This is a genomic window from Kitasatospora sp. NPDC057015, assembly GCF_042673745.1.
Classification (GTDB): Bacteria; Actinomycetota; Actinomycetes; order Streptomycetales; family Streptomycetaceae; genus Kitasatospora.
This window is the reverse complement of the sequence record NZ_JBHUSG010000069.1, coordinates 1-43852: the sequence shown is the minus strand read 5'-3', so window position 1 is coordinate 43852 and position 43852 is coordinate 1. Positions and strand designations below refer to the sequence as shown.

Annotated in this window: 42 protein-coding genes and 1 riboswitch; of the genes, 16 read left to right on the top strand and 26 right to left on the bottom strand. The window is 75.0% G+C overall.

The genetic code is table 11. From position 1 onward, the window contains the following. Positions 1-173 precede the first annotated feature (173 nt). The 3 genes from ACFTWP_RS38360 to ACFTWP_RS38350 form a co-directional block, all read right to left on the bottom strand. Positions 174-1187 (bottom strand): MBL fold metallo-hydrolase, encoded by a 1014-nt coding sequence (locus tag ACFTWP_RS38360; RefSeq protein WP_380269774.1) that lies wholly within the window; start codon positions 1185-1187, stop codon positions 174-176. A gap of 267 nt (positions 1188-1454) precedes the next feature. After that, positions 1455-1877: a CBS domain-containing protein gene (locus tag ACFTWP_RS38355; protein ID WP_380269773.1), complete on the bottom strand. Its 423-nt coding sequence runs from the start codon at positions 1875-1877 to the stop codon at positions 1455-1457. A gap of 119 nt (positions 1878-1996) precedes the next feature. Further along, entirely contained in the window at positions 1997-2989 is a 993-nt protein-coding gene (locus ACFTWP_RS38350; protein WP_380269772.1) for a slipin family protein, read from the bottom strand. A 210-nt stretch (positions 2990-3199) separates the two neighbouring features. Between ACFTWP_RS38350 and ACFTWP_RS38345 the strand changes: the two genes are divergently transcribed. Further along, positions 3200-4048: a uracil-DNA glycosylase gene (locus ACFTWP_RS38345; protein WP_380269771.1), complete on the top strand. Its 849-nt coding sequence runs from the start codon at positions 3200-3202 to the stop codon at positions 4046-4048. Positions 4049-4067: 19 nt separating this feature from the next. Here ACFTWP_RS38345 and ACFTWP_RS38340 read toward each other — a convergent pair whose 3' ends face one another. The 3 genes from ACFTWP_RS38340 to ACFTWP_RS38330 form a co-directional block, all read right to left on the bottom strand. Beyond that, the gene (locus tag ACFTWP_RS38340) at positions 4068-5000 is read right to left on the bottom strand and encodes a CHAD domain-containing protein (RefSeq protein ID WP_380269769.1); all 933 of its coding nucleotides are present in this window, start codon (positions 4998-5000) and stop codon (positions 4068-4070) included. 130 nt (positions 5001-5130) lie between these two features. After that, complete coding sequence (locus tag ACFTWP_RS38335; RefSeq protein ID WP_380269768.1) at positions 5131-5517, bottom strand: hypothetical protein; 387 nt, start codon at positions 5515-5517, stop codon at positions 5131-5133. Beyond that, positions 5514-5816, bottom strand: coding sequence for a hypothetical protein (locus tag ACFTWP_RS38330; RefSeq protein WP_380269766.1), 303 nt, complete (start codon positions 5814-5816; stop codon positions 5514-5516). Before ACFTWP_RS38330 ends, ACFTWP_RS38335 begins: the two co-directional genes overlap by 4 nt. Before the next feature lie 736 nt (positions 5817-6552). Between ACFTWP_RS38330 and ACFTWP_RS38325 the strand changes: the two genes are divergently transcribed. The 3 genes from ACFTWP_RS38325 to ACFTWP_RS38315 all read left to right on the top strand — a co-directional run bounded on the left by ACFTWP_RS38325 (position 6553) and on the right by ACFTWP_RS38315 (position 9249). Continuing rightward, positions 6553-7221 carry a hypothetical protein gene (locus ACFTWP_RS38325; RefSeq protein ID WP_380269765.1) on the top strand — a complete coding sequence of 223 codons (669 nt, stop codon included), beginning with the start codon at positions 6553-6555 and terminating at the stop codon, positions 7219-7221. A gap of 227 nt (positions 7222-7448) precedes the next feature. Then, a complete protein-coding gene (locus ACFTWP_RS38320; RefSeq protein WP_380269763.1) occupies positions 7449-8375 on the top strand; it encodes a DsbA family protein in 927 nt (308 codons plus the stop codon). A gap of 169 nt (positions 8376-8544) precedes the next feature. Further along, on the top strand, positions 8545-9249 hold the full coding sequence (locus ACFTWP_RS38315) for a vitamin K epoxide reductase family protein (protein WP_380269762.1): 705 nt from the start codon (positions 8545-8547) through the stop codon (positions 9247-9249). A 93-nt stretch (positions 9250-9342) separates the two neighbouring features. Here ACFTWP_RS38315 and ACFTWP_RS38310 read toward each other — a convergent pair whose 3' ends face one another. The 3 genes from ACFTWP_RS38310 to ACFTWP_RS38300 form a co-directional block, all read right to left on the bottom strand. Then, the gene (locus ACFTWP_RS38310) at positions 9343-10365 is read right to left on the bottom strand and encodes a serine hydrolase domain-containing protein (protein ID WP_380269760.1); all 1023 of its coding nucleotides are present in this window, start codon (positions 10363-10365) and stop codon (positions 9343-9345) included. A 177-nt stretch (positions 10366-10542) separates the two neighbouring features. Beyond that, entirely contained in the window at positions 10543-11058 is a 516-nt protein-coding gene (locus tag ACFTWP_RS38305) for a GNAT family N-acetyltransferase (RefSeq protein ID WP_380269759.1), read from the bottom strand. Between the two features lie 69 nt (positions 11059-11127). Continuing rightward, positions 11128-11577: an ankyrin repeat domain-containing protein gene (locus ACFTWP_RS38300; protein WP_380269758.1), complete on the bottom strand. Its 450-nt coding sequence runs from the start codon at positions 11575-11577 to the stop codon at positions 11128-11130. A gap of 377 nt (positions 11578-11954) precedes the next feature. Here ACFTWP_RS38300 and ACFTWP_RS38295 point away from each other — a divergent pair, with 377 nt between their 5' ends. The 3 genes from ACFTWP_RS38295 to ACFTWP_RS38285 all read left to right on the top strand — a co-directional run bounded on the left by ACFTWP_RS38295 (position 11955) and on the right by ACFTWP_RS38285 (position 14735). Further along, a complete protein-coding gene (locus ACFTWP_RS38295) occupies positions 11955-12149 on the top strand; it encodes a hypothetical protein (protein WP_073921277.1) in 195 nt (64 codons plus the stop codon). 238 nt (positions 12150-12387) lie between these two features. Continuing rightward, the gene (locus tag ACFTWP_RS38290) at positions 12388-14031 is read left to right on the top strand and encodes a hypothetical protein (protein WP_380269757.1); all 1644 of its coding nucleotides are present in this window, start codon (positions 12388-12390) and stop codon (positions 14029-14031) included. 329 nt (positions 14032-14360) lie between these two features. Then, on the top strand, positions 14361-14735 hold the full coding sequence (locus ACFTWP_RS38285; RefSeq protein WP_030396357.1) for an RNA polymerase-binding protein RbpA: 375 nt from the start codon (positions 14361-14363) through the stop codon (positions 14733-14735). Positions 14736-15130: 395 nt separating this feature from the next. Here the strand turns inward: ACFTWP_RS38285 and fxsA are convergent, their stop codons facing one another. The 4 genes from fxsA to ACFTWP_RS38265 all read right to left on the bottom strand — a co-directional run bounded on the left by fxsA (position 15131) and on the right by ACFTWP_RS38265 (position 19752). Further along, entirely contained in the window at positions 15131-15700 is a 570-nt protein-coding gene (fxsA, locus tag ACFTWP_RS38280; protein WP_380269755.1) for an FxsA family membrane protein, read from the bottom strand. 57 nt (positions 15701-15757) lie between these two features. Next, entirely contained in the window at positions 15758-17428 is a 1671-nt protein-coding gene (gene lnt / locus ACFTWP_RS38275; protein ID WP_380269754.1) for an apolipoprotein N-acyltransferase, read from the bottom strand. Positions 17429-17645: 217 nt separating this feature from the next. Further along, complete coding sequence (locus ACFTWP_RS38270) at positions 17646-19262, bottom strand: amidohydrolase (RefSeq protein WP_380269753.1); 1617 nt, start codon at positions 19260-19262, stop codon at positions 17646-17648. Between the two features lie 49 nt (positions 19263-19311). After that, a complete protein-coding gene (locus ACFTWP_RS38265; RefSeq protein WP_045694655.1) occupies positions 19312-19752 on the bottom strand; it encodes an Lrp/AsnC family transcriptional regulator in 441 nt (146 codons plus the stop codon). Positions 19753-20358: 606 nt separating this feature from the next. Between ACFTWP_RS38265 and ACFTWP_RS38260 the strand changes: the two genes are divergently transcribed. Further along, a complete protein-coding gene (locus ACFTWP_RS38260) occupies positions 20359-20871 on the top strand; it encodes a hypothetical protein (RefSeq protein ID WP_380269752.1) in 513 nt (170 codons plus the stop codon). 179 nt (positions 20872-21050) lie between these two features. Here the strand turns inward: ACFTWP_RS38260 and ACFTWP_RS38255 are convergent, their stop codons facing one another. Further along, entirely contained in the window at positions 21051-22214 is a 1164-nt protein-coding gene (locus ACFTWP_RS38255) for an acyl-CoA dehydrogenase family protein (RefSeq protein WP_380269751.1), read from the bottom strand. Positions 22215-22457: 243 nt separating this feature from the next. On the opposite strand from ACFTWP_RS38255, the gene ACFTWP_RS38250 reads away from it, so the two are divergent. Together ACFTWP_RS38250 and ACFTWP_RS38245 are read left to right on the top strand one after the other, a co-directional pair. Next, positions 22458-23072, top strand: coding sequence for a uridine kinase (locus tag ACFTWP_RS38250; RefSeq protein WP_380269750.1), 615 nt, complete (start codon positions 22458-22460; stop codon positions 23070-23072). 366 nt (positions 23073-23438) lie between these two features. After that, complete coding sequence (locus ACFTWP_RS38245) at positions 23439-25703, top strand: AAA family ATPase (RefSeq protein ID WP_380269776.1); 2265 nt, start codon at positions 23439-23441, stop codon at positions 25701-25703. A gap of 67 nt (positions 25704-25770) precedes the next feature. On the opposite strand, the gene ACFTWP_RS38240 is transcribed toward ACFTWP_RS38245, so the two are convergent. The 11 genes from ACFTWP_RS38240 to ACFTWP_RS38190 all read right to left on the bottom strand — a co-directional run bounded on the left by ACFTWP_RS38240 (position 25771) and on the right by ACFTWP_RS38190 (position 35492). Continuing rightward, positions 25771-26820, bottom strand: coding sequence for a hemolysin family protein (locus ACFTWP_RS38240; protein ID WP_380269749.1), 1050 nt, complete (start codon positions 26818-26820; stop codon positions 25771-25773). Then, positions 26817-28151 carry a hemolysin family protein gene (locus tag ACFTWP_RS38235; RefSeq protein WP_380269748.1) on the bottom strand — a complete coding sequence of 445 codons (1335 nt, stop codon included), beginning with the start codon at positions 28149-28151 and terminating at the stop codon, positions 26817-26819. Before ACFTWP_RS38235 ends, ACFTWP_RS38240 begins: the two co-directional genes overlap by 4 nt. 287 nt (positions 28152-28438) lie before the next feature. Then, positions 28439-28891: a PH domain-containing protein gene (locus ACFTWP_RS38230; protein WP_380269747.1), complete on the bottom strand. Its 453-nt coding sequence runs from the start codon at positions 28889-28891 to the stop codon at positions 28439-28441. Between the two features lie 89 nt (positions 28892-28980). Beyond that, on the bottom strand, positions 28981-29829 hold the full coding sequence (gene hisG / locus ACFTWP_RS38225; RefSeq protein WP_380269746.1) for an ATP phosphoribosyltransferase: 849 nt from the start codon (positions 29827-29829) through the stop codon (positions 28981-28983). A gap of 130 nt (positions 29830-29959) precedes the next feature. Beyond that, positions 29960-30232 (bottom strand): phosphoribosyl-ATP diphosphatase, encoded by a 273-nt coding sequence (locus ACFTWP_RS38220; RefSeq protein WP_380269745.1) that lies wholly within the window; start codon positions 30230-30232, stop codon positions 29960-29962. A 131-nt stretch (positions 30233-30363) separates the two neighbouring features. Then, the gene (ribH, locus tag ACFTWP_RS38215) at positions 30364-30849 is read right to left on the bottom strand and encodes a 6,7-dimethyl-8-ribityllumazine synthase (protein ID WP_266318604.1); all 486 of its coding nucleotides are present in this window, start codon (positions 30847-30849) and stop codon (positions 30364-30366) included. A 61-nt stretch (positions 30850-30910) separates the two neighbouring features. Further along, positions 30911-32179 (bottom strand): bifunctional 3,4-dihydroxy-2-butanone-4-phosphate synthase/GTP cyclohydrolase II, encoded by a 1269-nt coding sequence (locus ACFTWP_RS38210; RefSeq protein WP_380269744.1) that lies wholly within the window; start codon positions 32177-32179, stop codon positions 30911-30913. Then, positions 32176-32823, bottom strand: a complete 648-nt coding sequence (locus ACFTWP_RS38205; RefSeq protein ID WP_380269743.1) for a nicotinamide riboside transporter PnuC — start codon at positions 32821-32823, stop codon at positions 32176-32178. Before ACFTWP_RS38205 ends, ACFTWP_RS38210 begins: the two co-directional genes overlap by 4 nt. Next, positions 32820-33482 (bottom strand): riboflavin synthase, encoded by a 663-nt coding sequence (locus tag ACFTWP_RS38200; protein WP_380269741.1) that lies wholly within the window; start codon positions 33480-33482, stop codon positions 32820-32822. The genes ACFTWP_RS38205 and ACFTWP_RS38200 overlap by 4 nt, the downstream gene beginning before the upstream one ends. Before the next feature lie 182 nt (positions 33483-33664). After that, positions 33665-33792, bottom strand: a riboswitch (FMN riboswitch). Positions 33793-33904: 112 nt separating this feature from the next. Further along, positions 33905-34792 carry an SMP-30/gluconolactonase/LRE family protein gene (locus tag ACFTWP_RS38195; protein ID WP_380269739.1) on the bottom strand — a complete coding sequence of 296 codons (888 nt, stop codon included), beginning with the start codon at positions 34790-34792 and terminating at the stop codon, positions 33905-33907. 394 nt (positions 34793-35186) lie between these two features. Beyond that, positions 35187-35492 (bottom strand): antibiotic biosynthesis monooxygenase family protein, encoded by a 306-nt coding sequence (locus ACFTWP_RS38190; protein WP_380269738.1) that lies wholly within the window; start codon positions 35490-35492, stop codon positions 35187-35189. Positions 35493-35661: 169 nt separating this feature from the next. On the opposite strand from ACFTWP_RS38190, the gene ACFTWP_RS38185 reads away from it, so the two are divergent. Beyond that, entirely contained in the window at positions 35662-36366 is a 705-nt protein-coding gene (locus ACFTWP_RS38185; RefSeq protein WP_380269737.1) for an MSMEG_1061 family FMN-dependent PPOX-type flavoprotein, read from the top strand. 79 nt (positions 36367-36445) lie between these two features. Then, entirely contained in the window at positions 36446-36856 is a 411-nt protein-coding gene (locus tag ACFTWP_RS38180) for an HIT family protein (RefSeq protein ID WP_380269736.1), read from the top strand. An 81-nt stretch (positions 36857-36937) separates the two neighbouring features. On the opposite strand, the gene ACFTWP_RS38175 is transcribed toward ACFTWP_RS38180, so the two are convergent. After that, positions 36938-37696, bottom strand: a complete 759-nt coding sequence (locus tag ACFTWP_RS38175; protein WP_380269735.1) for a GntR family transcriptional regulator — start codon at positions 37694-37696, stop codon at positions 36938-36940. 319 nt (positions 37697-38015) lie between these two features. On the opposite strand from ACFTWP_RS38175, the gene ACFTWP_RS38170 reads away from it, so the two are divergent. From ACFTWP_RS38170 to ACFTWP_RS38155, 4 genes are all read left to right on the top strand, one after another. Next, complete coding sequence (locus ACFTWP_RS38170; RefSeq protein ID WP_380269734.1) at positions 38016-39119, top strand: glycoside hydrolase family 19 protein; 1104 nt, start codon at positions 38016-38018, stop codon at positions 39117-39119. Positions 39120-39355: 236 nt separating this feature from the next. Beyond that, positions 39356-40630 (top strand): FAD-dependent monooxygenase, encoded by a 1275-nt coding sequence (locus ACFTWP_RS38165; protein WP_380269732.1) that lies wholly within the window; start codon positions 39356-39358, stop codon positions 40628-40630. Between the two features lie 134 nt (positions 40631-40764). After that, positions 40765-41718, top strand: coding sequence for a zinc-binding alcohol dehydrogenase family protein (locus ACFTWP_RS38160; protein WP_380269731.1), 954 nt, complete (start codon positions 40765-40767; stop codon positions 41716-41718). A gap of 665 nt (positions 41719-42383) precedes the next feature. Then, a partial coding sequence (locus tag ACFTWP_RS38155; RefSeq protein ID WP_380269730.1) for an ATP-binding protein occupies positions 42384-43852 on the top strand: 1469 nt, incomplete at its 3' end.

The window sequence follows — 43852 nt, the reverse complement described above, 5'->3', positions numbered from 1 at the left end:
GGGGGGTTTTTTTTTTTTTTCACCCCCCCCCCCCCCCGGGCGCCCCCCCCCCCCCCCCCCCGGGGGGGGCCCCCCCCCGCCGGGGCCCCCCCGCCGGTCCGTTCACGTCTCACGTCGGACGCGCGACGCCGGGCGGCCCGCCCGGGACACCGTCCGCGCGAGCGTCCACGACGTCAGAAGGTCCGCGGCGTCAGGTAGTCGGGCACCACCACCCGGGTCCCCGGGGAGGCCTGCCGGACCTGCTCGGTGAACGCGGCCAGGTCCGCGTGCGGGTCGGGCCGGACGGGGTTCACCAGCGGGCTCTCGAAGACGTCCCAGTGCACCGGGACGACCGTGCGCGGACACCCGAGCGCCCGCATCAGCCGGGGGACGTACCGGTGGGTCGCGGTACTGGTGGGGACGGCGACCATCGCCAGATCGGGCCGCAGACCCGCCACCTCCCGCTCCGCGAAGTCGCTCGCCCCCATCAGGAAGGCCGTCGGCCCGCCCTCGAAGCCGACCTGGAAGGCCAGGGTGTCCCCCTCGGGCAGATCCCCGACCGTGGCGGGGGCCCGCGGCGGCAGCGCGTTCACCGTCCCCGGTGCGAGGTAGCGGCGCTGCTCGTTGCGGCTGTGCCGGCTCGACACCACCTCCACCGTCAGGCCGCCGCCGAAGTCGAACACCTCCCCGCCCTTCACCACGACCAGTTGCGACGCGGGCACCCCGAGGGCGCGCAGCAGGTGGTACGAGGTCTCGGTGCCGACGACCGTCGCACCCGTCCCGGTCGCGATGTGCGGGACGTCGTTGATGTGGTCCCAGTGGCTGTGGCTGACCAGGACGAGCTCCGGGGCGCCGATGTGCGGGTCGACCAGCAGCGGGTCGGTCACCAGCGGGGTGGCCGGGTCGAACCGGCCGCCGTCCTGGAACAGCCCGGTGCCGAAGCGCGTCAGGTAGGGGTCGAACAGGACGGTCCGGTCGCCGTGGTCGATCCGCCAGCCGGCCGTGCCCAGCCAGCGGAAGGCCGTGCCCGCCGCCCCGCCCTCCTCGGCCGACGCGGCCTGCGGCCCGACCTCGCCCCGGACCCGGTCGAGGATCCGCCCGGCCTCGGGCGGTAGCGCCCCGGCGGCGGACGGCGCGGCCGGCGCGGGCAGGCCGACGGCGGCCGCCGTACGGAGGAAGGACCGGCGGTCGAATCCGGGCGTCTGCATGAACGGTGTCCTCTCGGCTGCCCACGGCGGGCGCGGGAACACGCTCCGCCTACGGAGAACACGCGCCGGGCGGCGGTTCGGAACCACCCCGCTCCGGTCGCCACCCGGTCGGGCCCGGCCGATCCGGCGCCGCACCGGGCACGCCACCGACCCCGCAGCGGGTCTGCTGCGGGGTCGGACACGCGCCGCGCGCGGGACGGCACGCACCCGTACCGGATCGGTACGGGTGGACCGGGCACCCGCGACCCGTCGCGACGGTTCGCGGCGCTATCGGGCGCAGATCACCGACACGAACTCCGCCACCCTGGTCTGCGGCAGGCCGCGGGCGATGTCCGCCTCACTGATCATCCCGACCAGCTCGTGGTCGGGGTGGTTGATCACCGGCAGCCGGCGGACCCGGTGCTGCTCCATCACCCGGAGCACCTGGTCGGTGTCCTCGTCGTCCTCGACCACCATCGGGCGGCCCTGGGCGAGTTCCCCGGCCTCGACCTGGCTCGGGTCGCGCCCTTCGGCCACGCACTTCAGCACGATGTCCCGGTCGGTGAGGATGCCCAGCAGCTTCTGCTTGTCGCCGCAGATGGGAAGCGCTCCGACATCCCGTTCCCGCATGATCCTGGCCGCGTCGGCGAGGGTGTCGTGCTCGCCGACACACTCGGCCCCCGCGTGCATGATGTCGCCGGCTCTGGTCATGGTCAGGCCTCCTGGTGTCCGTACCCGCCCTCGTACCCCGTCCTCGCCCACCCCTGTTCCCATCGTGGTCCGCCCCCGGGCACCCCGCCACCGGGCACCTCGACGGGCGCCGGGCCAGGTCACTCGCGCCCGCGTTCCACCGGTCCGGCCACCGGTCCGGCGCCGTCCGCGCCGTCCGCCAGCGGCACCGGCGAGGCCGCCCGGTCCTCCGTCGGGATCTTCGCCAACAGCTCTTCCAGCGGTGGCAGTTCGAGCTGCTCGACACCCCGGCGGGCCGCCTCGACGGCTTCCACCGCCTCCACCACGCCGGGCTGACCGTCGCCCGCGGCCTCGCCCTGCGACCCCTTGCGGACGTTGGCGGCGGTCGCGCTGTCCAGGAACCGCAGCAGCTCCACCGGGAAGGGCAGCACCAGGGTCGAGTTCTTCTCCGCGGCGACCTCCACCACCGTCTGCAGCAGCCGCAGTTGGAGTGCCGCCGGGGTCGCGCTCATCACCGCGGCCGCCTCCGACAGCCGGGCCGAGGCCTGGAACTCGCCGTCCGCCGTGATGATCCGGGCCCGCCGCTCACGCTCGGCCTCGGCCTGCCGGGACATCGAGCGCTTCATCGACTCCGGCAGCGCGACGTCCTTGATCTCCACCCGGTCGATCTCCACGCCCCAGCCCATCGCCGGGGTGTCCAGCATGAGTTCCAGCCCCTGGTTGATCGGCTCGCGGTTGGCCAGCAGGTCGTCCAGCTCGCTCTTGCCGATGATCGAGCGCAGCGAGGTCTGCGCGACCTGGGAGATCGCGAAGCCGTAGTCCTGCACGTTGACCACCGCCCGGACGGGGTCGAGGACCTTGAAGTACACCACCGCGTCCACGCGTACGGTCACGTTGTCGCGGGTGATGCCCTCCTGCGCGGGGATCGGCATCGTCACGATCTGCACGTTCACCCTGTGCAGCCGGTCCGCGACGGGCAGCAGCAGCACCAGCCCCGGCTGGCGCACCTCCTCGCGCACCCGCCCGAACCGGAAGACCACGCCGCGCTGGAACTGCTGGACCACGCGGAAGCTCAACCCCGCCCAGACGGCCGCGACCGCAAGGAGCGCCAGCACCACATCGAGAATCAGCATCGCCGCCACCTCGGGCACCAGGGCCGCCCCCGCCCGGCCGGTGTTCGGGCCGGGCTGACGATCTCCGGAGCAGCCAACTCCACGCTACGCCTGCCCGGGCAGCACCGGAACGGGCCGCCGGACCGGCCCCGGGAACGCGCGCCGGCGAAGCCCGCGAAACACCGGTCCGCGGCGCGGGTCCGGGCCCCGGACGTGCATAGGATCGGGGCCATGCCGGACCAGCCGCAGCCAGCCCGTACCGCGCGCACGCACCGCCCGGCGGAGCCGGCGGACCGGGCGGAGCCGGCGGACCCCGCCCACCCCGCTCACGCGGCGCAGGTTTGCCACGACCTCGCCGAGCTGGACGCCGCCGTGGTCGACTGCCGGGCCTGCCCGCGGCTGGTCGCCTGGCGCGAGGAGGCCGCGCGGACCAAGCGTAGGGCCTACCTGGACTGGGACTACTGGGCCCGGCCGATCCCCGGCTTCGGCCCGCCGGACGCCCCGCTGCTCCTGGTCGGCCTCGCCCCGGCCGCCCACGGCGCCAACCGCACCGGCCGGATCTTCACCGGCGACCCGTCCGGGGACCTCCTCTACGCCGAACTGCACCGCCTCGAACTCGCCTCCCGCCCCGACTCCGTCCGGCACGGGGACGGGCTGGAGCTGTACGGGGTGCGGATCACCGACCCCGTCCGCTGCGCGCCGCCCGACAACCGGCCCACCCCGGCCGAGCGCGACACCTGCCGCCCGTGGATCGCCCGGGAGCTGGCACTGCTGCGGCCGACCGCCCGCGCCGTGGTGGCGCTCGGCGGATTCGCCTGGCAGGCGCTGCTGCCGGCCCTGGCCGCGGCCGGCTGGGAACCGCCCCGGCCCCGGCCGGCCTTCGGCCACGGTGCGCACGTCAGCCTGCCGGCCGCGGACGGCGGGCCGCCGCTGGAGCTCTTCGGCTGCTACCACGTCAGCCCGCGCAACACCTTCACCGGCCGGCTGACCCCCGTCATGCTGCGGGACGTCCTGCGGACGGCGGCGCGCACGGCCGGCCTCGACCCGGCGCCGGAACCGGAGCCGGAGCCGGAGCCGTGAGACGTGCGGCGCACGCCGGTCAGCCGAAGTCGGCCAGGTGGTGCTCGGCCGCCCGGGCCCAGACCGCCGGCAGTCCCTCCCGGGCGACGGCTCCGGCGGCCAGCTGCCCCGCGTACAGGACGCCGTACCCGAAGGCCTCGGCGCGGACCGACTCCCCGTCGCCCTCCGCCGCCGGGCCCGGCGGTACCGCGGACGCGCCCGTCGCCAGCCCGTGCAGGGCGGCGGCGGCCACCACCGCGTCCTGGTGCTCGCCGAGCAGTTCCTGCACGGCCTTCATCCGGTCCGCGTAGCGCCGGGCCGGGCGACCGGCGACCGGCTCCGCCGTCTCCGCCGCGTACCGCGCGCGCTTCGCGGCCTTGCGGGCCTCGTGCAGCGTCGTGTCCTGGTCCGGTCCCGGCTCGGCCGCCTGCGCCGCCCGGACCCGGGCCGCGGTGCGGCGCTGCTCACGGGCGGCCACCCGCGCGAGCTCGGCCAGGGCGGGCCGGGCCGCCCTGCCGCGCAGCGGCGGATCGGCCAGCAGCCCGTTCAGGGCGACCGCCAGCGCCCGCCGGCGGGGGCTGTCGATCGCCAGCAGCACCTCCGGCCGGACGCGCTCGTACTCCTCCTGCGACCAGCGGGCGAGTCGCTCGGCGAGCTCCTCCGGTCGGCACTCCGGCGGCAGGTCGCGGGCCCCGGAGAGCAGCCGACGGCCGAGCACCTCGCGGTCGCGCGCCTGCCCGAGCACCGCGCCGAGCCACTTCAGTTCACGTGCCAGCTCGCGCGTCCGGCTCCCGGCGAAGAGCCGGCCGTACGTCTGCAGGGCGCTGCGCAACCGCCGGCAGGCGACCCTCATCCGGTGCACGGAGTCCGGCTCGTCCGCCCGGACGGCCGGGTCGAGGGCGGCCAGCACCTCGGCCTGGGCGGCCAGCCGGGCCAGGACGGCCGCGCCGACGGTGGTGGTGGATGCCGGCACCTGGACACCCCCTCGCGGGTCGACTCGACCGGCCGGCGCACCGCCCGGCCGGCCCGAAGCTCTGGCCTCCAGCGTAGAACCTCCGCAGGTCCGCGCCCGGGACCGGCGGCGCCGGTGCCCGCGCCGGGCGCTACGGCCGCAGCTGGATCGCCAGCGCGAGCGTGTAGCCGACCAGCGCGCCGAACAGCCCGACGGCGGTCGCGTGCCGCCCGCTGAACGGCAGGCCGGCGAGGGAGGGATAGACCAGCACCGCGCAGCCAGCCGCGAGATCGGCCGCGTACAGGCCGACCGGCGGAACCACCTGGGTGCTGTGGGCGGCCCAGCCGGTGGCCACCAGGAATCCGGTGAGCAGCACGAACCCGGAGAGCAGTCCGCCGCCGATGGTGGACAGGACGGGGTGCGGGCCGTCCGCCTCCTCCCCCTCGGGGAGGGCGGGGCGCAGCCGCTGCGCGACGCCGAGGCTGATCAGGGCCACGGTCGCTGCCGCGAGGGCTCCGACGATCGGGGCGGGGTTCATCTGCGACTCCTGGTGGGGGCGTGGAAGATCGCGGCGAGTGCCGCGGGGACGAGGACGGTGACGAGCAGGACGACGGACCAGACCACCGGGTCCAGCACGGGTTCGGGTGCCACCGCGAGCGGCGGCGGGGGCGCCGGGACGGCCGTTCCGGCGACCGGAGCGGCTGCCGGCGGTGACGGGAGCGCAGCGGGGGCGGGCGGTGGGGTCTGCACGGTGGCCTTGGGCCGGGCGGGCTTCGCCGGGACGGGCACCGCGGCGGCCGGAGCGGCCTTGACCGGCTCAGGCGCCGCCGCCTTCACCGGCGGGGGTGGCGGCGGTGGCGGGGCGGGTGGGGACGGCGGATCGGGGGGTGGCGGGGGCGGCGGCACCGGTGGGTCCGGCGGGTGGACCACCGGCGGCAGCGGGGGCTCGGGCTTCGGCGGCGGGCAGGGCGGCGGAGGCGGTGGGGGTTCGCACGGGGCCGGCGGGTGCGGCGGATGCGGCACGTGGGGTGGATGGGGTGGATGCGGCAGGTGCGGAGGCTGGTGGTGGTCGGACGGTTGGTGGTGGTCGGACTCGTCCGGCTCGTGGGGCTCGTGGTGGCCGTCCGACGGGCCGTGGTCGTGGCCTTGGGAGGGGCCGTGGGAGGGACCGTGGTGGTCCGACGCGTCGTCGTCCTGGTCGTGGGAGGGCTTGTGGCCGTCGGAGGAGCCGTGGCCGTCGGACGTGCGCGATGCACCGGTCGGGTGGGGCTGATGTGGGGAGGCGGACGGTTGCGATGTGTGGGACACCTGCGGCAGTTGAGGTACCTGCGGCGAGTGGGGGGCGTTGTCCATCGGCTGATTCTGTAGCCGCCCTGAGGGCCGCCCACCGTCGATCACTCGGATTCCCGCCGTAAACCGCCCCAGGAGTGACGTTGTGGCGCCCCGGTGACGAACGGGAGGGCGAGGGCACGACACCCGTGCGGCCGGCCCGTCGACGGTCACCGCGTCGACGGTCCGGTGCTCCCCGGGCGGTCTCGTCCGCTCGCCCCACTCCGTGGCATACTCCGGGAACATGACGACCAGCCACGCGACCAGGGCCCTGCGGGCAGCGGTGTTCACCGCGCTCGCCGTGCCGCTGTCCGCGGCCGGGCAGGTCGTCGTCACCGGCCGCCCGCTGCCGCTGAACCTGGTGGCCGCCGCGACCGCGGTGGTCTTCCTGGTCGCGGCCGCGCTGGCCGGCTCCGAGCGTCGGCTGCTGCAGATCTCCGCGGTGCTCGTCCCGGTCGAGCTGCTGCTCAACACCACCTTCAACCTCGGGCAGGCGACCTGTGCGCCGGCCGTCGGGGCCCTACACGGCCCCGTCCGCGGGATGAACCTGCTGGTCTGCGGCGGCGGTTCGGTGGACGGTTCGCTCCTCCCCGGCCCGCTCGGCCACGCCGGCCCGGTCGCACCGGCCGCCACCCAGCTCTTCCTGCTGCTGGTGCACCTGACGGCGGCCCTGGCCGCCGCGCTGTGGCTGCGCCTCGGCGAGGCCGCGCTGAGCGGACTGGCCGACGCGCTGGACGCCCTGCGCCAGTGGGTCGGCGCCCCGCTGCGGAGGCTGCTGCTCGCGCCCGTCCCGGGCCGCCCGGTGCTGCGGGTCCCGCTGCCGGTCTCGAACCGCCCCCGCCCGCGCCTGCGGGACGTCCTGCGCTCCCCGGCGCCGCGCCGCGGCCCGCCGGTGCCCGCGCCCGCCTGCTGACACCTCGTCACCGTCCACCGCGCCCTCAGCGGCGTCCCGGGTAGCCCGGCCGACGGTACGTCGACGGCATGTCGGCGGCGGAGCCTCACCGACCGTCCCGCGCGGCACACGTCCGCGCCCACACGTCCCGCGCCGGGCCACCCGCACCCGCCCCGCACCCGCCCTCCGGGCGCCGTGCCGAGGGCCGCGCGCCCGCCCGCGCCGCATCCGCACAGGAGTCGACCCCGATGACCCGGAACACGCACCCGTCCCAGAGCCCGGACCCGAGCGCGAACCAGAACCCGAGCGCGAACCGGCCCACCGCACCGCTGCAGAACCCGCACCGCGCGACCCTGCCGACCGCCCGCGAGCGCATCCAGGAGGCCCACCTCCAGGAGCTCCGGGCCGCCCGCACCCGCCGCCGGATCGTGGTGGGCACCGCCGTCGCCGCCGTCCTGGCCCTGGCCGGCGGAACCGCTCTCGCCATCGGCACCGCCGGCGGCGGCGGGAGCGCCCCGGCCGCGGCCGGCACCGGCGCCACGGGCGACCCGGCCCGGGCGGCGGGTACCGCGGCGCCCCTCGTGGTGCCCGCGAACACCTCCGGCCCGGACGGCACCGTGATCGTCTACGGCAAGCCGGACGCCCCGCACACCCTGCAGGTCTTCGAGGACTTCCGCTGCCCGGTCTGCAAGACCTTCGAGAAGGCCCACGGCAAGGCCGTCCAGCAGCTCGCCGACGAGGGCACCTACCGGATCGAGTACCACCTGGCGGCCTTCCTCGACGTCAACCTCGGCGGCCGCGGGTCCCGCACCGCCCTGGCCGCCGCCGGGGCCGCCGCCAACGAGGGCGTCGACAAGTTCAAGCAGTTCCACGACGTGCTCTACGCCAACCAGCCCGAGGAGCGCGAGGACGGGTTCGGGGACGTCAACCGCATCCTCGCGCTGGCGGAGCAGGTCCCCGGGCTGAAGACCGAGGCCTTCACCAAGGCCGTCACCGACGGCACCTACGCGCCGTGGGCGGCGAAGGTCGCCGAGGCGTTCAACGGCAGCGGGGTGACCGGCACGCCCACGGTCAAGCTGGACGGCAAGGCCGTGAAGCTCGCCGACGGCAACGGCCGAGTCCTGACGGCGGAGCAGCTCACCGCCCAGCTTAGGCAGGCCGCCGGCGGGCAGTGAGCCGGCGCCGGCCGCTCGCCGCCGGCACCGCGCGTCCAGCACACCCAGCTCGCCCAGCACACCCGGCGCCCACCGATCCGAGACGGATCCGCACCGGTCCGGCCCGCCAGGGGCCGGACCGGCCCCCCGCCGTACCCACCGGAGCCCCGCACCCCTGGAGTCCGTTCCGATGACCGCCCTGTCCGCGCGCGCCGCGCGCCCGCCCCGAACCGAACCGACCCACCCCGCCGACGCGACCCGCCCGGCCGACCCCGCCGACCCGATCGGCAGGTCCGCCCGGGAGCCCGTTCCGGCCGGCCGGGCCCTCGCCCTGCTGCTGCTCGTCGCCGGGCTGGTCGGCCTGCTCGCCTCCGCCGTCCTGACCCACGACAAGCTCCGGCTGCTGGCGGATCCCTCGTTCGTCCCCGGCTGCAACATCAACCCGGTGATCAGCTGCGGCTCGGTGATGCGCACCGAGCAGGCCGAGGTCTTCGGGTTCCCGAATCCCCTGCTCGGCATCGCCGCCTTCGCGGTCGTGCTCGCACTGGGCGCGGCATCGCTGGCCGGCGCCGCGTTCCGCCGGTGGTTCTGGCTCGGGCTGCACGTCGGCACGGTGCTCGGCCTGGCGTTCACCCACTGGCTGATCGTCCAGGCGCTCTACCGGATCGGGGCGCTCTGCCCGTACTGCATGGCCGTCTGGGCAACCTGCATCGCCCTGTTCTGGTACGTCACCCTGCACAACCTGCGCACCGGGGTGCTGTCCGTCCCGGCCCGGCTGCGCCCGGCCGTCCGGGAGGCCGCCCGGTACCACTGGGTGGTGCCCGTCCTCTGGTACGCGGTGATCGCCCTGCTCGTACTCAACCGGTTCTGGTACTACTGGCGGACCCTGCTCTGAGGGCCGGCTCCCGCCCCGCCGCCGGGCCGCCCCGCCGCCGGCCGCTCCGCCCTCGTGGCGGGGTGGGGTGGGCCGGCGGCCGGCGGTCCGGGCTCAGCCGAAGACCTCGCGGCGGAAGGCGTTGCGGAGGTCGGTGAGCGGCTGCAGGTCGCGGTTGAGGTGGACCTTGTTGGTGAGCAGCACGGCCCAGCGGCCCCGGCGGCGGGAGAGCCACATCGCGGTGCCGGTGAAGCCGTAGTGGGCGAAGGTCCCGTCCGCCGGGTCCGTGCCGGGGGCGCAGAGCCAGGAGAGGCCGCGGGCGGGCAGCAGCCCGCCGGTCTGCTCGCGCAGGGACTCCGCCACCCAGGAGCGCCACTCGGAGCCGGGGTCGAGCAGCGCGGTCAGCAGGAGGCCGAGGTCGCGGGCGGTGGAGAAGGCGCCGGCGCTGCCGCAGGCGCCGCCGAGCAGCCGGGCCGAGGGGTCGTGCACCACGCCTCGGAGGTAGCCGCCGGTGGCCTCGTCGAACTCGGTGGGCGCCGTCCGGGCCCGCCGCTCCGGGTCGAGCGGTCCGAACGCGGTGTCGGTCATCCCGAGCGGGTCCCAGACCCGGTCGGCGGCGAGCCGGGCCAGCGGGGTGCCGGTGAGGGACTCGACCAGGTAGCCGAGGATGATCGCTGCCCGGTCGGTGTACTCGACGGCCTCGCCGGGCGGGCGGTGCAGCGGCGCGGTGAGGACGCCGGAGCGGACGGCCGCCGGGTCGGTGCCGTAGAGCCGGGCGAAGTTGGTGCGCAGCGGCAGCCCGGCGGTGTGGGTCAGCAGTCGCCGCGCGCTGAGGGCGCCGACCGGATGGCCCGCCGTCTCGGGCCAGTAGTCGCCGAGCGGATCGTCCAGCGGGAGCAGCCCGGCCGCCCGCAGGGCGCCGACGCAGGGCCAGAGTGCGACGATCTTCGTCAGGCTGGCCAGGTCGAAGAGGGTGTCCGGCGCCATCGCGGGGCCGCGCTCCTCCCGCCCGAGCGGGCCGTGCGCACCCTCGTCGTGGAGCCCGTCCGCGCCGCCCACCGCCCAGACCGCGCCCGTGCCGACCCCCCGCAGGCCGTCCCGTACCAGTGACACCAGTGGCTCGCTGTCGATGGTCATCGCCCCCGCCTCCGTCGCCCGTCGGCGGGGAGCCTACCCAGCCGGGCGGTCACCCGACCGCCCGGAGCGCCCCGGCCACCCGGACGGGACGGACCGGACGGGACGGACCGGACGGGACGGACGGAACGGATGCGACGGACGCGACGGGCGCGACGGGCTCGTACGGAACGGACGGGGTCAGGCCCGCACAGGGGACGCCGGCAGGGCCTTGCCCATGCAGACGCTCTGCGGGTGCTCGCGGTAGATGCCGAACTTCTGGATGTCCGCGTAGCCCTCGGAGGCGTACAGCGCGATGGCCTCCGGCTGCTCGGTACCGGTCTCCAGCACCACCCGGGTGTGGCCGGCCAGCGCGGCGGTCTCCTCCAGCCGGCGCAGCAGCGCGCGGGCCAGGCCCCGGCCGCGGGCCGAGGGCACCACGAACATCCGCTTCAGCTCGGCGTCGCCGTCCCGCAGGCCGTGCGGGTCCGCCTTCTTGGCGCGCCAGCCGCCCGAGGCGACCGGCTCGCCCTCCAGGTAGGCGATCAGGAAGAGGCCGGCCGGCGGCTCGAAGTGGTCCGGGTGCATGGCGGTGAGGTCGCCCTCGCCGTAGCGGCGGACGTACTCCTCCTGGACCTCCGCCGACAGCCGCTGCGCGTCGGGGTGCCCGTAGCCGGTGACGCGGATCTCGACGGTGCTCTGTGTGGTGCTCTCCATGGTGGACCAGCCTACGTGGGGCCCGGCCGGCGACCGGGCCCCGGGCGAGGCCGCCCTGGGGAGGCCCCGTCAGCGCGCGGTGAAGCGGGCCACCAGGTCGTCCTTGCCGAACATCCGGGCGGTGTCCACCGCGGACGGGGTTCCGGCCTCGGGGTCGGCGCCGCCGGCCAGCAGGGCGGTGAGGACGTCGTCGGCGCCCTTGAAGACGGCGCCGGCCAGCGGCGTCTGGCCGCGGTCGTTGGCCCGGTCGGGGTCGGCCCCGCGCTCCAACAGGGCCTGCACCGCGGCGGTGTGGCCGTGGTAGGCGGCCAGCATCAGCAGGGTGTCGCCCCGGTCGTTGGAGAGGTTGGCGGGGGCGCCGGCGTCGACGTAGGCGGCGAGGGTGGCCGAGTCACCGGTGCGGGCGGCGTCGAACAGCCGGCCGGCCAGCTCGACCACGTCGGCGTCGGGGGTCTGCGGCGCGGAGCCCTGGGCGTCGGCGGAGTCGGCGGGACCGGTGGAGCCGGCGGTGTCGGCCATGAGGGAGACCTTTCAGCGGGAGGACGTGACGTACGGCACCGTAGCGGCCGGGTGCACCGGCGATCCAGCGTGCGTCCGGTATGTGGAGCACACCTGCCGCCGGGGCGCGAGATGTCGACACGTCGACGTAGTGGTCACGCGTCCGATCGGGCGAACTTCCCCCGGCCGGCAGCACCCGGGGGGCATCGACCCGGGAATGGCTCGGGGCGGCGGAACGGAGCCGTGGATCGGCCTTCCCGGCGCGGTTCGCATACACCCGTCATCAGCTTTCCAGGGTGAACCACCCGTTTGCGCCGTTCCATCATCTATTACTTTTTGTCACGATTAGGGCACTTTCCGTGACACTGTCCCTGTCACCCTCCCCGAGGAGCAGACGCGTGATCCTCTCCATTTCAGGCATCGTCCTGTTCGGCACCATCGCCTTTCTCTTCTTCCGCCGGGACGGACTAAAGATCTCCCATGCCGTGGTCTGCGCCCTCCTCGGTTTCTACGTGGCGGGCTCCTCCATCGCTCCGAGCATCACGGCGGGCGGCGCGAGCCTCGCCGGACTGCTCGGCGGCATCAAGTTCTGAGCCGCCACTCCCCCGCACAGGCCCGGGCGCGGATCCCACCGCCCCGGGCCTGCCCGTTCACCCGCGCCCCCGCAGCCCCGCGCCACCGGCCGTGCCCACGGCCGCCGCGCCCCTCGCCGACCCGGCCGCCGCCGACCCGACCGTCACCGATCCGCCCCCACCGATCCGCCCGTCACCGACCCGACCGTCACCGACCCACCCCCACCGACCCGTCCCACTCGCCCGGGGAGTCCCAGGAATGTCCCTGAACCGCCACCTCAGCAAGGGCCGCACCCTCGCCCGCACGGCCGGCGACCACGCCGCCGACATGTTCGCGCCGATCACCCTCATCGGCCGCGGGCTCCGGCGCCACGCCGACTGGGCGAAGGGCCGCTGGCAGGCCACCCCCAAGGACCGGCGCGGGCCGACGCTGTTCCTCTGCGCCGCGGTGGCGCTCGGCGTCTTCCTGCTGCCGCACGGCCCGCTCTTCGCACTGGTCGCCCTGATGGCCAGCTCCGCCTGGGTGGGCCGGGCGCCGAAGGCGCCGCCCGCCGCGCCCGAGCCGGACGTCGCCGAGGTCAAGCTGACCGCCCTGTACGCGGCGCTCACCCCGTACCTGGCCGCGCCCGACGACCTCAGCCCGCTGTACGGCAACGAGAACGGGTTCCGGACGGCCTTCGAGTCCTGGGAGTTCGACCCCGAGGGCCGGCTGACCGAGCTGCACCTGGCGTACCCGGCGTACTTCACCGACACCGAGCCGGGCGCCCGGGCCCGGATCGAGCAGGTCGTCCAGGGCAAGGCCGGCCGGGCCCGCGAGTACCGCTTCGAGTGGGACGAGGAGTCCAACCGGCTACGGGTCAGCGCGCTGGCGCCGCTGGCCACCGACATCTGCGCCCAGCGCTTCGTGACGGCGCCCGGCGAGATCGTGCTCGGCTTCACCGACGAGGCGGGCAGCCGGCGCATGATCCCGGTGAACCAGGCCGGGGTCAGCGCCCAGCAGCCGCCGGTGATCTGGCGGACGGGCCCGCGCTCCGCCGAACCGCACCTGCTGGCCCTCGGCGCCACCGGGCACGGCACCTCCACCCTGATCCGCTCGATCGCGCTGCAGGCCCTGCCCTTCGCCGACCTCGTGCTGATCGACGGCGCCGGCACCGGCGAGCACGCCTGCCTGGTCAACCGGCCGGGCGTGCACACGGTGGAGACCAGCCTGCACGGCACGCTGGCCGCCCTGGAGTGGGCGGCGCAGGAGACCGCCAGGCGGCTGACCGCCCTGAACGCGGCCCGGCACGCCGGTGCCACCGCGCCGGAGGACGTCACCCGGCCGCTGTGGATCCTGCTCGACCACCCGACCGAGCTCAGCGAGCTGGCGCACGCCGAGGGCCGCCCCGACCCGCAGGACCTGCTGGAGACCCCGCTGCGGCACGGCCGGGCGGCCCGGGTCACCGTGGTGATCGCCGACGACATCGAAGCCCGGGACCGGATCACCCCGACCCTGCGCGCCACCACCCGCGCGCGGGTCGTCCTCGGGCCCACCACTCCCGAGGAGGGGCACGCCGCGCTCGGCGCCCCGCTGGACATCGTGCCCGCCGCGCACGCCCCCGCCGGCCGCGGGTACGCCAGGATCGGCAACTCCGCGCCCGTCCGGCTCCAGGTGCCGGCCACCGTGGACCCGCTGGACGACGAGGCCCCGGCGCAGCTGCGCGACGCGGTGATCGCCCTGCTCCCGCACCGGGACACCCGGACCGAGGCGCCCGCACCGAGCGTGCCGGCCGCCGAGGCGGTGCGCCGCGGCGAGGAGCAGCCGGCGGCGGAGGCGGACCGCCGGCCGGCGGAGGCCGGGGCCGAGCGGCCGGTGGAGCTGGGCAAGGAGCACGCTCCCGTCCGCCCGCGCCCGGTCTGGTGAGCCGCGCGGCGCGGCGATCGGCCGGCCGGGTGCACCGCGCGGCGCGGTCCGGCCGGGTGCACCGGACCCGGCCGCGCCGGGAAGGTCACGGACCGGTACGCTCATGGTTGAAACCCGAACTGATCACCAGTTGTGAAATTAGTGACACCTAGGGTGATATCACCGGCCAGATGTGACAAATCGGGCGCTGATGGGTACAAACAGGGGCGGCACGCCAAACGACGCATGTCCCCGGACGGGAATCTTCGTCGACAGCCGGGCGTTGACCGTACTGACGAAGAACAGCGACCAACTAGTCCTGTGGGCCATAAGCCCGGGAGGCACGATTCATGAGCGAGCGAGCTCTTCGCGGCACGCGACTCGGGGCCACTAGCTACGAGACCGACCGCGGTATCGATCTGGCTCCGCGCCAGACCGTCGAGTATGCATGTCAGAACGGGCACCGATTCGAGGTCCCCTTCTCCGTGGAAGCGGAGATTCCCTCGGCTTGGGAATGCCGGTTCTGCGGCCAGGAAGCAGTACTTCTCGACGGTGACGAGCCGGAGGAGAAGAAGACCAAGCCCACGCGTACCCATTGGGACATGTTGATGGAGCGCCGGACGCGCGAGGAGTTGGAGGAGGTGCTGGCCGAGCGGCTGGCCGTGCTCCGCTCCGGTGGGATGAATCTCGCGGTGCACCCGCGCGACACCCGCAAGAGCGCCTGACCTCGCTCCCGCCCCCAGCGGGAGGCTACCGAAAAGGGACCCTGAGAATTCAGGGTCCCTTTCGCGTGCCCGGCGGTCGGGATTCCGCCGGTACGACCGTGGGGCCTCGGGGCCGAGGAGACCGGCGAGAGGCGAGCGGCGACTTTCGACGCCTACCTCCCGCGTGCCCGGCTCCCGCAGGTCCGGTCGGGACCCGGAAGTACGGGTGTGCACACCCCGGACCGGGTACGGAAACGCACACCCGAAACCGCCGGGGCCCGACCCCGCAGCCGTGGACGCCCGACGCCCGCGGGGCGGGAGCGGCCCGGTGTGCGGGCGCCCCCGCCCCGCGGGCGTCGGACGTGGACGTGTCGTGCGGGCCGGCCCCCGGTACGGCTCGGCCGTCGGCGCGGGAGTCAGCCGGCGATCGGCGGGCGGTAGCCCGTCTCGGGGCCCTGCGGGCCCTGGGCGGGGTCGACGACCTCGCCCTGGACCACCTTGCCGTCGGGGCGGTGGATCCGCAGCTGCTCCTGGAGCCGGACGGCGTCCGCGAACGGATCGGTCCCGGCCACCGGGGAGCGGCGCAGCGCGGCACCCGCCGCGCGGCGGCCACCGGCCCGCCAGAGCGCCCGGGTGGGCGGCAGCAGCAGGGTCAGGGCCAGCAGATCGGAGAGGAAACCGGGGATGATCAGCAGGAGCCCGGCCAGCACCGTCAGGCTGGTGCCGGTCTGGGCCTGCTGCGGCTTGGGGTCACGGCTCTGCTCGACCGCCGCGGAGAAGGCCCTGAGGCCCGCGCGCTTGATGAGCCAGCCGCCGGTCAGCACACCGGCGAGCAGCAGCATCAGGACGGCGAAGGCGCCGATCGCCGAGGCGACCTGGACCAGGATCCAGATCTCCAGGACCAGCCAGGCGGTGATCAGCAGCGGCAGCACCCGCCGGAGTCTGCCCCGGGGGGCCGGGCGGGCGGGGGTGGCTTGCTGGGTCACGGTACGGATCCACTCCATCGCGGTGCTCTCGGCACCGCCCGGCGGACTCCGGGGCGGCTACGGCACCACCTGGTCCAACGCGTCGTCCGCGGCGGGTGTTCCGGGCGCGGGCGTCGCGCGGCGGCGGCGCACCCCGGCGGCAACGGCCGCGCCGCAGGCGAGCAGGCCGGCGATCGCCATCGTCCACTCGGGGGCGGCGCCGAGCCGGTCGGCCACCGTCCTGCCGTCCCGCAGCGGGACGGTGGCGGCGATCTCGGCGGCGGTCAGCTCGTCGGTGCGGGTGACCACGGAGCCGTCCGGGGCGATCACGCCGCTGATGCCGCTGGTGGCGGCGATCAGCACGGCGCGGCCGTGCTCGACGGCGCGCAGGCGGGACATCGCGAGCTGCTGGTCGGGCTGGCCGCTGAGCGCGTAGGTGGCGTTGTTGGTCTGCACCACCAGGACGCGGGCGCCCTGGTTCACGGTGTCGCGGACGATCTCGTCGTAGGCGACCTCGAAGCAGATCACGTCGCCGATCCGGGCCGGACCGAGCTGCATCACCCCGGTGGAGGTGCCGGGGTAGAAGTCGCGGGCGACCCGGTCCAGCCGGGTGATGATCTTGGACAGCTGGGCCCGGAACGGCACGTACTCGCCGAAGGGCACCGGGTGCTGCTTGGTGTACGAGGCGCCCGGCCCGGTCTTCGGGTCCCAGACGATGCCCTCGTTCTGCACGTGCTGGGTGTCCGGGCCGTCGACCAGCGTGCCGATCAGGGTGGGGACGCCGACGGCCTTCACCGCCCGGTCGATCCGCTGGTACGCCAACGGGTCGCTGAACGGGTCCAGGTCGGAGGCGTTCTCCGGCCAGATCACCACGTCGGGGCGCTCCCGGCGGCCGGCCGCGATGTCCGCGGCCAGCTTCTCGGTGGCCTCGGCGTGGTTGTTGAGCACCTGCATCGGGCGGCCGAGGAAGTCCATCCCGGGATTGGGCACGTTGCCCTGGACGATGGCGACCTTGAGGGTGTCGTCGGGCGCGGTCGGCACCGGCACGGCGTAGCCGGCGAAGAGCGCCGCGACCGCGCCCAGCGCGCCCAGCGCGGCCAGCGCGGCGGCGCGCGGGGCCCGGCGCGGACCGCGCACGCGCAGCGCGGCCCAGGCCAGCAGGGCGCCGCAGAGGGCGACCGCGAAGGTCACCAGCGGGGCGCCGCCGAGCGCGGCGAGCGGGGTGAACGGGGTCGCGGTGTTGGCGAAGGCCAGCCTGCCCCAGGGGAACCCGCCGAGCGGGAGCCGGTCCCGGGCCCACTCCTGGGTGACCCAGAGCAGGGCCGTCCAGAGCGGCCAGCCGGGCAGCCGGGAGGTCACCGCGAGACCGGCGCCGAGCGCCGCGACGAACAGCGCCTCCACGACCGACAGGCCGATCATCGCGTCCGTCCCGATCACCGTGAGCCACTTCAGCAGCAGCACGAAGAACGGCAGCCCGAAGGCGAAGCCCGTCCAGGCGCCCTGCCGGGCGGTCCGGCCGCGGGTGAGCAGCGAGAGCCCCGCCACCGCCACGATCGACAGCGGCCACAGGTCGTACGGGGGGAACGCCGCGCCGAGCAGCAGACCCAGCAGGACGGCGAGCCCCGTCCGGGGCAGTCCGGCACGGACCTTGGCGAGCGCACGGGCGCCCCGGCCGGCCACCGGCGCCTGTGCGGGCGCCCCGGGCACGGGCCCGGAGGCCGACCGCTCCTGCGTGACGGGCAGTGCCACCTGCGCACCATCTCTCTGGTCGTACGTGTTCGCGCGGTCTTCGCCGTCCGTTGTCCGGACGCCGTGCGAAGACCGTACCCCGGATCGGCGGGCGTCCGGATAACAGGGTGGCCACGCCCCCGGTGACCGCTGAGCGGGCCCGGGCGGGCCCGCCCGCGGGCCGCCGACCGACGCGCGGAGCCCGCCGGACGGCGGCCGGGGCACGGCCGGGCGGCGGTCAGGCCAGGTGGACGGTCCGGCCCCGGACCACCGTGCGCAGGCAGACCGGCAGCGGCCGGCCCGGGCTGAGGTCGGGCAGGCCGGGAGTGCCGGAGCGGGGGTCGGTCGACCAGCCCGCCACCCGGGAGTCGGGGGTCTGCACCACCAGGTCGCCGGTGGCCCAGACCGCGAAGCTGGCGACCGCGCCCGGCACCAGCACGCCGTCCTGGTCGCGGCCGAGGGCGCGCCAGCCGCCGCGGGTGTGGGCGGTGAAGGCGGCCCGCACCGAGATCCGGTGCTCGGGCGTGCGGTGGAAGGCGGCCGCGCGGACGGTGCCCCAGGGGTCGAGGGCCGTCACCGGGGCGTCCGAGCCGAAGGCCAGCGGGACACCGGCCCGCAGCAGCGCCGCGAAGGGATTGAGCCGGGCGGCCCGCTCGGCACCGAGCCGCTGGGCGTACATGCCGTCCGGGCCTCCCCAGGCGGCGTCGAAGGCGGGCTGCACCGAGGCGACCAGGCCGAGCTCGACGAAGGCGGCGACGGCCTTGTCGTCGAGTGCCTCGGCGTGCTCGACGCGGTGCCGCAGCGCCTTCACCCGGGCCGCGCCGACCCGGTCGGCCGCCGCCCGCACCCCGTCCAGGACGGCGGTCAGCGCGGCGTCGCCGATGGCGTGGAAGCCCGCCTGCAGACCCGCCTCGGTGCAGGCCTCGACGTGGTCGGCGATCTGCTCGGCGCTCAGGTAGGCGGTGCCGGTGTGCGGCGCGTCCTCGTACGGCGTGTGCAGGCAGGCGGTGTGCGAGCCGAGCGCGCCGTCCACGAAGAGGTCCCCGCCGGCGCCCACGGCGCCCAGCCGGCGGGCGGCCTCGACTCCGCCCAGCTCGCCCCAGTAGCCGAAGACCTCGGGGGTGTCGCCCTGCCCGGCGAGGGTGAGCAGGGCCGTGAGGTCCTGCTCGGAGGAGATGTCGGGGCCCGCGCACTCGTGCACGGCGCCGATGCCGAGCGAGGCGGCGCGGGTCAGGGCGGCCCGCTGGGCGGCCCGGCGCTGCTCCTCGGTCAGATGGGCCAGGGCGGCCCGGCGCACCGCGTGGTGGGCGTCGCGGGTGAGCGTGCCGGTCCCGGTGTGGCCGGGCAGCGCGTCCAGTCCGGGGGTGAGCGCGCGCAGTGCGGTGGAGGCGAGCGCGGAGTGCACGTCGGTACGTGAGAGGTAGAGGGCCGCGCCGTCGGCGGCGGCGTCCAGCTCGGCGGGGGTCGGCGGCCGGCCCTCGGGCCAGCCGGTCTCGTCCCAGCCGTGGCCGATCAGCACGCCGGACGGCGCCCCGGGGCCCCGGGCGGCCCGCACGAACTCCGCGATCCGGGCGAGGGCCTCGTCGAGTGAGGGGCAGCCGGTCAGGTCGAGCCCGGTGAGCGCCAGGCCTGCGGAGGTGGCGTGCACGTGGGCGTCCACGAACGCGGGCGTGACCAGCGCGCCGTCCAGCTCGACGATCTCGTCGGCGACGTCCGTGTAGGCCTCGGCGGCGCCGTCGCTGCCGACCCAGGCGACGTGGTCGCCCTCGACGAGCATCGCGGTGGCGAAGGGGTCGGCGGGGCTGTAGACGGATCCGCCGCGCAGCAGCACGGTCCGGGAGGTGCGTTCGGTCATGGGGCAAGTCTGCACCCGTACCGTCCGGGCGCAGGCCGCGGGGCTCGTCTCAGAGCTTCGGCGGGCGCGCCTCGTACGGGGTGGAGAGGACGACGGTGGTGCGGGTGGAGACGCCGGCCGCGCTGCGGATCCGGGCGAGCAGGTCCTCCAGGTCGCCGGGGGCGCCGACCCGCACCTTGAGGATGTAGTTCTCGTCACCCGCCACGCTGTGACAGGCCTCGATCTCGGGCAGCCCGGCGAGCCGCTCCGGGGTGTCGTCCGGGGCGCTCGGGTCGAACGGCTTGACCGAGATGAACGCGGTCAGCGCGAGGTCGACCGCGTCGGGGTCGATGATCGCGGTGTAGCCGCGGATCACCCCGCGCTGTTCGAGGCGGCGCACCCGCTGGTGCACCGCCGAGGTGGACAGGCCGGTGGCCTTGCCCAGGTCCGTGTAGCTCATCCGGCCGTCCTCAAGGAGCAGCTGAACGATGCGCTGGTCGAGATCCTCCACAAGGCGCAAACCTACTCTCCTTTTTGGCGGCGGCTCGCCGCCGGAGCGCTTTGGTCCGGTGCCGACGGTCGTCGCTCCGTCGCTCCTTCGTCGCTCCCGCGCTCCTCGCTTTCGGCACCGGCGCGCTCCTTTGGCTCGCAGCCGGGCCTGTGGTGGGTGCCGTCACGGCTCGGCGCATCGGGGTCGTGCGCCAGGGGCAGGCCTCCCTGACCCGCCGTGAGCGGTCGGGCGCCGCCGCGGGAAGGTGCGCTCCGGCGCCGAGCCTGCCGGCCCCGCACCCACCCGGCCGCGAGCCACTCCCGTAGTGGCCCCGGCGCACCGCTCGCCCGGCGGCGAGCCAAAGGAGCGCGCCGGTGCTGAAAGGGAGAGAGCGAGGGAGCGACCGACGAAGGAGGGAGCGACGGAGCGATGACCGTCAGCGCCGGACCGAAGCGCTCCGGCGGCGAGCCGCCGCATATCAAAGCTGTCATGTGCCCGGCGAATGTGGCGAACGACACACCCCGTGCATCACCGTGCCATCCACCGCAGGGTTATGAGGCTCCGTCGGCGGGAAATGCTGGTTGTGGCCCTGGCCGACCAGGCCGGCCCGATCCGAGGGGGATCACCATGTCTGCCGTTGACGAGCGCTCGCTGAGCGCGGACGACACCCACGATACGAGCGACCGCGACACCTTCGCGGTCTCGTACGGCCCGACCCCGGGAACCGACCCGGGCGAGGCCGACACCTGGGAGATCATCCGGGTGCACTGCCCCGAGTGCGACCGTCCGATCGCCCTGCTCGGCGACGAGGAGCGGCTCCCGCAGCACGCCGTCCTGCCGACCGCCTGGCACCCCTTCTCCCCCGCGCTGTGCCCCGGTTCGGGCGTGCCCGCGGACGACCTGACCGAGATCGACGTCCCGGAGGACGCCGTCGCGCCCGGCCTGGAGGGCCTGCTGGCCCTGCCCGCCGCGCTGGACTGGCGTACCCAGCCCTTCTCGCACGCCCTCCCGCACAGCCCCGTGAAGGCCGCCCCCGCACCGGAGCCGGCGCAGCCGGCCGCCGACGCCGTCCCGGCCCAGCGCGGCGCGACCCGCCGGACCGCCGCCCGGCGCCCGGCGGCGCAGCTCGTCCGCCGCTGACGGCGGCGACACCCGCGGGACGGAACGGTCCGGCGCCCACCGCCGCAGGCGGACGGGCCGCCGGACCGAACGGCACCCGCGAAGGCACTCCGACCTCACCGGACGCCGCCCGCCTGAGCCGGCCCGCGTGAACCAATCCGGCGCGAACCAGCCCGCGGGAGGCGCCGCCCGCCGTGCCGTCAGCTGCCGCTGAGGTGACGTCCGATCACCAGGCGCTGGATCTGGTTGGTGCCCTCCACGATCTGCAGCACCTTGGCCTCGCGCATGTACCGCTCGGCCGGGAAGTCCTGGGTGTACCCGTAGCCGCCGAGCACCTGCACGGCGTCGGTGGTGACCCGCATCGCGGCGTCGGTGCAGAACAGCTTGGCCATCGCCGCCTGCTTGGAGAACGACAGTCCGGCGTCGCGGCGGCGGGCGGCGGCGAGGTAGAGCGAGCGGCCGGCCTCGATCTGGGTGGCCATGTCGGCGAGCATGAACGACAGACCCTGGAAGTCCGCGATCCGCCGGCCGAACTGGCGGCGCCCGCCGGCGTAGTCGACGGCGAGGTCCAGCGCGGCCTGGGCCACGCCGATCGCGCAGGCGGCGATGCCCAGGCGCCCCGAGTCGAGGGCGGAGAGCGCGATCTGGAAGCCCTGGCCCTCGGTGCCGACCAGGCGCTCGCGGTCCACCCGGACTCCGTCGAAGTGCACCTGGGCGGTCGGCGAGGAGCGCATGCCCATCTTGTGCTCCGGCGGTGCGGCGGACAGCCCGGCGCTGCCGGCCGGGACGAGCAGGCAGCTTATGCCGCGCGGGCCGTCCTCGCCGGTGCGCACCAGGGTGCTGTAGAAGTCCGCGTGGCCGCCGTGGGTGATCCAGGCCTTGGTGCCGCTGACGACGTAGTCGTCGCCGTCCAGGTCGGCGCGGGTGCGCAGGGCGGCGGCGTCGGAGCCGGACTGCGGCTCGGAGAGGCAGTAGGCGCCGAGCTGCTCGCCGCCGAGCATCGCGGGCAGCCAGGCGGCGCGCTGCTCGTCGCTGCCGAAGGTGGCCAGGGCGTGGCAGGACAGCGTGTGGACGCTCACCCCGAGGCCGACCGCGAGCCAGCCGGCCGCGAGCTCCTCCAGGACCTGCAGGTAGACCTCATAGGGCTGGTCGCCGCCGCCGTACTCCTCGCCGTAGGGCAGGGAGAGCAGGCCCGCCTCGCCGAGCGTGCGGAAGACCTCGCGGGGGAAGCGGTCGGCCGCCTCGTCCCCGGCTGCGCGCGGTTCGATCTCGCGCTGGACCAGGTCGCGGGTGAGGCTCAGGAGCTCTCGGGCCTCTTCGCTGGGGAGCTGGCGGTCCACAGGTTTCGCGGGTGCGGGGCTCATGGCGGTTGGTCGCCTCCTCGATCGGGCACCGGGCCCAGTGGTGGCGGGCGCGGCGCGGGTGTGGCAGGTCGGCCCGACCGTCACCGGGTCGCGGTGAACGGTCGTTCACATGTCTGGCGATGTGAGTATGCCCGATCCCGGGCCGGCCGTCACGGCCGGCGGCCGGTCCCCGGGCCACCCCGGAGACGGCCGTCGCCCGCTCCCCGCCCGAGCGGCGGCGGGAGCGCCCGTACAGTGGCCGGTATGGCTGAACTGGCCGGTCGGGAGGCCGACCCCGGACTGGGCGCGCTGGCGGCGCGGATCGCCGGCGCGGCGCCCTCCTGCGGGCCGGTGCGACTGGTCGCGGTGGACGGGCACGCCGGGTCCGGCAAGACCACGTTCGCGGGCCGGCTGGCCGCCGCCCTCGGCGACGCCCCGGTGGTCCATCTGGACGACCTCGCCACGCACGCCGAGCCCTTCGGCTGGACGGAGCGGCTGCGGCGCGAGGTGCTGGAGCCGCTGGCCGCCGGCCGCACGGCCCGGCACCGGGTGTACGACTGGACCGCGCGCCGGTTCGAGGGCGTACGGCCGGTGCCCGCAGCGCCCGTGGTGCTGGTCGAGGGCGTGGGCGCCGGGCGCCGGGCGCTGCGGCCCGCACTGGCCGCGCTGGTCTGGATGGAGCTGGACGCCGGGGCCGCGCGCCGGCGCGGCGAGCTCCGGGACGGTCCGGAACTGGCCGGTTTCTGGATCGACTGGGCCAGGGCGGAGGAGGCGCACTTCGCCGCCGATCCCAGTCGTCCGCATGCCGACTTTCGGGTGGACGGAGTAACCGGACGAATCACCTCCGGCACCCTCGGTGAGCTCCGAAAGGGGCCTTGACCTGGGCCGTCGCCGGGAACTAGGTTTCATCTCGTTGCGAGATTGTTGATCGCGCAACCACAGACACGGCATCTCCGGCTTGTTCCCCCGTGAGCCGGAGGTGCCGTTCTCCTTCCCCCGTACGCCAACGAGCCGGGCGCCGTTCGGATTTGACCTGGCGCGGCACCCTTCCGGATCAGCTCCGCGCCGGTACGATTCCTGGCAGGCGCATATGCGCCCCGGGGGCTCTCTCCACCGGCGAACCAGCAGCCGGCCGAGCCCCGATGCACACCGCGGGGGGCGTGAGTGACGACGGTGGAGAGTTCCGACGGCAACAACGCGGGCGCGGGCCCCGGCAGGCTCGCCGACCGCGCCTGGCTGCGCGCGATGGACGCCTACACGGCGGGCGCGTACACGCGCGCGGAGGAGGAGTTCCGCGCCGCGGTACGGCTGGACCCGGGCATGGCCGACGCCTGGCTGGGCCTGCACGCCCTGCGCTGCGACACCTCCGGCGCCCTGCTCGCGATGCACCGCCACCGCAAACGCTTCGGCGAACAGCGGACCCGCCACCGACGCCCGCTCAGTTCCTGGTACTGGCTGGGCTGGTGGGTCCAGCCCGTGCTGGAGGACACCCGGGACCTCGCGCTCGCCCACGCCTCGCACTGGCTGGACGGACGCCACCTCGCCGAACTCGACGTCGCCCTGGCGCAGTGCCCGCCGGCCGGCGAGGACCCCTCGGTGAGGTTCCTGCACGCCTGCCGCTCCTACCTGGTGAAGGACTGGGAGCAGCTCATCCGGGACACCGACCGGCTGCTGGACGACCCGCTGCTCGGCATCGAGGCGGGCCTGTTCGGCGGCATGGCCAGAGTGCGGCTGGACATGTGCGCCCAGGCCCAGGGGCCGCTCGCGGCCTCGCTGGCCCGCTGCCGCTCGGAGCAGCCGCAGCGCAAGGAGCTGCGCTACTGGCTCGCCCGCGCCTACGAGGGCGCCGGCCGCAGCGCCGCCGCCCTGCCGCTGTACCGGGCGGTGCACCGGGCGGACCCGGCGTTCATGGACACCGCCGCCCGGCTGGCGGCGATATCCGCGGAGGACGGGCTGGTGGACGCGCTGCTGGAGGGGGTCACCGGCACCGGGCCGGCCGGCGGCCCGGGGCGCGAGGCCGGCTCGGCGGCCGGGTACGGCACGGACGAGGCCTACGACCCGGCGGAGGACCTCGGGGCGGCCGACGGCTTCGGCACGGCGACCGGGTACCCGGTCGACTTCGAGGTGCCGGAGGACCTCTCCGTGGAGTACGCCCCGGACCCGTCGGCCGGCCGCACCGCACCGCTCCAGGCCGGCCCGGCCCCCGACCACCCCGGCGGCCTGCCGATCGACCTCCCCGCCGGATTCGCGACCGACTACCCGGCCGACCTCCCCGCCGACCTCTCCGCCGGTTTCACGGCGGGCTACCCGGCCGGCCCGGCCGTGGACGAGGGCTTCGGCGCCCAGGAGGGCTTCGAGGAGACCGCCGGGGCCTCCGCCGGGCCGGGCACCGCGGAGGCGGCCGGCGCGCCCGCCGCCACCGGCGGTCAGCGCCCGGAGTCGGGCGGCTCCGGCGGCGAACCCCGTTCGGGGGCGGGCGGGTTCGACGGCCCGGCGGCGCAGGGCGCCGGTGCCCGCTCCGGCAACGGCGCCGGCTCGCCCGCCGAGTCCGGCCCCGCCGCCACCCTCTTCCTGCCCGGCCGGGCGGTCGGCTCGCAGGCCGCGCAGCCGCACCGCGTCTCCCCCGGCCGGTCCGGCAGCCGGCAGGAGCTGGACGCCGCGCTCGACGCGCTGGAGCGGATGGTCGGACTGGACCCGGTGAAGCGGCAGGTCCGGGCGCTGTCCGCGCAGCTGCGGATGTCCCGGTTGCGGGCGGGCGAGGGCCTTCCGGTGCAACCGCCGAAACGTCACTTCGTCTTCTCCGGCCCCTCCGGCACCGGCAAGACCACCGTGGCCCGCATCCTCGGCCGGGTCTTCCACTCCCTCGGACTGCTCTCCGGCGATCACCTGGTGGAGGCCCAACGGGCCGACCTGGTGGGCGAGTTCCTCGGCCAGACCGCGGTCAAGGCGAACGAGCTGATCGACTCCGCGCTGGACGGCGTGCTCTTCATCGACGAGGCGTACAGCCTGTCCAACTCCGGTTACAGCAAGGGCGACGCGTACGGTGACGAGGCCCTGCAGGTGCTGCTGAAGCGGGCCGAGGACAACCGGGACCGGCTGGTGGTGATCCTGGCCGGCTACCCCGAGGGGATGAACCGGCTGCTGGCCACCAACCCGGGCCTCAACTCCCGCTTCACCACCCGGGTGGACTTCCCCAGCTACCGCCCGGGCGAGCTCACCGCGATCGGCGCCGCCCTGGCCGGGCGGGACGGCGACGGCTGGGACGAGGACGCCACCGAGGAGCTCGCCAGCATCTGCGCGTACGTCGTCCGGGAGGGCTGGATCGACGAGCTCGGCAACGGCCGCTTCATCCGCACCTTGTACGAGAAGTCCTGCGCCTACCGCGACCTGCGCCTCTCCCTCACCGGCGGGCACCCGAGCCGGGAGGACCTGGCCACCCTGCGGCTGCCCGACCTGGTCCAGGCGTACGGCGAGCTGATCGACGGCCGCAGCGGCCCCGGCGGGGTCTGAACCGGCCCGCCACGACGAACGGCCGCGGGCCGGGGGAGGCGACGCTCCCCCGGCCCGCGCCCGACGGCTAGGCCGCCGCGGGGCGGTGGTCCGGGTCGTGCACCTCGCCGACCAGCTCCTCCACCACGTCCTCCAGGGCGATCAGCCCCAGCGTGCGGTCCTCGGCGTCGATCACCGCGGCGAGGTGCGAGGCGGCCCTGCGCATCGCGCCCAGCGCGTCGTCCAGCGGCAGGCTGCCGCGGACGACCGTGATCGGCCGCCACAGCCGGGCCGGGACGGGCGCGGTCGGGTCCTCGACGTCCAGGATGTCCTTGAGGTGCAGGTACCCGAGGAAGCCGTTGGCGGCGACGTCGCCGTCGACCACCGGGAAGCGGGAGAACCCGGTGCGCACGGCGAGCTCCTCGATCTGGGCCGCGGTCACCTTCGTCCCGACCGTGACGAGCTGCTCCGGCGGGAGCACCACGTCCGTGACCGGGCGGTGGCCGAGCTCCAGCGCGTCCTCCAGGCGCTCCTGGCGGTCCACGTCGAGCAGCCCGGCGTCCCGGGAGTCGAGCAGCAGGTACATCAGCTGCTCGGTGGTGAAGACCGACTCGACCTCGTCCTTGGCCTCCACCTTGAACAGCCGCAGGATGGCGTTGGCGAAGGCGTTCAGGAAGCTGATCACCGGGGCGAGCACCCGGGCCAGGCGGTCCAGCGGCGGGCCGAGCACCAGCGCGGCCTTCTCCGGGCCGGCCAGCGCCAGGTTCTTGGGCACCATCTCGCCCATCACCATGTGCAGGAACACCACCACGGCCAGTGACAGTCCGTAGGAGAGCGGGTGCATCAGACCGTCGGGGACGCCCATCGCGTGGAAGGGGCCCTCGACCAGGTGGGCGATGGTGGGCTCGGCCAGCGCACCGAGACCCAGCGAGCAGACGGTGATGCCGAGCTGCGCGGCGGCCAGCATCGCGGAGACGTTGGAGAGCGCGTGCAGCACGGTCCTGGCCCGCTTGTTGCCGGCTTCGGCGAGCGGCTCGATCTGACTGCGGCGGACCGAGATGACGGCGAACTCGGCGCCGACGAAGAAGGCGTTGCCCAGCAGCAGCAGGAGTGCGGCGGCCAGTTGGAGCGCGGTCATCGGGTCTCGTCCTCGTCGTGCGGGTGCTCGTTGGTGCGCTCGACGCGAACCCTGGTCGTCCGGTGCCGGTCGACGTTCTCCACGGTCAGGCGCCAGCCGGGCAGCTCGGCCCGCTCACCGGGCGCCGGCAGCTTGCCCAGCAGGTCCGCGACCAGACCCGCCAGCGTCTCGTACGGGCCCTCGGGGGCGTGCAGTCCGATGCCCTCCAGCTGGTCGATCCGGGCCTTGCCGTCGGCCGCCCAGGCGGGCAGGCCGTCGACGGGCGGCAGCGGGACCAGTTCGGGGGTGTCCTCCGGGTCGTGCTCGTCCTGGACCTCGCCGACGATCTCCTCGACGATGTCCTCGATGGTGACCACGCCGGCGGTGCCGCCGTACTCGTCCACCACGATGGCCATCGGCTGCTGGCGGCGCAGTTGCTCCAGCAGCGCCTCCGCGGGCAGCGTCTCGGGCACCAGCAGCGGGGCGGTGGCCAGGTCGGCGACCCGGACGGCGCCGCGGTGGGCGAGCGGGACGGCCAGTGCGTCCTTGAGCGTCACGGTGCCGGTCACCTCGTCCAGGGTGTCGGCGTAGACCGGGAACCGGGACAGCCCGGTGGCCCGGGTGAGGTTGAGGACGTCCGCGGCGCTGGCGTCGCGCGAGAGGGCGGCGACGTCCACACGCGGGGTCATCACGCTCTGGGCGGTGAGCTCACCGAGGCCGAGGGTCCGCACGAACAGCGTCGCCGACTCCTCGTCCAGCACGCCGGCCCTGGCCGAGTGGCGGGCCAGCGAGACCAGTTCGGCGGGGGTGCGGGCGTGGCCCAGCTCCTCCTGCGGCTCGACGCCCAGCGCCCGGACGGTCCGGTCGGCGGCGCCGTTCAGGACGCTGATCAGCGGCCGGCAGACGGCCGAGAAGGCCATGTGCGGGGCCGCGACCGCGCGGGCCACCAGCAGCGGGTGGGAGATCGCCCAGTTCTTCGGGACGAGCTCGCCGATCACCATCTGCAGGACGGTGGCCAGCACCATGCCGACGATGACGGCCACACCGCGGGCGGCCGACTCGGGCACGCCCATGCCGGTGAGGACCGGGCTCAGCAGGACGGACAGGGCGGGCTCGGCGAGCATGCCGACCACCAGCGAGGTGACGGTGATGCCGAGCTGGGCGCCGGAGAGCTGGAAGGAGAGCTCCTTCAGCCCGGCGCTGATCCGGCGGGCCTTGGGGTCACCGGCCTCGGCGGCCCGGTCCACCGCACCGCGGTCGACCGTCACGAAGGCGAACTCGGCGGCCACGAACAGGCCGTTGGCCAGGATCAGCAGGAAGGCTGCGAGCAACAGCAGCCAGGCGGTGATCACAGTGCCGCCTGCCTTCCGGGGGCCGGAAGGGGGGCGGCGCAGGTACTACCGGACGGATCGTCCATCGAGGGGAGGTGTCACTCCTCAGGTCGCGGGTCGACAGCGCAGGGCTTTGCCCTGCTTTTACCAGCGTAGACGATACCCGTACGACAGTAAGGATCTTGTTCGATCGGGCGGCGTGCCCGAAAAACCGGCCGGTCGGGGTGAGCGGACCGGGCGGCGCGGCAGGCCGACGGCGGATCGGCGACGGCGGATGCGGGCCGGGCGGCCGGGGGCGGGCCGGCGGGTCAGGCCCTGGCGGCGGCTTCCGGGCTGTGCGCCTCGACCAGGTCGCGCAGGGCCCGGGCCGCGCTCACGGCCTGCTGCTGCCCGACGCCCGACTGGATCCCGACGGCCGCCAGCGAGGTGCCGTCGGCCAGGTCCAGGCTGGCCCACGGGTCGCCCTGGCGGAAGTTCACCCGGACGATCTCCGCCCAGGCGAGCCGGCGGCTGCGCAGGAAGTTGACCACCGTGACGCCGTCCGCGTCGGCGGACACCCTGGGGCGGGCCAGCAGCAGGCCGGCCCCGGCGAAGACAAGTCCGCTGACCACCATCGCCACCCGGTCGTTGAGCTGCCAGTTCGCCGGCAGGGCGACCGCGATCACGCTGAACATGACCACCAGCAGGGCACTGACCGGCAGCAGCACCGCACGGGTGCGGCGCGGGAACCAGGTGACGGGAAGCTCGACGGGGGCGCTCACGGGGTGTCTCCAGACGGTGAACGGGGCGGGGGCGCGGGGCCCCCGCCCGTGTCCGGTCGGTTGAGAGGTCGGTCCGGGACCGGCCGGTCTCAGAGCCGGCAGGCGTGGATGTTGGTCACCAGGATGGCCCGGGCGCCGATGCTCCAGAGGTCGTCCATGATCCGCTGGGCCTCCTTGCGGAGCACCATCGAGCGGACCGCGACCCAGCCCTCGGTGTGCAGCGGCGAGACGGTCGGCGACTCCAGGCCCGGGGTGAGCGCCACGGCGGCGCTGACGTTCTCGGCCCGGATGTCGTAGTCCATCAGCACGTAGCGGCGGGCCACCAGCACGCCCTGCAGGCGGCGCAGGAACTGCTCGACCCGGGTGTCCTCGCCGGCGCCCTTGGGCCGGATCACCACGGCGTCCGAGACCAGGATCGGGTCGCCGAACACCTCCAGGCCCGCGTTGCGCAGGCTGGTGCCGGTCTCCACCACGTCCGCGATCACGTCGGCGACGCCGAGCTGGACGGCGGTCTCCACCGCGCCGTCGAGCTTGGTGACGGTCGCCTGCACCCCGTGGTCGGCCAGGTGCTGCTCCACCAGACCGGTGTACGAGGTGGCGATCCGCAGGCCCTCCAGGCCCTTCACGTCGTCGACGTCCACGCCCACGGGGCGGGCGAAACGGAAGGTCGAGCCGCCGAAGCCGAGCGCGAGCACCTCCTCGGCGTTGGAGGCGGAGTCCAGCAGCAGGTCGCGGCCGGTGATGCCGACGTCCAGGCGGCCGGAGCCGACGTAGACGGCGATGTCACGCGGGCGCAGGAAGAAGAACTCGACCTCGTTGTTCGGGTCGACCAGGACGAGTTCCTTGGGGTCCTTGCGCTGGCGGTAGCCCGCCTCATGGAGCATCTCCGCCGCGGGACCCGAGAGCGAACCCTTGTTGGGGACGGCGATGCGCAGCATGAGTGGTCAATCCTTCGCTGAGGTAGCGGGTGAGGGGTGCAGCGGGTACGGCAGGCGGTCGGACCGGCGCGACGGGCCGCGCGGCGGCGGCCCGTACCGGGTGTCGGATCGGTTCGGAGACGGGATCGGTTCAGAGATGGGCGTACACGTCGTCGAGCGTCAACCCCTTGGCGACCATCATCACCTGGAGGTGGTAGAGGAGCTGGGAGATCTCCTCGGCGGTCTGCTCGCCGGTCTCGTACTCGGCGGCCATCCAGACCTCTGCGGCCTCCTCGACGACCTTCTTGCCGATCGCATGAACGCCCTGCTGGACGAGCTGCGCGGTACGGGAGGACGAGGGGTCGCCGGTGGCGGCCTTCTGCTGGAGCTCGGTGAAGAGCTCCTCGAATGTCTTCGAAGCCATGATGGACTCACCTTACGGCTTGCGGGCATACGGGCGGTAAACGGTCCCGGACCGTGGACACCGCTTTGGACGACGCCCTCCCCCCGGCCGGTGCCGGGAGGGAGGGCGCGGGGCCGTCGGCCGGGCGGGCGTCAGCGCCAGGGCTCGGAGACCGAGCGCAGCACCGCGGCGGTGGCCACGGCCGCGGTGACGGCCTCGTGGCCCTTGTCCTCGGCGGAGCCGGGCAGGCCCGCGCGGTCCAGCGCCTGCTCCTCGTTGTCGCAGGTCAGCACGCCGAAGCCGACCGGGACGCCGGTGTTCACGCTGACCTGGGTGAGGCCGAGGGTGGCCGCCTCGCAGACGTAGTCGAAGTGCGGGGTACCGCCGCGGATGACCACGCCGAGGGCGACCACGGCGTCGTAGCCGCGCTCGGCGAGCTGCTTGGCGGCCACCGGCAGCTCGAAGGTGCCGGGCACCCGCAGCACCGTCGGCTCCTCGATGCCGAGCTCCTTGAGCGCCCGGTGGGCGCCGTCCAGCAGCCCGTTCATCACCTGCTCGTGCCACTGGGCGGCGATCACCGCGACCCGCAGGTCGGCGCAGTTCTTCAGGGTCAGCTCGGGGGCTCCGTGGCCGCTCACGTCGGTACTTCCCGTCGGTGGTGGGTGGTGGGGATGGTGGGTGGTGGTGCGGGTGAAGCGGTCAGGAGTCCGAGTCCTGGCCGAGCCAGGGCAGTTCGTGGCCCATCCGGTCGCGCTTGGTGCGCAGGTAGGCCAGGTTGTGCTCGCCCGGCTCGGTGGGCACGGGCTCGCGGCCCGTCACCTTGAGGCCGTGCTCGGTGAGTGCCGCGATCTTGTCGGGGTTGTTGGTGAGCAGCGTCAGCGAGCGCACCCCGAGGTCGCTGAGCATCTGGGCGCCGATGCTGTAGTCCCGTCCGTCGGCGGGCAGGCCGAGGTCGAGGTTGGCGTCGACGGTGTCGCGGCCCTGCTCCTGCAGCTCGTACGCGCGGAGCTTGTGCGCCAGGCCGATGCCACGGCCCTCGTGCCCGCGCAGGTAGAGCACCACGCCGCGGCCGGCGGCCGTCACCTTCTCCAGCGAGGCCTCCAGTTGGGGGCCGCAGTCGCAGCGCAGCGAGCCGAAGACGTCGCCGGTGAGGCACTCCGAGTGCACCCGGACCAGCAGGCCCTCGCCGTCGGTGACTCTGCCGTCGGCGTCCAGGCCGCCGGCGACCAGCGCGATGTGCTCGATGCCGTCCAGGGTGCCGCGGTAGCCGACGGCGGTGAACTCGCCGTGGGCGGTGGGCAGGGCGGTGACGGCGGCGCGGTCCACGTGCAGCTCGGTGCGGCGCCGGTAGGCGATCAGGTCCTCGATGGAGATGATCGCGAGGCCGTGCTCGCGGGCGAAGGCGACCAGCTCGGGGAGCCTGGCCATGCTGCCGTCGTCGTTGACCACCTCGCAGATCGCGCCGGCCGGGCGCAGCCCGGCGAGCCGGGCGAGGTCGACCGCGGCCTCGGTGTGGCCGGGGCGGACCAGCACGCCGCCGTCCAGCGCGCGCAGCGGGAACACGTGGCCGGGGCGGGTGAGGTCGCCCGGCTCGGTGCCCTCGGAGGCGAGCAGCCGCACCGTGCGGGCGCGGTCGGCGGCCGAGATGCCGGTGTCGACACCGTCGCGGGCGTCGACCGAGACGGCGTAGGCGGTGCCCTTGCGGTCCTCGTTGACCACGGTCATCGGGGGGAGCTTGAGGCGGTCGAGCTCGTCGCCGGTCATCGGGACGCAGATCACGCCGGAGCTGTAGCGGATGGTGAAGGCCAGCAGCTCGGGGGTGGCAGCGGAGGCCGCGAAGACGATGTCGCCCTCGTTCTCGCGGTCCTCGTCGTCCACCACGATCACCGGGCGGCCGAGGGCGATGTCGGCGATGGCGCGCTCGACCGGGTCGAGGGCGAGGTCGTCGGTGACGGGCCGAGTGCTCATGCGGAGACTCCCTGCAGGACGGTGTCGGTCGTGGGACGGGCGTCACGGGTGCGCAGCCACCAGCCGCGCAGGCCGAGCAGGACCAGGACGAAGTAGATGCTGTAGGTGAGGCCCGAGAAGGCGTACCCGCTGTCGAAGGCGAGCGGGACGCCGACCACGTCGACGGCTATCCACGCGAACCAGAACTCCACCCAGCCCCGGCCCTGGGCGTACATCGCGGCCAGCGTGCCGACGAAGATGTAGGCGTCGCCCCAGGGGTTCCAGGACAGCGTGGGGTTGGCGAGGAAGAGCCAGGCGAGGCCCACGGTGCCGAGCGCGGTCGCGCCCGCCAGCACCGCGCGCTCCGTCCAGGTGGCGAACCGCACCGCGATCTCGCCGGAGTCGCGGCTGCCGCGGCGCCACCGGGCCCATCCCCAGCCGGCGGCGGCGATGACGATCAGCTGCTTGCCGATCAGGCCGGGGACGTGGCCGGAGAAGTAGGCGGCGATCAGGACCGCGCCGGAGAGCAGTTGGAGCGGCCAGCTCCAGACCGAGCGCCGCCAGCCGAGGGCGAGCGCGCTCAGGCCGAGCAGGTTGCCGAACATGTCGGCCCACTTCACGGGCTCGCCGAAGGCGGTGAAGGCGACACCGCTGAGCCAGTTCACGAGGCTTCCTTCAGGGTCGGATCGGGCAGGGCACGGGTGTCGAGCAGCCGCTCGACGTACTTGGCGAGGACGTCGACCTCGAGGTTGACCGGGTCACCGACGGCCTTGGCGCCGAGCGTGGTCAGCGCGAGGGTGGCCGGGATCAGGCTGACGGTGAAGCTGTCGCGGGCGGCCTCGACCACGGTGAGGCTGACGCCGTCGACCGTGATGGAGCCCTTGTCGACGAGGTAGCGCGAGATGCTCGACGGCAGCGAGAACCGCAGCACCTCCCAGCGGGTGGCGCCGTCGGCGTCGAGGTCGCCGGGCTCGCGGCTCAACAGGGCGCCGGTGGCGTCCACATGACCCTGCACCAGGTGCCCGCCGAGTCGGTCCCCGAGCGCCATGGCGCGCTCCAGGTTGACCGGGGAGCCGGTGCGCAGGGCGCCGAGGCTGGAGCGGTGCAGCGTCTCGGCCATCACGTCGGCGGTGAACTCACCGCTCTCGGAGGCCAGTTGATCGGGGGTGTCGACGACGGTCAGGCAGACGCCGTTGACCGCGATGGAGTCGCCGTGGTGCGCGCCCTGACATACCACCGGGCCACGCAGGCGGATCCGCGACGAGTCGCCGATCTCCTCGATGGAGACGACCTCGCCGAGCTCTTCGATGATGCCGGTGAACACCCGGGTTCTCCTCGCGCTTGGGGCGCGGACTCCGGGGTGGGCATGGGAGAGGACACGGAACGCCACAGATACGGGCGTACGCCGGGAGGAGCCGCTCCGAACGGCGCCTTCGCCGCGGAGAGCTCTCCTGTCCGCACACCACCCGCGGTCCCCGGGAGGACCACGGCACTGCTCGATCCCGTCGCGCACGCCTCCCATCCGGACTTTAACCGTCGGTCCAGGAATCTCACCTGGTCAACCGCCCGCTGGCTGCGGACGGGTCGCGGACTGTAACCGCCGGTTCGGATTTTCACCGACCCCGGAGTGCGCTGAACGTCACTACTACTGCCGTCATTGTGCCACGCCCGGCGATCGCTCAGGGAGAGCCCTGCACTGTGCTCTGTTTCACTCGACCACCGGGAATGCGCCGCACCCCGGTCCGATCACGCCCCGGCGACCGCGGCACCCGGCAGGGCGGGGCCGGCCGGGAGGACCGCCATGGTGGGCGGCGGCCCGGGCACCGGCACCCGGACGGCGTGCAGACGGCCCGCGTCGGGAGCGAACTCGCCCTTCTCGTCCGGGCGGTGGGCGGTGGTGATGAACAGTGTACGAAGGTCCTCGCCGCCGAACGCGCAGCTGGTCGGGCAGGCGACCCCGATCGGCAGGACGGTGTCCAGCCGGCCGTCCGGTGTGTAGCGGTGCAGGGCCGAACCGCCCCAGAGCGCGACCCAGAGCGCGCCCTCCGCGTCCACCGCCAGACCGTCCGGCCAGCCGGCCGCCGGGTCCACCTCCGCGAACGGGCGCCGGCCCCGGACGCTGCCGTCGGCGAGGTCGTAGTCCAGCACGTCGATCCGCCGGGTCGGGGTGTCGATCCAGTACATCCGGCGGGCGTCCGGGCTCCAGCCCAGGCCGTTGGCGATGGTCGCCCCGGAGATGACCTCGGTGGCGACCGCGCCGTCGACCCGCAACAGCGCGGCCCGGCCCGGCCGCTCGTCACCGGACATGGTGCCCACCCAGAGCCGGCCGGCCGGATCGGCCTTGGCGTCGTTGCAGCGCTCGGCGCCGCCGAGCGGCACCTCGGCCACCGCCGGGCCGTCCAACCGCACCACCCGGTCGCGCAGCACCGCCGCCCAGCCGTCGGCGGTCGGCAGGATCGCCGACGCCGGCGGCGGCAGCCGGTGCGAGCCGCCGTCGGTGTCGTGCACCACGCCGGCGGGGATGTCCACCCAGCGCAGGGAGTTGGTGCGGACGTCCCAGACCGGCCCCTCGCCCAGGTCGCTCACCCGGTCGTCGACGGGTACGGGGGCGGGGATGGCTGCGGGGTTGCTCATCTGGCGTTGACCTCCGGAAGGACGGCGAGGACGGGGCCCGGCACGGCCGGCGACGGACCGCCGACGGCGGGTGGGCGGGTGCCGCCGGCGAACGGGCGGGCGGGTGCGCCACCGGCGGACGGGCCGGCCGGGACGCCCGCCGACCCGGCGGTCCCCCGGTCGTGCGGAACCCGCCGCGCGGATGGGCGGCGGGGATCCTGGCCTGCTCGGCGCCATCCTGCCAGCCACGGACGCCGCGGTCGACGGCTGCCGGGGCCGGGCACCCGCCGCCGGGGCCCGGTACTCGCCATCGGGGCAGGGAGGCGGGGCGGCGCAGCGAGGCAGCGAGGCGGGGCACCTGCGATGGCGTGCGACGAAGCGGGAGGACCCCGGGCCGGGCCGGACGGGCGTCGCGTCAGCCGGTGGCGAGCGGCCGGTAGTGGGTGACCTCCGGCGGGTGTGCGAGGTAGCGCAGTTCGCCCTCGGCCCACACCGGACGGATCCGCCACATCGGGCCGGCGTACCCGCGCAGCGCGTCCTCGTCCCGCCAGCGGGTCACCACCAGCACCCGGTGGCCGTCGTCGGTCATCGACCGCAGCAGTTCACCGCCGAGGCACCCGTCCGCCTGCGCGAGCCCCGGCAGCACCTCGGCGGCCAACAGCGCGCAGAACTCGTCGACGTGCCCGGTCAGCACCTGGGCCGCCCAGATCCGGACGATCACCGCCACCACCTCCCGCAGCCCGGGACGACCCGGCCGCGCGCCCCGCGGACCCGCCGGGTACCTCTCCCCCATTGTCCGCCCACCGGGCAGCGGGCGGCGGGCGGGCCGCAGCCCGGCGGGCGGACGCCGCCCAGGGCCCTCGGGAACCGCCGTTCGCTAGATTGCGGCCATGACCAGCACCCCGCACCCCGTCGCCCCCGCCGATCCGCCGACCGCAGTCGCCGCCCCGTCGGACGGTCTGTTCGAGCGCCTCCGCGGCTCCGCCCTGACGACGACCGCCGAACTCCGCGAGGTCTACGAGCAGCCCGGCGACCACGCCCGCCGCAAGGAGGTCGACCACATCCACGAGGTCGCCCGCCGGCTGATCGCCTGCTCCTCGCTGGTCTTCATCGCCAGCACCGGCGCGGACGGCCGCTGCGACGTCTCGCCCCGGGGCGGCCCGGCCGGGCTCGTCTCGGTGCTGGACGAGCACACCCTGGCGATCCCGGACGCGACCGGCAACAAGCGCCTCGACACCCTGCACAACATCGTCGAGACCGGCCGGGTCGGGCTGATCTTCGTGGTGCCCGGTCGTGACACCACCCTGCGGATCAACGGCCGGGCCTGCGTCTCCACCGACCCGCTGCTGCTGGAGCGGCTGACCCCGGTCGGCAAGCCGCCGCGCAGCGCCGTCGTGGTGCGGGCCGAGGAGGTCTACGCGCACTGCCCCAAGGCGTTCCTGCGCAGCTCCGCCTGGAAGCCCGCCGGCTGGCCGGCCCCGGACGCCGCGCCGAGTTCCGCCGAGGTCACCCTCTCCCACCTGAGGGATCCCGCACTGACGATCGAGATGATCGAGCAGGCCGAGCGGGATTCGCTGCTCCACCGCTACGAGTAGCGGAGCCGGGGAACGGCCGTCCGCGACCGGGCGGCGCGGCCTGCCGGGGCGGGCCGCGCCGGCGGGTTTCACTGGTCGGATGGACTGCGTCTTCTGCGCGATCGTGGCCGGCGAGCTGCCCGCCCACCGGGTGCTCGACGACGAGGTGGCGGTGGCCTTCCTGGACCAGCGGCCGCTCTTCCCGGGGCACGTGCTGGTGGTGCCCCGGCGGCACCTGCGGACCGTCACCGACCTCCCGGAGGCCGATGTCGGGCCGTTCTTCACCCGGGTACGGCTGGTCACCGCGGCGGTGGAGCGGGGGATGGCGGCGGCCGGCAGCTTCGTGGCGGCCAACAACCGGATCAGCCAGTCCGTACCGCATCTGCACGTCCACGTGGTGCCCCGGAATCCGAAGGACGGGCTGCGCGGGTTCTTCTGGCCGCGCTCGCGCTACCCGGACGAGGCGGCGGCGGCCGAGGCGGCGGCGCGGGTGCGGGCCGCACTCGACTGAGCCCGGCCGGCGCCGACGGCCGACCCGGACGTCGTCCGGCACCCGGTGCCCCGATGCGGGTACAAGCGGTCGGGCCGGGGGTCAGGCGGGCGCGTCCAGCCGGGCGGTGAAGCTGAACCGGTCGCCGCGGTAGAGCGAGCGCACCCGCTCCAGCGGCAGGCCTTCGCCGTCCTGGGTCAGCCGGTGCAGCAGCAGCATCGGCAGGGCCGGCGGGGTGCCGATCAGCAGGGCCTCGCGCGGGGTGGCCAGGACGGTCTCGATCCGCTCGTCGGCGCCGCCGAAGCCGATGCCGAGCTTCTCGCCCAGGTACGCGTAGAGCGAGGCCCCCGGGTCGAAGTCCCGGTCCAGGGTGGGGACTCGGGCGACCGCGAGGTAGGTGCTCTCCAGGCCGACCCGCTCGCCGTCCGCGAGCAGGACGCGCTCCAGGTGCCAGACCGGGTCCCCTGCCGCCAGGCCCAGCTGGCCGGCCAGGGCCGGGTCGGCCGCGAACCGCTCCAGTCCGATCAGGTTGCGACCCGGGACCCGGCCCTGGCGCCGGACCCCCTCGGTGTAGCTGGCCAGCGAGAGCGGCTGCTCCAGCTTCGGCCCGGCCACCACCGTGCTCCGGCCCCGCCGGCGCACCCGCCCCTGGATCAGCAGTTCGCGCAGCGCCTGGCGCAGGGTGTCCCGGGAGACGGCGAAGCGGACGGCGAGGTCGCGCTCGGTCGGCAGCACCCCGCCCTCGCCCAGTTCGTCGAGCAGAGCGTCCAACTCGCCCTTGACCGCGTAGTACTTGGGCACCCGGCCGTGCTCCGGGATGCCCGACCTGATCGGCGCGCCGGGGCCGGGGTAGTCGTTCATCCGGCCATCCTCCCAGATCCCGCCGCCTCCTCCGGTGCACGAACGGGCGGCGCACCCGGCCCGCCGACCGGGTCGGCAGGGCGGCCGGGCGCCGTCCGGAGCGACGACCTCCGCTCCTGTGGACACCGGCGCTCTCGTGGAGGTTTGCGAAAGATTTGGTCCATACCTATTGACAGGTATAGACCACTCCGGTTGAGTCCCCCTCAGTTCCGCCCCGGCCCGCACCCCGGTCGGGGCCCGGCAGCCCCACAGCCGGCCCCCCGCGGGACCGTCCTGTCCTCCAACTCGTGCGGCCCCCACCGCACCGAGGGGTGATGAAATGTCGATCCAGAAACGTGTGATGGCCCTCCTGGCGGCCGTCGCCACAGCGATTGCGCTGGCCGTGCTCCTCCCCGCCTCCGCCTCGGCGGCAGGCTGTGCGACCCCCTGGAACTCCGCCACGGTCTACACCGCGGCCAGCGGCCAGGTCTCGTACAACTCGCACAACTGGTCCGCGAAGTGGTGGACCCAGAACGAGACCCCGGGCGGCTCCTCCGGAGTCTGGGCCGACCAGGGCAACTGCGCCGGCGGCGGGAGCACCCCGACGCCCACCCAGACCTCGGGCACCGGCTGCACGTACCCGGCCTGGGTCGCCGGGCAGACGTACACCACCGGCGCGATCGTCAAGTACACCAACGGCCTGCTCTACCAGGCCACCCACGACAACCCGGGCTACGACCCGGTGATCAGCACCTGGTACTGGTCGCCCTACACCTGCACCGGCGGCGGCACCTCGCCGAGCCCGACGCAGACCGCCAACCCGGGTGGATTCCCGGTCAGCGAGGCCCAGTTCAACCAGATGTTCCCGAACCGCAACTCCTTCTACACCTACGCCGGCCTGACCGCCGCGCTGAGCGCGTACCCCGGCTTCGCGGGCACCGGCACCGACACCGTCCGCAAGCAGGAGGCCGCGGCCTTCCTCGCGAACGTCAGCCACGAGACCGGTGGCCTGGTGTACGTGGTGGAGCAGAACACCGCCAACTACCCGCACTACTGCGACACTTCGCAGTCGTACGGCTGCCCGGCCGGGCAGTCGGCCTACTACGGTCGCGGTCCGATCCAGCTGAGCTGGAACTTCAACTACAAGGCGGCGGGCGACGCCCTGGGCATCGACCTGCTGCACAACCCCAACCTGGTGCAGACCGACTCCGCCGTGGCCTGGAAGACCGGCCTCTGGTACTGGAACACCCAGAACGGCCCGGGCACGATGACCGCGCACAACGCGATGGTCAACGGCTACGGCTTCGGTGAGACGATCCGCAGCATCAACGGCAGCCTGGAGTGCAACGGCGGCAACCCCGCCCAGGTCCAGAGCCGGATCAACTCGTACCAGAGCTTCGTCCAGATCCTCGGCACCACCGCCGGCAGCAACCTGAGCTGCTGATCCCGGACGGACGATCACCGGAGGGTGCGGCCCGGCGGGCCGCACCCTCCTTCGCGTCCCGTCGCCCCGACCCCCGACGCCCCCCGCGCGCGGACGGCCCGGCAGCGGCCGGCGACCCGCCGGGAGCCGACGCGCCCGTTCCGGCCACGGGCCGGCCGTACACGTCGTACGGTCGTCGGAGCGGCCCGGGAGCGGGCGCGGCGACGCGCGGCGGCGGGGAGGTCCGGCCATGGACGGTGGAACGGGTCGCGGTGGTGGGCGGGTCCGTCGCGGGCTGCGCGTTCGCGGCGGCCGCCGCGCGCGGCGGGGCCCGGCGGGTGGTCGTCCTGGAGCGCACCCGGGCCGAACTGACGGACCGCGGGGTCGGCCTCTGCGTGCACGACGACCGGTACGCGGAGCTGGCGGCGGCCGGCTGCCTGGACGACGGCATCGCCTGGCACCGGCTCACCCGGCGGCACTGGCTGACGGCCGACGGCTCGGCGCTGGGCCGGCTGCTGTGGGACCAGCCGTTCCCGTTCCGCTCCTACCACTGGGGGCTGCTCTGGCGCGGGCTGCGGGCCCGCACCCCGGCCCTCGTCGAGTACCGCACGGGCGACCCGGTCGCGAGCGCCGCGAGCGTCCCGGGCCCGGCGGGCCGGGCCGAGGGCGCCGGCGTCCGGCTGCTCTCGGGCGGCGAGGAGCGGTTCGACCTGGTGGTCGGCGCGGACGGCTACCGCTCGGTGGTGCGGGCGGGCGTCTGCCCCGGGGCCCGGCCCGAGTACACCGGGTACGTCTGCTGGCGCGGCAGCTTCCCCGCCGAGCGGCTGGCGGCGCTCGACGCCCTGGCCGGCCCGGCCGACCGGGCCTGGCCGGCCGAGCACGCCGTCACGGTCTGCTTCACCGGCGGCCAGTGCGTGCTGTACCGGATCCCGGGCACGGAGCCCGGCGGCGCCGAGGTCAACTGGGTCTTCTACGCCCCGCCGCCCGCCGCCGGCCTGCGGCTGGACGACCCGACCAGCATCCCGCCCGGGGCCGCCGCCGAGGAGCTGACCGCGCACGTCGGCCGCCTCGCCGAGCGCCGCCTGCCGCCCTACTGGGCCGCCCTGATCGCCCTCACGCCGCCCGAGCGGACCTTCCTCCAGCCCGTCTACGACCTCGACACCCCCCGCCGCACCTCGGGCCGCCTGCTGCTGGCGGGCGACGCCGCCACCGTGGTGCGCCCGCACAACACCAGCGGCGCCGCCAAGGCCCTGCAGGACGCCGTGGCCTTCGAGACGGCCTGGCGGCGGGCCGCCTCCTGGGAGGACCTGCTGGCCCGGTACGAGCGCGAGCGCGGCGCGGCGGGGCGCGCCCTGGTCACCCTCGGGCGCCGACTGGGCCGGGCCCAGGTGGAGCGGGCCCCCGACTGGACGGGGATGGACACCCGCGGTGCGGCCGCCTGGTGGGAGGGCCAGCTGGCCGGCACGGCGGGCTTCGGCGGCCACGCGCTCGGCGCCGGCCCGGAGCCGGCGACCGGCCCGGCGGCCGGGTGAGGCAGCGGGCCGGGGGCCGTGACCGGCCCGGTCCCGGGCGGGACGCGCGGGAAAGAGTGTCCCGGGGTCTGGACATCCGGCGATCGGACGGTGTTGGCTGGCCGCGAAAGGTTACCCACTGGTAGGGAGTGCTTGTGCGAGCGATCCGGATCACCGAGTTCGGCGGCCCCGAAGTGCTGCAGCTGGTGGACGTCCCCGAGCCGGTCGCGCAGCCCGGCCAGCTCCTGGTGGACGTCTCGGCAGCCGGCGTGAACTACGCGGACACCCACGCCGTCGAGGACTCCTACCTCTCCCGGACGGTCCTCCCGCTGGTGCCCGGCGGCGAGGTGGTCGGCCTGACCGCCGACGGCCGCCGGGTGGTCGCGCTCGCCGACAACGGCGGGTACGCCGAGAAGGCCGCGGTGTGGGAGGCGATGGCCCACGACGTGCCCGAGGGGGTGACCGACGGCCAGGCGCTCGCCCTGATCGTCCAGGGCCTCACCGCCTGGCACCTGCTCCGCACCTCGGCCCGGATCGCCGAGGGCGAGTCGGTGGTCGTGCACGCCGCCGCCGGCGGCACCGGATCCCTGGCCGTCCAGCTGGCCAAGCAGTTCGGCGCGGGCCGGGTGATCGCCACCGCCTCGTCCAAGGAGAAGCGGGAGCTCGCGTTGGAGCTCGGCGCCGACGTGGCGGTCGAGGCGGACGCCGAGGGCCTCAAGGAGCGGCTGATCGAGGCGAACGGCGGCCGCAAGGTCGACATCGTGCTGGAGATGACCGGCGGCCCGGTGTTCGACGCCTCACTGGCCGCGCTCGCCCCCTTCGGACGCCTGGTCACCTACGGCATGGCCTCCCGCCAGGAGCCCACGCCGGTGACCGCGGCCCAGCTGATGGGGCGCTCGCGCGCCGTGGTCGGCTTCTGGCTGATGCACTGCGTGAGCCGCCCCGGCATGTACCGCGAGCCGCTGGCCGAGCTGTTCGCGATGACCCTCGACGGCCGGCTGAAGCCCCACGTCGGCGGCGTCTACCCGCTCTCCGAGGCCGGCCGCGCGCACACCGACCTGCGCGCCCGGCGCACCTTCGGCAAGCTCCTGCTGGACCCGAAGCTCTGACCGGCCGGGGGCCGCTCCCCCGGGCCGTCGGGCACCCGACCCGAGACCACCGGTCCGTCCGCTCCCGCCCGCGCCCGCCCACCCCGGCGGAGACCTGACCGGTCGTCCGCCCGGGTGGGCCCGGCGCCGCCCCCCGCCGCCCCGCCCCGAGCCCGGGCGCGACCACCCCCGCCCCGCGCTCCGCACCCCCGCCCGAGCCGGCCCCGGGAGCGGCGCTCGGCCGACCGGCCACGCGCGGCGACCACCGGACCGCGCCGAGTACGCCCCGGCCCCCACCGCGGCGCCGGGGCCCGGGGAGCACGGCGAATGCCCGCCCTGCCGTCGGCGCCGATCGGTCCGAGCACTGACCACCATTCGGACCGAACGCGGACCAACCGGGCGGACGACATGAGATCTCCGTCACATCTCGTGACCCAACGTTTCCGTCATGCGACTGTCAGTCCCGCCCTGACCTGCGACGACTCGCCCGGAAGTAACGTCTCGTCAGAGGAACGGCTGCGAGAAATACAGAGTTGATCTTGTTTGTCCACCTATTTCTACGGTTGACTCTCGCGGGTGTCTGCGGCGGGACCGGGGGTTACCGTCCTCCTGCGAGATCCACGAAGGCCTCGAGGTGCTCCGGCATTTGAGGCCTGACGAGATTGTGAGCACCGTTGCGTAAAAGGATGACGGAGCGCCGGCGCCCCGGCGGGGCCCTGAGCAGCCCGGACGGTGAGGGCGCCGCGCTCACCAGGTCGACGCCGACCGACGAGCGGACCCCCGGGCGCCTCCCGCGCCCCCTCGCCTGTTGTCTGGCCGTCCTCTCGCTGTCCGGCTGCGGGGCGACGGTGGACGGCTCCGCCGTCCCCGCGCTCTGGGGGGCCGGCGCAGCCGTGGTCCTGGCCGGCGGCAGCGCGTACGTCGCCCGACGGGCCACCGCGCGCCCGCTGCTGCGCGCCCGCGACCAGGCCGAGCGGAACCTCAACGCCCTGCTGGAGGAACGCCAGGGCCTCGCCGCCGAGCGGGAGACCCAGGAGCGCCGGCTGAGCGCCTACGCCGGCGAGCGGCAGTCCCTCCTCCAGGAGCGCGAGCAGCTGACCGCCGCGCTGGACGAGCTGACCCGGCACGCCGACGAGGGTGCCGAGATGCTGGCCGCGGCGACCCTCCGGGGCACCGAACTCGCCGCCGAGCGGGACGTGCTGACCGCGACCCGGGACGCCCTCGTGCTGGAACGGGACGCCCTGGCGAAGGAGCGCGACGAGCTGGAGGGCAGCGTCGACTCCACCTTCGTCAACCTCGCCATGCGCACCCTGACCCTGGTGGAGCGCCAACTCGTCCTGATCGAGGCGCTGGAGGGCCGGGAGGCCGACCCGGCGCAGTTGGAGAGCCTGTTCCGGCTCGACCACCTGGCCACCCGGATGCGCCGCAACAGCGAGAACATGCTGCTGCTGGCCGGCCTGGAGAACAGCCACCGCAGCCGCAAGACCGTCACCCTGCTGGACGTCGTCCGGGCCGCGGTGTCCGAGATCGAGCGGTACGAGCGGGTGCGACTGGGCTTCCTCGCCTCGATCCGGCTCAGCGGCGCGGTCGCCGACGACACCAGCCACCTGGTCGCGGAACTGCTGGAGAACGCCACCGCCTTCTCGCCGCCGCAGGACCAGGTCGAGATCGGCGGCTGGCTGCTCGACAACGGCGAGTTGATGATCTCCGTGGTCGACCGCGGCATCGGCCTGCCCGGTGAGCGGCTGCGTGCCCTCAACGAGCAGCTGTCCGAGCCGTCCGAACCGGGCAACGACCGGCGTGACGCACTGCTGGCCGGCGCCCTGACCGGCCGGAGCATGGGCCTGTTCGTGGTCGCCCGGCTCGCCCGGCGGCACGGCATCCGGGTCCAGCTGCGGGAGAACGCGCAGGGCGGCGGTGTCACCGCGATGGTGATGCTCCCCCGGGAGGCGCTGCAACTGGACGCCGCCGGCACCGACCTGGACGACCAGCGCCGCGCCGAACGCAGCGTCACCTCCGCCGCCGAGAGCGCCCGCGCGCAGGCCGAGGCCGCCGCCGCGGCGCAGCCCCGCCCGGCGCCACCGAACTCGACGCGGAGCTGGAGGCGTCCGGCGCCACCGTCACCCTCGACGCCTGCGACACCGCCGACCAGGAC

What these genes read in the sequence shown, in the direction of transcription:
- ACFTWP_RS38345 (WP_380269771.1), top strand. Translation starts at nt 3,200, where the DNA reads ATGCCGGACCAGCCGCAGCCAGCCCGTACCGCGCGCACGCACCGCCCG.
- ACFTWP_RS38290 (WP_380269757.1), top strand. Translation starts at nt 12,388, where the DNA reads ATGTCCCTGAACCGCCACCTCAGCAAGGGCCGCACCCTCGCCCGCACG.
- ACFTWP_RS38255 (WP_380269751.1), bottom strand. Translation starts at nt 22,214, where the DNA reads ATGAGCCCCGCACCCGCGAAACCTGTGGACCGCCAGCTCCCCAGCGAA.
- hisG (WP_380269746.1), bottom strand. Translation starts at nt 29,829, where the DNA reads ATGCTGCGCATCGCCGTCCCCAACAAGGGTTCGCTCTCGGGTCCCGCG.
- ACFTWP_RS38210 (WP_380269744.1), bottom strand. Translation starts at nt 32,179, where the DNA reads ATGAGCACTCGGCCCGTCACCGACGACCTCGCCCTCGACCCGGTCGAG.
- ACFTWP_RS38245 (WP_380269776.1), top strand. Translation starts at nt 23,439, where the DNA reads ATGGACGCCTACACGGCGGGCGCGTACACGCGCGCGGAGGAGGAGTTC.
- ACFTWP_RS38315 (WP_380269762.1), top strand. Translation starts at nt 8,545, where the DNA reads ATGACCGCCCTGTCCGCGCGCGCCGCGCGCCCGCCCCGAACCGAACCG.
- ACFTWP_RS38300 (WP_380269758.1), bottom strand. Translation starts at nt 11,577, where the DNA reads ATGGCCGACACCGCCGGCTCCACCGGTCCCGCCGACTCCGCCGACGCC.
- ACFTWP_RS38180 (WP_380269736.1), top strand. Translation starts at nt 36,446, where the DNA reads ATGGACTGCGTCTTCTGCGCGATCGTGGCCGGCGAGCTGCCCGCCCAC.
- ACFTWP_RS38195 (WP_380269739.1), bottom strand. Translation starts at nt 34,792, where the DNA reads ATGAGCAACCCCGCAGCCATCCCCGCCCCCGTACCCGTCGACGACCGG.
- ACFTWP_RS38360 (WP_380269774.1), bottom strand. Translation starts at nt 1,187, where the DNA reads ATGCAGACGCCCGGATTCGACCGCCGGTCCTTCCTCCGTACGGCGGCC.
- ACFTWP_RS38260 (WP_380269752.1), top strand. Translation starts at nt 20,359, where the DNA reads ATGTCTGCCGTTGACGAGCGCTCGCTGAGCGCGGACGACACCCACGAT.
- ACFTWP_RS38320 (WP_380269763.1), top strand. Translation starts at nt 7,449, where the DNA reads ATGACCCGGAACACGCACCCGTCCCAGAGCCCGGACCCGAGCGCGAAC.
- ACFTWP_RS38305 (WP_380269759.1), bottom strand. Translation starts at nt 11,058, where the DNA reads ATGGAGAGCACCACACAGAGCACCGTCGAGATCCGCGTCACCGGCTAC.
- ACFTWP_RS38250 (WP_380269750.1), top strand. Translation starts at nt 22,458, where the DNA reads ATGGCTGAACTGGCCGGTCGGGAGGCCGACCCCGGACTGGGCGCGCTG.
- ACFTWP_RS38240 (WP_380269749.1), bottom strand. Translation starts at nt 26,820, where the DNA reads ATGACCGCGCTCCAACTGGCCGCCGCACTCCTGCTGCTGCTGGGCAAC.
- ACFTWP_RS38335 (WP_380269768.1), bottom strand. Translation starts at nt 5,517, where the DNA reads ATGAACCCCGCCCCGATCGTCGGAGCCCTCGCGGCAGCGACCGTGGCC.
- ACFTWP_RS38285 (WP_030396357.1), top strand. Translation starts at nt 14,361, where the DNA reads ATGAGCGAGCGAGCTCTTCGCGGCACGCGACTCGGGGCCACTAGCTAC.
- ACFTWP_RS38220 (WP_380269745.1), bottom strand. Translation starts at nt 30,232, where the DNA reads ATGGCTTCGAAGACATTCGAGGAGCTCTTCACCGAGCTCCAGCAGAAG.
- ACFTWP_RS38355 (WP_380269773.1), bottom strand. Translation starts at nt 1,877, where the DNA reads ATGACCAGAGCCGGCGACATCATGCACGCGGGGGCCGAGTGTGTCGGC.
- ACFTWP_RS38325 (WP_380269765.1), top strand. Translation starts at nt 6,553, where the DNA reads ATGACGACCAGCCACGCGACCAGGGCCCTGCGGGCAGCGGTGTTCACC.
- ACFTWP_RS38185 (WP_380269737.1), top strand. Translation starts at nt 35,662, where the DNA reads ATGACCAGCACCCCGCACCCCGTCGCCCCCGCCGATCCGCCGACCGCA.
- ACFTWP_RS38270 (WP_380269753.1), bottom strand. Translation starts at nt 19,262, where the DNA reads ATGACCGAACGCACCTCCCGGACCGTGCTGCTGCGCGGCGGATCCGTC.
- ACFTWP_RS38170 (WP_380269734.1), top strand. Translation starts at nt 38,016, where the DNA reads ATGTCGATCCAGAAACGTGTGATGGCCCTCCTGGCGGCCGTCGCCACA.
- ACFTWP_RS38350 (WP_380269772.1), bottom strand. Translation starts at nt 2,989, where the DNA reads ATGCTGATTCTCGATGTGGTGCTGGCGCTCCTTGCGGTCGCGGCCGTC.
- ACFTWP_RS38310 (WP_380269760.1), bottom strand. Translation starts at nt 10,365, where the DNA reads ATGACCATCGACAGCGAGCCACTGGTGTCACTGGTACGGGACGGCCTG.
- ACFTWP_RS38175 (WP_380269735.1), bottom strand. Translation starts at nt 37,696, where the DNA reads ATGAACGACTACCCCGGCCCCGGCGCGCCGATCAGGTCGGGCATCCCG.